Below are 57,671 nucleotides of genomic sequence, written 5' to 3' on the forward strand. Positions count from 1 at the left end.
GTATTTTATGGTTTGTGCCTCTATGTTGGTCACTGTTCCAACTTTGGTATGCATCTCCGCTGCCGTTCATTTTTAACTTCGCAATTTTAAACGACACTGAAGCTCGAGCAATTCACCTTACGTTTGCTATTTTCCTAGCCTTTACCGCTTATCCAGCCATGAAGAATTCGCCTAGGGATCGCATCCCCGCAGTCGATTGGATATTAGCGCTTGTAGGTAGCTTTTCAGCTTCTTATATCTATATTTTCTATACTGAACTCGCTGAGCGATCGGGCGCACCAACAACATTCGATATTGTTGCGGCTGTATTCGGTATGGTTTTACTGCTTGAAGCAACACGACGCGCTTTGGGTCCACCTCTTATGGTTGTGGCAGCAGTATTCCTACTTTATACCTTTGGCGGCCCTCACATGCCGGACGTTATTGCCCACAAAGGTGCGAGCCTGAACAAGGCAATGTCGCATCTGTGGCTAACAACTGAAGGTGTATTCGGTGTGGCACTTGGCGTATCAACGTCATTCGTATTCTTGTTTGTACTGTTTGGTGCAATGCTAGAACGTGCTGGCGCCGGTGCTTACTTTATTAAAGTTGCATTCTCACTGCTTGGTCACATGAAAGGCGGCCCAGCGAAAGCAGCCGTTGTCGCATCAGGTCTGTCTGGTTTGGTATCAGGTTCATCTATCGCGAACGTGGTAACCACGGGTACCTTTACTATCCCGCTAATGAAGCGTGTTGGTTTCCCGGGCACAAAAGCCGGTGCGGTAGAAGTCGCGGCTTCAACCAATGGTCAATTAACACCACCTATCATGGGTGCAGCAGCCTTCTTGATGGTTGAGTATGTGGGCATTTCGTATGTAGAAGTAATCAAAGCCGCGCTACTGCCCGCTCTGATCTCTTACATCGCTCTGATTTACATTGTTCATCTAGAAGCATGTAAAGCAGGTATGACTGGCCTACCTCGTCGCCACACACCAACTATCGTACAAAGCTTACTGTCTTTCACGGGTACCATTTTAGGTCTGTGTGTCATCAGCGCCGCGGTTTACTACGGTGTGGGTTGGACGAAAGATGTATTTGGCGATGCGGCAACACCAATCGTAACTGTGGCGCTATTGATCGCTTATGTTGCTCTGGTTCGCGTATCTGCAAAATACGCAGCTGAAGGCGGCATGGAAATCGATGCTGATCTAAAAGAAGTTCCGGATCCGGGGCCAACGATTAAATCTGGTTTGCACTTCCTACTGCCTATCGTAGTACTTGTTTGGTGTCTGACTGTAGAGCGTTTCTCTCCAGGTCTGTCGGCATTCTGGGCGACCGTGTTCATGATCTTCATTCTGATCACTCAGCGTCCGTTAATGACTCTGATGAACAAATCAGACGATCTTGCAGAGCAAACTAAAGCTGGCTTCGTTGATCTCGCAGAGAGCTTGGTTTCAGGCGCACGTAACATGATTGGTATCGGTGTCGCGACAGCGGCTGCAGGTACGGTTGTAGGCGTGGTGACTCTAACGGGTATCGGTCTAGTAATGACGGACTTCGTTGAGTTTATCTCAGGCGGTAGCATCATTCTTATGTTGCTATTCACTGCAGTAATCAGCTTGATCTTAGGTATGGGCTTGCCAACAACGGCGAACTACATCGTTGTATCAACGCTGATGGCTCCGGTAATCGTGACCCTAGGCGCTGCGCACGGCTTGATCATTCCATTGATTGCGGTTCACTTATTCGTGTTCTACTTCGGTATTCTTGCGGATGATACACCTCCGGTAGGTCTCGCGGCGTTTGCAGCAGCGGCAATTGCGAAATCAGATCCGATTCGTACTGGTATCCAAGGCTTCACCTATGATATCCGTACCGCAATTCTACCTTTCATGTTCATCTTCAATACTCAACTACTACTGATGGGCATTGATTCTTGGTGGCACTTAGCACTAACGATTTTCTCATCTGTGACTGCGGTACTTATCTTCGCAGCTGCAACACAAGGTTGGTGGTTCACCAAGAACAAGTGGTGGGAAACGGTGCTGCTTATTGCATTAACCTTCACTTTCTTCCGCCCTGGCTTCTGGTGGGACATGATTTACCCAGAGAAAGTTCTTTCACCTGGAGTTGAGATTGCTCAAATCACGGAAAAGCTGGATGTGGGACAATCACTTGAACTTAGAGTGGGTGGCGAAAACTTAGAAGGTGACTATTCTGAAAAGACAGTTCGCCTGCCGTTTGAAGATTCTGCGACCTCAAGTGAAGATCGTATTGCCTCTATGGGTCTAATGCTGACTGAATCAGAAGGCAAGATGATTGTTGATATGGTTGAGTTCGGTAGCCCAGCAGAAGCGGCTGGTATTGATTTCGATTGGGAAATCAAATCCGTTATCCAAGATGCAGATCGACCAATGAAAGAGTGGGTATTCTTACCAGCTCTGATCATTTTGATTGGTTTAGCGATGAACCAAAGAAGACGTGCTCGTAAGGATGAGATTAGCGCGTAATGGATAAGGCTGAGTAGTGCTTAGCGCTATTTGGCTTTATTACATGGAAAGGATAATTACAGTGCTAAGTGAAAGCTTAGCGCTGATTAAAAAGAGACGAATACATGTATAAACAAATCCTTGTTCCTGTTGATCTTAATGACAAAGGCTTTTCTGATAAGGCAGTCGAACTGGCGGTATGGCACGCGAAACACAGCAATGCTGAAGTCCACATTCTGAACGTCCTACCAGGCATTCACATGTCGATGGTGGCGTCTTACTTCCCGAAAGATGCAGCGAACCAAATGAAGCTTGATGTGAAAAATCAGCTCAAAGAGTTTGCTGACAAGCACATTGACGATGAAGTGGTGTATAAAGTTCACGTTGCCGAAGGCAAGACTTACACAACGATTCTAGATTACGCAGAAAAACTGGGCGCTGACCTTATCGTGATGCCTAGCCATAAGCGTTCGAAAATCGACAAAGTTGTGCTTGGTTCTGTTGCAAGCAAAGTGGTACAGAACTCACCAATCAATGTATTGGTAGTTAAGCCGCAAGGCTAAATCACTTAATCGACACAACGATCTAAAAAGGTTGGCTCAAAGCCAACCTTTTTTATGTCTGAAGCTGAGCGTATAACTGCTTACTGTGAATTAACTGACAAGATTCTGCGGCTTACCTGAAGCAAAGGCATCAATGTTATCTATCAAGATATCAGACAGCTTTTGAATTGAGCTATCACTGCCCCACGCCACATGTGGCGTTAATAGTAAATTTGGCAAATGACTGTTAGCCAGTAATGGGTTCGAGTTGTCTGCAGGCTCTTGTGTAAACACGTCCATGCCCGCACCTGCGATCTCATTACCTTTCAAAGCTTCAACCAAAGCTTGTTCATCGACAAGCCCACCACGGCCAGCATTAATTAACACCGCACTTGGTTTCATCATTGCTAGCTCTCGCTGTGAAATCAGATTACGGGTCGCTTCAGTCAATGGACAATGCAAGCTGATCGCATCGGCTTGCTGCAACACTGTATCAAAAGGCAGATACCCCTCTCGACAAGACTCCGCCCCTTTTCGCTCAGCAAAAATCACCTTCATACCTATCGCTTTAGCCAGTATCGCAGTCGCTTGGCCTAAGCTGCCACTACCGATTAAGCCCAATGTGCTGCCTGCAATATCTTGAATCGGATGTGTAAAAAAACAGAACTGCTTGTCCTTTTGCCACTCCCCGACTTCAATGTCTTGATGATAACCAACAAGGTTTCGTTTTAGCGTAAACAGCATAGCAATCACATGTTCAGGAACCGATTGAGTCGCATAACCTTGTACGTTTGTCACTGCAATGTTTTTAGATTTGCAGTATTCCACATCGACATTATTGACACCGGTCGCTGAAACCGCGATCAACTTGAGTTTTTTCGCACCAGCGAGATTCGACTCATTGAGCACTACCTTGTTAGTGATCACCACATCAGCTTCTTCAACTCGCTCTGATACTTGCTCAGGAGCTGTGAAATCATACTCTACCCATTCATGCTCAAAGCTCAGAGGCTTTAAATGAATTTGAGATGGGATAGTCGCTCTATCGAGAAACACAACATTCAGCGTTGGCATTCTTCTTCCTTGGTTAGATCTATGAATCAGTCCATTCTAAGCTTTTAGCTTACTGTAGTCTGGAAGCTCAAGCGCAATTTCAAAGTGCTGTTCAATTTGCGGTGATGCTTGAGGGTAAAACTCACACGGAACAAAGGCTTTAAACAACTGATCATTGGCTGGATGATAAAAGCTCAGCTCACACGCATGCAAAGCCAACCTATCACTGTATTCAAATGCTTCTGATGTTGCGTAAAACTCATCGCCCACAATCGGTGCGCCTATTTCCATGCAATGCACTCTCAATTGGTGAGAACGCCCGGTAATTGGCAGTAACTTAAGTAAAGTCGTTTGGAGTTCTTGCTGTTCTACCACATAACGAGTCTGTGATGATTTACCATCCTCGAAACACACTTTTTGCTTCGGCCGGTTTGGCCAATCGCAAATAAGAGGGAGGTCAATCAAACCTTCTGCTTCTTCTACTGAACCCCATACTCGGGCGTAATAGAGTTTGTGTGTCAGTCGATATTGAAACTGCTTCTTCAAATGACGCTCAGCTTGTTTGTGTTTAGCGAGCAGCATCAAGCCTGAGGTCGACATATCCAAGCGATGCACCACCTGAATATCTGAAAAATCCACGACTAGGCGACTCCACATACTGTCGTAATGCTCTGGTAACCTCCCAGGAACTGAAAGTAAGCCAGCAGGTTTATTCACCACAAGAATATCGTCATCTTGATACACAATATCAATCCAGGGGTCACGCGGTGGTGCGTAATGTTCTAACGCCATTCTAGCCTCTAGTTACTGTTAAATAATAATTTATGGTCAAGTTGTTTATTAAAAAATACAATTAAAGTCTTTTTTGTACATAAAAGTTGACGACCTTACAAAACATGGTATTGATAGGGGAACGGAAAATAAGAAGTCAGCATCAAAGGAAAAATGATGGAAAGTACGGTTAAAACTACAACAACAAAAGCACAAACCTCTGCTCCCCTATCAACGTTAATTCGGTCTCTTGGCCCAGGTATTATGATGGCAGCAGCTGCTGTGGGAGGTTCACATTTAGTTGCATCCACTAAAGCTGGTGCGATATATGGCTGGCAACTTGCCGCTCTTATTATCCTCGTGAACCTGTTTAAGTACCCGTTCTTTAAAGCCGGCATCCAATATACATTGGGAACGGGTCAAAGCTTGGTGGAAGGTTACTCTAACTTAGGTCGCCCTTACCTTGTGATCTTTTCTATTTTGAGTGCTATTTCAGCCGTTGTGAATACCGCAGCCTTACTGTTATTCAGTGCAAGCTTACTTAGCTACTTTGTTCCTTTTGATTTGGCCACCAGCACATTGTGTATGATCGTTTTAGCGACATGCTTAATCATTCTATTCGCCGGCCATTATCGCGCTCTCGACACGCTATCTAAATCGATCATGGCGATACTGACCATCACAACCTTAGCTGCAGTCGCCATTGCTATCGGCTCTCCAGTCGAACCTGATGCTGCTTTTGTTCCACCGTCGCCTTGGTCATTGGCTGCTATTGGTTTTATCGTGGTGACCATGGGTTGGATGCCTGCGCCTATCGAAATATCAAGCATCACCTCTATGTGGCTAAAAAGCCAAAAAGAGAAGCAGGAAGTGACCGCACAATCAGCGCTGTTCGACTTTAACGTTGGCTACATTGGTACGGCGCTGCTTGCTTTAGTATTCGTTGCGTTAGGCGCGCTAGTACTTTACGGTTCGGGAGTTGAACTGTCTCGCTCCGGTGTTGGCTTTACTCATCAATTGGTCGGCATCTACGCTTCGACAATTGGTGAATGGTCTCGTCCATTAATCGCTCTGATCGCATTCTTCTGTATCTTTGGCAGCACCATTACCGTTATCGATGGTTATTCACGCGTGCTTGCTGAATCACAACGTCTATTGCTTAAAAAAGAAAGCAGCCCAAAAATGCTACAGGGTTGGATCGTCATCGTCTCTCTCGCAGCACTCTCCATCGTGATGTTCTTCAGTGCTGCTTTAATGCCTATGCTTGATTTCGCGATGGTACTTGCTTTTGCAACTACGCCATTCTTCGCATTGCTTAACTTCATCTTAGTCAGTAAAACAAAGCTTCCAAAAGCGCTCGCGATTGGCACTAAGCTAAAATGGTTGTCTGTCGCAGGTCTTATTTACCTATTTGGTTTCCTAGCCGTATTTGTTTGGTGGAAATGGTTAATGTAATTTCTTTGCCATTGCACGTTTCAACAATCAAAACACCTTTCAAACGCTAGATAAAAAGAAGGCCTTCATCATGAAGGCCTTCTTTTGTTAAAGCATTTACTAATTCAAAACTAGTTGTGAGAAACCACTATCAAACGTAGTGAATCTAATTGAACCTGAGCTTTGCTGATGTAACCTGTCAGTTCATTGATTTGAGCTTCGATAACCTCTAGCTCTTCATCACGAATATTAGGGTTCACGGCTTTAAGCGCTTGTAGACGCTCTAATTCACCGTTCAGGTTAGTCTGCATATCTCGTTGAGCCTGTTCACGCACTTCTTCCACTTTAGGAAGTACGTGCGTCTCACCCGCTTCAATTAGCTTGTGAATCTCACCTTGTACCGAGTTCACTAGCTTGCTCGCTAAGTGACGGTTTACTGGGCTTAGTTGACGGTTAAAGCTGTCGAACTCAACCTGAGCTGATAAGTCATTACCACGGCCATCCATCATCAAACGAATTGGCGTCTTAGGCAAGAACTGGCTGATACCGCTGCGTTTCGGCGCTTGCGCATCCACAAGGTAAACCAGCTCAAGCAGGATAGTACCCACTGGCAGCGCTTTGTTTTTCAGTAGTGATACCGCTGATGCACCAACACCTTCACTCAGTAGCAGATCGATACCGCCCTGAATCATTGGGTGTTCCCAGCTAATGAAGTTCATGTCTTCACGAGAAAGCGCAGTATCACGATCAAACGTGATGGTTGCGCCTTCGTATGGTAAGCCTGGATAGCTTGGCACCATCATGTGCTCAGACGGCGTTACAACCAGAGCATTCTCACCCTTGTCGTCTTGGTTCAAGCCAATCGTATCGAACAGGCTTAGTGCAAACGTTACTAGGTTAGTGTCGCCGTCAGTCGAGGCAATTTTCTCTGCAATTTCATGCGCTTTGTCGCCGCCGTTTGAGTGCATTTCTAATAGGCGATCACGGCCTTTTTCTAGATCTGATTTCAGGCTTTGATTTAGCTTGGCAGACTCTTCAATCACTTCATCAAGTTGCTCAGTGTTACCAGAAGCCAGCATCTCGATAAGAACATCTGAGTACTTATCGTAAACCGTGCGACCCGTTGGACAAGTTTCCGCAAATGCATTCAGACCTTCATCGAACCAACGCGCAAGGATCGCCTGTGATGTGCCTTTTAGGTAAGGAACATGAATGTCGATATCACGCAGCTGACCGATACGGTCCAAACGGCCAATACGTTGCTCAAGCAAGTCTGGGTTGAATGGAAGATCGAACATCACAAGTTGGTTAGCGAACTGGAAGTTACGACCTTCAGAGCCGATTTCACTACAGATAAGAACCTGAGCGCCGCCCTCTTCTTGAGCAAAGTAAGCCGCAGCTTTATCACGTTCAAGGATCGACATGCCTTCGTGGAATACAGTTGCACGTACACCTTCACGCTCACGCAGTGCTTGCTCTAATTGAAGAGCCGTACTTGCACGAGAGGCGATCACTAGGATTTTCTCGCTGCGCTTGTCTTGGATCTTTTCAATCAACCAGTTAACACGTGAGTCGAACTGCCACCAGCTTGAATCTTCACCTTCAAACTCTTGGAAGATCTCTTCTGGATACAGCATCTTCATTGCACGAGCTTCGGGAGCCATTTTGCCACCGATCATGCCAGATACACGCATTGAGGTTGTGTACTGCGTTGGAATCTCCATCGGCAGTAGGTTTACATTACGCTTAGGGAAGCCTTTGATTGCAGCACGTGTGTTTCTGAAAAGAACACGGCCAGTACCATGGCGATCCATAAGGTTATCAATCAATTCTTGGCGAGCTAACGCTTGCTCTTCTTCGCTGCTATCACCTTCGATAACGCGGAATAGAGGCTCAACATCTTGCTCAGAAAGCAGTTCCGTAATCTGGTTCTTCGCGCTGTTTTCAAGCTTCACTCCAGAGAACAGAGCCGTTACTGCATCAGCAACCGGTGCGTATTGGTCTTCTTCTTCAACGAATGCTTCGTAATCGTAGAAGCGATCAGGATCAAGCAGACGCAGACGTGCAAAGTGGCTCTCACGACCAAGCTGTTCAGGCGTTGCTGTTAGTAGTAGCACACCAGACGTATTTTCCGCTAAGCCTTCAACCACTTGGTATTCACGGCTTGGTTTGTCTTGGCTCCACTCAAGGTGGTGCGCTTCATCGACAACCAACAAGTCCCACTCGCCTTCAAGTGCTTGCTCGTAGCGCTTACGGCTCTTACGTAGGAAGTCCAAAGAACACAGAACGTACTGCTGGGTATCAAACGGGTTGTCTGATTCAGCAAACGCTTCAATACAACGCTCTTCATCGAAGATAGAAAAATGCAGGTTGAAACGGCGCATCATCTCTACTAACCATTGGTGTTGTAGAGTTTCAGGAACCACAATCAGAATGCGTTCAGCACGGCCAGACAGCACCTGTTGGTGGATGATCATGCCCGCTTCGATGGTTTTACCTAGGCCCACTTCATCAGCCAGTAAAACGCGCGGAGCGTGACGACGACCCACTTCATGAGCGATGTATAGCTGATGAGGGATCAAGCCAGCACGCATACCACACAAGCCACGCATCGGGCTCTTGTGTTGTTGGTACTGGTTGCTTAGCGCACGGTAACGCAACACAAAGTTATCCATACGGTCGATTTGACCTGCGTATAGCTTATCTTGTGGCTTGTTAAAGCGGATCTGGTTGCTTAAGAAGATTTCACGCAGAGTGACTTCTGTTTCTTGGGTATCTTCGCGAGTACCTAAGTAAGTCAGCAGACCTTTGTCTTCGATAACTTCCTCGACAGACAGAGACCAACCTTCTTGGCATTCGATGACATCGCCTACATTAAACGTTACTCGGGTTACGGGAGCATCAGTACGTGCATAAACACGGTTTTCTTCTGACGCTGCAAACATTAGTGTCACTGTGCGAGCATCCATTGCTACAACGGTACCTAAACCTAAATCGCTCTCCGTATCGCTTATCCAGCGTTGCCCCAAAGCAAATGTCATGAATCGACTACCTCAATCTTATAGTTGGAATTTGGTCTTCTTAACTGCAGTTTTAAACAAGAACATTATCGCTCCTGAACTAAAAATATAGCCAAAAATGTCTAGTTTGCAGCCACTTTTTAAGTGCGCTCTCAATAATAAATATCTCGAGAAAATGGTGCAGAAAAAGGTCGCTAATCTTACTCGATGCTGTGATTTAGGTCACGCCTAAAGGAGATGATTTCATGCTTTTTTTCTGTTTTCGCCAGTGCAATCAAACTGTCAAAAATTCATGGTTAATCTATAGGTAGCAGATTGCTGCTCTCAAACGAATACACCATATTCACTCGTAACGATATGGTGCTGTTCCTCTAGATGAAGTTTAGGTGAGTAGTTGACTATCACCAGAATCAGATACTAATCTTTATATGAGCTTTATCTACGTTCAATGAATGCAAGGCAAGCCGCACGTCGGCAAGGAGATGCTATGGGCGAGACCAACCGGAAGCTATTTGTTTTAGACACCAATATCCTACTTCACGAACCCTTCGCTATATTTTCTTTCCAAGAGCACGATGTCGTTATCCCCATGACAGTGCTAGAAGAACTCGACAGAATCAAAGACAGCAAAAGAGACGTTGCTCGAGATGCGAGAATTGCGATTCGAACGCTCGAAGACCTGTTCAGGGAAGCCACACCAGACCAAATATCGGAAGGCATCCCTTTTTCTAAAGACATAAATGCATCTGGCAGTATTTCAATACTCGCTGACTACGAACTTCAAGAAAGCATCAAAGCCTTTGCCGATGACAAGGCGGGCGATAACCGAATCCTCAACGCTGTCCTCTATCTTCAAAATAAACGCGCACCACGCGAAGTGGTTCTCATCACCAAAGACATCAATATGCGTTTACGAGCAAAAGGCGCCGGTGTACGTTTTGTTGAAGACTATCAAACTGACCAACTGATTGATGATATCCAATACCTCACCAAAGGCTTCCAACAACTGGAAGGCTCATTTTGGGATGGTATCGATAATGTCGAGAGCAGAAGTTTAGGCGGCAAGACGCTGCACACCTTAGCAAGAGCGCCGTTCGAGCCAACCTTCCTCAACCAATATGTGATTGACGAAGAAAGTGACTTTGCCGCTCGAGTCGAGGAGATTGAGCCGGAAAGCATTACCCTGAGAGACCTCAGCCGCGAAAGATTGATGAATCGCAGAGCATGGGACATCACACCAAAGAACGTCTATCAAGGCATGGCGATTGATGCGCTGCTCGACCCTGATATTGATCTTGTGATTCTCACTGGCGCCGCAGGTAGTGGTAAGACACTGCTTGCTATGGCTGCTGCACTTGAACAAACCATTGAACGTAAGCAATTCGATAAGATCATCGTAACCCGCAACACCCCTGATATTGGTGAATCGATAGGTTTCCTTCCGGGTACAGAGGAAGAGAAAATGTTGCCTTGGTTAGCCGCAGTGACCGATACACTGGAAGCGCTGCACAAGAACGACCACTGCACAGAAGGCTCGATGAAGTACATCTGTGACAAAGCCAATATCCAGTTCAAATCAATCAACTTCATGCGTGGCCGCTCGATTCAAAATGCCTTTGTGCTTTTGGATGAATGTCAGAACCTCACCGCTTCACAGATAAAAACCATCATCACCCGTTGTGGTGAAGGTACTAAGATCGTCTGCTCAGGTAACTTAGCGCAGATAGATTCTTCTTACCTAACCCCTGTGACTTCAGGCTTAACCTACATGGTTGAGCGTTTTAAAAACTTCGAAGGCAGTGCCAACATCCACCTCAATGGTGTGGTGCGTAGCCGACTAGCTGAGTTTGCGGAAGAGAACATGTAACGGTTCTGTTTAGTCAATCGAACTCCAGAAACTGAAAAGCCCAGAGACAGAAAGCCCAGAAACAAAAAAGCGCCTCACATTGGAGGCGCTTTTAGCTTTAGCTTTAGCTTTAGCTTTAACTGCAACTGTAATTTCAACTAGCTTGCTATCACAAATTTGTTGAAGTTGGTCTGAATTACTCAGTACCACCAACCGTTAACGAGTCTAGTTTCAATGTTGGTTGACCAACACCGACTGGTACGCTTTGGCCAGCTTTACCACACACACCAACACCACGGTCAAGGCTTAGGTCGTTACCCACCATAGACACTTGCTGCATCGCTTCGATACCCGAACCGATTAGCGTTGCACCTTTCACAGGGTGAGTAATCTTACCGTTTTCAATCATGTACGCTTCAGAAGCCGAGAACACAAACTTACCAGAAGTAATATCCACCTGACCGCCACCAAAGTTCGGCGCGTAGATGCCTCTTTCAACCGTCGAGATAATCTCTTCAGGAGTATGCTCACCTGGCAGCATGTAAGTGTTGGTCATGCGTGGCATAGGAAGGTGTGCATAAGACTCACGACGACCATTACCTGTAGGCGCTACACCCATTAGACGAGCATTAAGCTTATCTTGCATGTAACCTTTTAGGATGCCGTTTTCGATTAGCGTGTTGTACTGACCATTAACGCCTTCATCATCTACGTTCAATGAACCACGTAGATCCGTTAATGTACCGTCATCAACAATCGTACATAGGCTTGATGTGACTTGCTCGCCCACTTTTCCAGAAAATACTGAAGACTCTTTACGGTTGAAGTCACCTTCTAAACCGTGGCCTACCGCTTCATGTAGAAGAACGCCCGGCCAACCCGAACCAAGAACCACAGGCATGGCACCAGCAGGCGCTGCAACCGCTTCAAGGTTAACTAATGCTTGGCGAATCGCTTCATCCGCAAATTGGTAAGCAACTTGAGTGCCTTTGTCATCACTTAAGAAGAAGTCGTAACCAAAACGGCCACCACCACCAGCGCTACCACGCTCACGACGATCACCCTTCTGTGCAAGTACGCTAATAGACAAGCGAACCAGCGGACGAATATCACCAGCGTAAGTGCCATCAGTCGCAGCAACCAGCATCTGCTCATGCACACCACTTAAACTCACCGATACTTCAGTCACCATCGGCTCTTTAGTGCGAATGTAAGCATCTAATGATTTTAGTAATTCTGTTTTCTGCTGTTTTTCCCAACTCGCAAGCGGGTTAACTGCATCATAGTAAGCTTGATTAGAGTTGCGTTTGAACGCTTGAACCTTGCCGTTTTGACCTTGTTTAGCAATACCACGAGCCGCAATTGCGCTCTGCTTAAGACCATCCAATTGGATTTGGTCAGAGTAAGCAAAACCAGTCTTTTCACCAGATACTGCACGAACGCCAACACCACAATCGATATTGAAAGAGCCGTCTTTAATAATGCTGTCTTCTAGCACTAAAGATTCGTGCCAGCTTGACTGAAAGTAGATATCAGCATAATCAATTTGGCGGGTAGCAATACTCGCCAATGTATCTGCGATATTTTGCTCCGTAAGCCCTGTCGGGTTCAGTAGCGCTTCTTCAATTTGATTAATGCTCATAGATGGCTCTTGTTTGTAATTAAAATTGATTGGTAAATCGAGAGTGTTGCGCGATGGGCATATTTTGCCTAATGGACTCGCAACTGGATGTGTCTATCTCAACCACCATACTTTTAGGATCTTGGTCTAACTGTGCGACCACTCGTCCCCATGGATCAACCACCATTGAGTGTCCCCATGTTTCTCTTTGGCAAGGGTGTTTTCCGCCTTGACCTACCGCGACAATCCACGACTGTGTTTCAACCGCGCGGCATCTTAATAGTACTTCCCAGTGCGCTTGACCCGTTACCGCTGTAAAAGCCGCAGGCACCACAATGATTTGTGCCCCTTGCTTACGTAACTCTGAATACAAGTGTGGAAAGCGCACATCATAACAAATACTCAAACCTAAGCGACCAAAAGGCGTTTCCGCTGTCACAACTTGGTTGCCCGGAGTGAAAATATCCGACTCTCGATAGCACTTATGGGCGTCAGCGACATCCACATCAAACATGTGTAGCTTGTCGTAATGAGCAACGAGGCAACCAAAATCATCAATCACCAAGGTGGTGGTCGTCACTCCGTTAGTTGTGCTTATCGGCATACTGCCAATGACGATCCAAATTCTGTGAAGCTTTGCTAGCTCAGAGATTTTCTTTTGCAGTGGGCCATCATTAAAAGGCTCAGCACACTGGTGATAGTCGGCTTTACTGCCAAAAACTAACGCGTTTTCAGGGCAAACAACCCACTTAGCCCCCAACTCTTTGCACTTTGCAACTTCTTGAGCAAGGTACTCAAAGTTCAATTCAGGGCTGGGGCCAGATGTCATTTGAATCAACCCAACACAATCCATGTGTATCGCTCCTCCATTCATTATGATTCAGAAATCAGCATTTCACCGTATATTCGCTGACTCGGGCATAAGGTCTTTTCGGCTAATTTAAGGCCTATTCGGCTAATTTTCTCAGCTTCTCTGGCAGCTGAAACTCGCCAGAGCTACGAGAAAGTTCGCTCACCGTTGGTGAATCCAATGGTCCTTTCACCGAATAATTTACTTGGGTAAAGACTTCCACAACTGGCGAGATAACCGTGGTCACCGCCAATACGTACAGCGCCGTTTGAGGGGTTACCGCAAAGGCCGTTAATACGGGAATACCCGAGGTAATATCTGGGGTAAAGTTCACCTCAGCATCAACCTGACGCGTGTTGAGGTTAGCGATACCTTTGATTTTCATCTCACCTGCGACCGCATCCATGTTCAGATCATTGGTCAGGAAGATACCATTTTGAATTTCGCCCGTTCCGGTGATGCTGTTGAAGGCCATACCTTTATCAAACACATCTGAGAAATCGAGCTGCATCTTACGGATGATCGAATCTAGGCTAAACAGGCCAAGTAATCGAGCTGCGCCGCTCACATCCGAGATAATGCCTTTACCAAACTTGGTTTTAACGTTGCCATCAAGGGTATCCATTTTGATTCCCCAAGGCGAACCATCCCAATTTAGTTGACCTTCCAACGCGAATGGCGCTTTTTGAATCCCGGAAGTAATACCAAAGCGCTCCATGAGCTCGCTGTTGTTTTCACCCTCAACATCAACGGTTAACGATGAATGACTCTTGTCACCTTGCAGTTCCCACCAGCCACTCACATCCGCTTTGTTACCGCCGCTTCGCACCTGGATTTTGTTCCACTCGATACGATCTTCGTTCCTCGTCATTTCAACATCGACCTTACCCACCTTGTAGCCTTGCAGCCAAAAGTCGTTCAGCGTCAGGGTCAGGTTTGGCATCGCATCGTGGATCTCTCTATCCAATTTGGATATCAATGGCGCAGCTTGTTCTTTACGTTGCAGCAGTTGCTGATCTTGGTTGTTCTTATCACTCCACTCAGGAACAAACAGATGCAGACGATCCAGTGAAACTGTCAAATCATAAGGAGGCAGGTAGTTAATATCCCCTTCTAGCTCTTGGCTAGACACTTCCATTTGCCACGCCTGTTTGTTCTTACTAGCACTAAAATCGACGTCATTCCAAGAGATACCACCCAAGATCAGCTCTTTACTCTCAAAGGTAATACGGCTTGGCGCAGGTATGGTTGGCGTGTTCATTTGACTAAGTACAGCCGTTGAAGGCTTTACCGGTTCCATTACAACCGATAACCAATCATCGGCATTGAATTTGTCTGTACGAATCAGGGCGTGATGGCCCACCACCGGGCTAATTTTGTAGCCACCGCGACCAAGCACTAAGTTGGTCGCCGTTAACTCAGGCACGTCGCCTGTGATATCAATCTCAGCTTGGTACTTGGTGTTTGGCAATTGCAGGCGCGCGGTAATCGTCTCTTGGTTACCCGATGCCTGTAGCCTTGCAGAGCCACTTTCTAGTGATTTTTTCGCCAATGGATATGGGTAATCACTCGCCAAGTATTTTAGGTCTGACTGTAAGTCTAGTTGGTAGGTAAAGCCGATATCATTCAGCTGGATATCAATCTGGCTTTGCCATTGCGCATGACCTGATAAGCGGCTTAACCATTGCTCACCGATGTAAGGTTCTAGAGGCTTGACGTCCCAATCACCTAACACATCAATATCAACTGCATAGCCAGGACCATCATTAAGGCCCTTAAAATCAAGCGAGATACCTTGGTTAAGCAGATCCGCAGCGAGGCCATTTGCCGTCACTACGTCATTATCAAATTCAATTCGACCCGTGGTGTTCTCGAGCACCATTGGCGGCGCTTCAATCTCAACATGGTTGCCACTTAAGTCGGCGTAACCCCATGCTCTTGCTTCTTTTTCAGAATCAAACGGAATATTCAGCTGGAACTCAGAAGAGACATCACCACTCACTTGAAGTGCGGTTAAGGCTGCGCCTACCGAGCCCACCAGTGGCGAAGACGTCATGTAATCGCGTACTGCGTTGCCAGACGCCGTCGCTTTAGCTTCAATTTCAATATGGCCGCCTTCCCCTAAATAAGGAATGCGTCCTGTGATTCGATCTGCCGTCACATCCATCAGTTGAGCTGAGCGAGAATCCAGATGCATCGCATCATTTTCAAACAACAGATCAAGCTGAAGATCAGTAATCAGTGGCCACGCGGTATCAAAGCTGAATTTCGCATCTTCTAAGCCAACCCAAACCTGGAAAATACCATCGTGGTTAGTGTATGGATATTGAGACAAATCACCATGCCACAACAGTTTTACGGTATCCGCTTTACCGGCTTGAATCGCAGTTGAAAGGTAGTCTGTTAGATCTTGCCCAAGAGCCAGTGTAGGTAAGTAGCGCCATGTTTCACCGACATTGTAAGCGTCCGCTTCGCCGTAGAAGGATAAAAACGGGCTCGCATCTTTTGGGAAGTCTAAGCGGAATGCGCCTAGTACTTGTAAATCGGGGGTGGCAGCTGTGATTTTGTCTGACCACAGCTTCCAGCCGTTTTCATCTTGCTGCCAAACAATATCAACCTGACCTTGTTTGATATTCAAAGGAGCTTGGAATACGTCACCATAAGGGAACACATCGTCAATAACATGCAGGCTAGCTTTCGCTTCCGAGGCCGAACCAAACACACTACCAGACACTTGGCTAAAGCCTGGGACTAGTTCCCACTGCTCGATAGCAAGATCAGAAAAACTGGCTGAATAACGTAAACTGTCAATTCCCGAACCCATGGAAACACGGATATCAGAAACAGAGCCGCCCGGCGCCAATACGTTAATCATTTTGGTTGATTGTTCAGAGTCAGGCAGCAGCTTAATCAACGGAGTAATAGTCGCAATATCCAGCTCAGAAATGTTGAGTTGCCATGGACCTTGATTCCACTTGAACGCTACGTCGAGTTCCGGCCAAGGTGTGTCATCCGTTCTAAGGTTTAGTGAGTGACCATTTACTTGCCAACCATCATCAGTCGGCGACAACTTAAAGACACCGGACTCAAGCATGAGGTCATGCTCGCCATCTTCGTTCCACGCCAGTTCTGAGGGTAAAACCTCAACATAAGCGCTCACTGGCTTGCTATTTCGCAGCGTAAGCCAGCTATTCAAGCTCACAGTACCCGTTTCAATGCCGGATTCCGCCTGCATATAATGCGTAAGCCATGGCTTAACAGAAATGCTGTCGGCACTGACATAAAACTCACCAGTCACATCAGTCAGTGACCCACCATCAATAAAGTTAGCACTCACTGACAGAGAGTTTAGATTGGCATCTTTGATACTCACCACACCTTCAGCAAGGTGATGTTTGTCTGAATTTTGCCATTTTAAGGTTTCTATATCGAGCTGACGTTCTTCACCCGAAACAGAGTGATAAAGAATAGAAGAATCTTTTGCAGTTACATCGACGAGTGTTTTTAGCAGTAAATTATCGAGCTCTTGTATCACTCGCTTGGAAGACTCTGGATCTGTAGGTTCGTCTTTGCCATTTTGTCCGGCAAACAGATCAATTGAGCGGATATCAAGATACATTTGATTCATGACTAGATCGGCCACAACCGGGCGCATCTGCACGAGCGATTGAATCAAGTCAAACTCGACTTCAACACGCTCAACAGAGAAGGTCACATCTTCTGCATTGGGGAGGCTAGCTTTAACGCCTTGCAGAGCAATAGAGGGGTGAGTGTTACGCCAAAAACCGCCCACATCTTGAATCGAAAAATCAAAACCGGAGTGTTGGTTTACCCAAAGCTCAATTTCAGATTGATACTTGTTTAAATTGGGCAAGGCTACACGCAGTGTAGTAACGGCAATGGCTAGCGTTACTAAGAGAGTAACCACTAACCATAAACATGCACGTAGAATCAGAGTAACGCTTGAGCTCACAAAATTTCCATTACATCATAACAACATCAAACTGCTCTTGTATGTACAGAGGCTCAGCCTGGATTTTAACTTGCTTACCAATAAAGACTTCAAGCTCCGCAAGCGCATGAGATTCATCGCCCTCTAACGCCTCAGCTACGGCAGCTGCCGCATAGACCACAAATTTATCGGCGTCGTACGCACGATTCACTCGCGTGATCTCTCGAAGAATTTCATAACAAACGGTTTCAACTGTCTTCACACTGCCGCGGCCTTCACAAGCAGGACAGCTCGAACATAGGATATGCTCAATACTTTCACGAGTACGTTTACGAGTCATCTCAACCAACCCAAGCTGCGTGAAGCCATTAATATTGGTTTTCACACGGTCTTTGTCGAGCGCAGCCTCTAAAGAAGTTAGTACTCGCTTACGATGTTCCTCAGACAACATATCAATAAAGTCGATAATGATGATGCCACCTAAGTTACGTAGACGCAGCTGACGAGCAATCGCTTGAGTCGCTTCTACATTGGTGTTGAAAATCGTCTCTTCTAGATTACGGCGACCAACAAACGCGCCAGTGTTGATATCAACCGTGGTCATCGCTTCAGTTTGGTCAATAATCAAATATCCACCAGACTTTAATTCGACTTTACGATCCAATGAACGCTGAATTTCGTTCTCGGTATCGTACATATCAAAGATAGGTTTATCACCTTCATACAGCTCAAGCTTGTCTGTCAGCTCTGGCACGTATTCAGAGGTAAACTCTTTTAGGTTTTCATACTCTAGACGAGAATCGACCTGAATCTTACTCAGCTCAGTACCGACAAAATCACGCAAGATACGTTGGCTTAGGCAAAGTTCACCATACAAGCGAGTGCGCGCTTTGTGTTTACCACGACGCTCAAGAACCTTTAGCCAAAGTCGCTTCAAGAAAGCGGCATCTTGTGCAAGTTCATTCGAGTCAGCGCCTTCAGCCGCAGTACGGATGATGAAGCCACCGTGTTCGTCACAGTAACGAGACACGACTTTTTTAAGACGGTTACGTTCAGACTCGCTGTCGATACGTTGAGATACACCAACATGACTTGCGCCCGGCATAAATACCAGATAACGAGACGGTAGAGTGATATCAGTGGTTAAGCGAGCACCTTTAGTACCAAGAGGGTCTTTGACCACTTGCACCACAATGTCTTGCCCTTGACGGACAAGCTCTGAAATATCACGAACCTGAAATTGTTTCTTTTCGTTTTCAGCGACACATTCAGTGTGTGGGACAATATCAGAGGCGTGTAAAAAAGCTGCTTTCTCAAGGCCTATATCCACAAAAGCCGCCTGCATTCCCGGAAGAACACGGCTTACACGTCCTTTATAGATATTTCCTACGATACCGCGTCGAGCATCTCGTTCGACATGGATCTCTTGAAGAGCCCCCCCTTCAATCATGGCCACACGAGTTTCACTCGGGGTCACGTTCAGCAACAATTCAGCACTCATGGTGCACCTCAGGTTAGTAATTATAAGAATTCTTGCAGTAGCTGGTCCGTTTCAAATAAAGGTAAGCCGACAACGGCGTAATAACTACCTTCGATTCGGGTGACAAAGCGTCCGCCCAAACCTTGGATCCCATAGCTACCGGCTTTATCGCATGGCTCCCCTGTTTGCCAGTATTGTTCTATTTCTATTTCACTGAGGGGTTTAAACCATACGTCGGTAATAATGATTTCTGTTCTTTGTTTTTCTTCTGAAACCACAGAAACCGCCGTCATCACTTGGTGACGTTCATTCGCTAACTGAGTAAGCATGCGCTTAGAGTCAGCAAAATCGGTGGGTTTCTCAAGCACTTGCCCTTGGCTTACGACGACTGTATCAGAACCAAGAACGACTATATCAGAGCCATGATCTACAGTATCAGAACTAGGAACGACATGCTGCCTTTCAGAAGGGTTATCTTTCAATAAAGACAACGCAGCTAAAGCTTTATCTAAAGATAGTCGCTTAACATATTCTTCGGCGGTTTCTTGAGCGTGTTTACACTCTTCAACATCGGTTACGAGGACAGAAAACTCATAACCGAGTTGAGATAGCAATTCTTTGCGGCGTGGAGAGCCGGATGCCAAAACTAAATGTTTCTTTTCCATCGTCACGCTACCTCACATGCCAATGGCGACGCACGCGTCTCATTAATAAAAACATCCAAGGCCAAAGTATACAGTTTATCAATGCGCTCCATAACGATAACGGATTGAAAACAACATCTTGGATCAAATATTCACCAAAGAAGATCAACACCTCAAACAAGACCGTTAACGCGGCAATGATCATCGCTTGCTGCCATAACGCCATGTTACGAATGACGAGGAAGTTCATCGCAATAATGTACATCACTATTGCCATCATCATGCCTCGAATACCCAGAGTAGAGCCGATCAAAAGGTCCCACAATAAGCCTAAAATCAAAGCACTACCCACGTTAACACGATGCGGTAGAGCCAAAACCCAGTAACACGTAACCAGCAGTAACCAAGATGGTCTAAATAAATCTAAGCTACCAGGCCAAGGGATCGTCTGCAGAATCAGTGCTATTAAAAATGAGCAGAAAATTACTACCTTGCTTCTCAAAACGCTATTGGCCATCTTCGCCCTCTAACAATGCTTGTTCTATGCTCGATTGATCCGCTTGCATCTGTTTGTTTTCATCAGGCCATACAAGCAGCAGGTATCTGAGCTTATCGAACTCAACCACAGGCTCTGCTTTAATCACAGCGAACTCACGTTTCGGGTCGTAATCAACGGCCGTAACATAGGCGACTGGATAACCTTCTGGATATACCCCACCAAGACCTGATGTCACCAACAGATCTTCTTCTTGTATATCGGTACTGGTTGGAATGTGCTCTAGCTGGATCTCATCAATCATGCCATTGCCCGAAGCAATCACACGGATGTCATTACGAATAACCTGAACAGGAATCGCATTGTTTGCATCAGTGAGTAGTAATACACGACTATTATGAGCAGCAACGAAAGTGACTTGGCCGACAATGCCTTTTTCGTTGATCACCGGCTGACCTTCATACACCCCATCAATCTGACCTTTGTCGATCACGACTTGATGGCGATATGGTGAAGTGTCTACCGCCATAACTTCTGTGACGACTTTCTTTTCATCACGGATAAACGGCGAGCCTAACAGCTTACGAAGGCGCTTGTTTTCTTCTTGATATTGCTCAAGCAGAATCAGCTCGCTCTTCAGACGCAAGACTTCTCGTTTAATATTATGGTTAGATTCAATTAACCCTTTGCGAGTGCTAAAACGGTCGTAAACACCATCGAACATAGTGCGAGGCAAGTTGGCTGCATATTGAATAGGCGCAACCATGCTGTTTAATAGATAGCGAACATTTGAGAAAGCATCTAAACGACTATCAGCCAGCATAAGGCTGGCTGATAAAATTACAGCAAAAAACAGGCGCAATTGTAGAGAGGGACCTCTACCAAAAATTGGCTTCATTCTATATTTGGTCCTAGAGCTACATTTGATCCTATAGACAAGGTCCTAGGCTCTTTACATAAAACTAGATAAGAAAAGAGCCTAACACTAGATATTATTCTTCGCTGAACAGATCGCCGCCGTGCATGTCGATCATCTCTAGCGCTTTACCGCCACCTAGAGCAACACACGTTAATGGCTCTTCTGCAACAACAACAGGGATACCTGTTTCTTCTGTTAACAGACGATCAAGGTCTTTAAGCAGTGCACCACCACCCGTTAGTACCATACCGTTTTCTGAGATATCAGAAGCCAGCTCTGGTGGACACTGTTCAAGTGCAACCATCACTGCAGATACGATGCCAGATAGAGGCTCTTGAAGTGCTTCAAGGATTTCGTTTGAGTTTAGGCTAAAGCTACGAGGCACACCTTCAGCAAGGTTACGACCACGTACTTCGATCTCTTCGACTTCATCGCCAGGGTAAGCTGAACCGATTTCGTGTTTGATCTTCTCTGCTGTCGCTTCACCGATCAAGCTGCCGTAGTTACGACGAACGTAGTTGATGATCGCTTCATCAAAACGGTCACCACCAATGCGAACAGAAGACGAGTAAACCACACCGTTCAGTGAGATAACCGCAACTTCAGTAGTACCACCACCGATATCAACAACCATTGAACCTGTTGGCTCAGAGACACGTAGGCCAGCACCAATCGCAGCAGCCATAGGCTCATCGATTAGGTAAACCTCACGAGCACCAGCACCTAACGCTGATTCACGGATAGCACGACGCTCAACCTGTGTTGAACCACAAGGTACACAAACCAAAACACGAGGACTTGGTTTAAGCACACTGTTGTCATGCACTTGTTTGATGAAGTGCTGAAGCATTTTTTCCGTTACGTAAAAGTCGGCAATTACACCGTCTTTCATTGGACGGATCGCTGAGATGTTACCAGGCGTACGACCAAGCATTTGCTTAGCAGCGTGGCCAACAGCAGCGACACTCTTTGCAGAACCCGCACGATCTTGGCGAATAGCTACAACTGAAGGCTCATCAAGAACAATGCCTTGGCCTTTTACATAAATAAGGGTATTGGCTGTACCTAAATCAATCGATAGGTCGTTTGAAAACATGCCACGAAGTTTTTTAAACATATTCTTCGCTCATCCTGCAAGAATTAGAAGACAAAAATTGCACTAAATGTACCAATGCCTTGCTGTTACGGCAAGGCATTGAAGTGCAAACATGGACTGAAACCCGCAATTTCTTACAGATTCCTAACTTAAGGGGCAAAAATTATATTATTACTGACCTGTTAAGCCACTTTCACCTCGGTAGATCACACGATCGTTACCGCGGTAGATACCGAATATACGTAACACTAATAGGTGGTACTAGTTTTGTTCACTCCACCAAATCACTCGATCACTCCCCCTATACAAACCAAAACGAACTTCGTACGATATAGTATCGTCAAAAATACCATCTTGGTTATAATCGTTTCTCAACCACGGAAACAACTCAAATCCAAGCGTACTTTCTAGAGATCCTCGATTCCCCTCACCAGGCGCACTGTAAGATATATATCCCTGGCCATACTGAAGAATAGGCGTCGACTCTATGGTGGCAGCGGTAACACCACCTCCAACGGGTAGAGCACTTGAGTCATTACCAACATCAAAGCTCAAATCCACAACCGAAAAGTCACTGCAAGAGTCACTGGTATTCGTTTTAAAGCTTAAACCGTCAAAATAGTAGCTTGTTACAGCGGATTGCACCCTTGAGGTTTCAGGGCCAAAAGTATCTGCTAGATCTAGGTATCCCCAACGTTGACGTTGTGAATCTGAAACTGAAAAATCAAAACCGGAGCAAGAAGAACTTCCATTCGTTTGATAACAAACACCATCAAGATCTTTTGTGTCATTAACAGCTAAACGAACGACAACCCCTTCATTGATTGGTCCTAAGGAGGTTAGCGGTTTCACATAAGCTATTTGAGCCTCTTCTAAGCTTGCCAATTGAAGGTTAGATTCAAAAGTGACTTGTCCCGGCCAAGCAAAACCTTGGGTTTTAACAACTTTACTGGAATCGGTATCAATAATTGACAATGTTGAACTTTCTGCCCAGAAAGTTCTAAAGTCCCAAGGATTAGCATATCGCCACCAACCGTCAATTTTATAATTGATCGTTTCTTGCTCTCCGTTACTGCCCACGTTATCAAACGACCGTCCAGTAACCGTTAATTCAGGTAAGCGACTAAACTCCATCGCTTGTCCTAAATACGTAAATGTTGAACAAGCTTCAGTAAAACTCGGTGTGTTGCCATTCAGATGAAGATAATAAGGTGTAAACCGCCCCACAGAACCAGTTTGTGCACCTTGAACTGTAAATGAGTTGCTGCCTAAGTAGGAAGGTAACTCTTCAACTAAAAAGTTAAAAATACCTACTTCAGAAACACTTTGAGCGACAGAGTTAACCCCAGAACTAATTGCGGTATGACTGTAAGAAACATTACCAAGTAAACCAGGTTCTGTACCGGTAACTACTGGAGCCTTAAGTTCATGACTCAAAGAAATATCTTGTGAGCTAAAGTTAGGAGTAACTACTCCAGTATCGCCGGAAGCCCAAATATTTAATGTAAAAGCCTCACCGGCTTTCGCAAAAACGGAGCAACTTAAATCTTCAGTTACACAGGAACCACTATTTCCAGCCGTATTTTTAGCTTGTATATTGAGCTGCTTAGGGAAGCTTACGAACTGGGTACTCCCTTGCATATCCAATCCAAGTTCATCATCAGAACCTTCATACTGAGCATTAAGTTGTAACTTTCCTGCGTCAATATAACTAACATCAAACTCTGCTTCCCCATAATTATCAAAATCAACGGCAAATACTTTTGGGGAAGCGCTGTTCATCGCCAGATCTTTTTTAACACTGCCAACTTCTAAACCAATAATAGGACTACCAATAATGACAGAAGAATCGGGGGTAATGTACTTACCAAAGAATTCGATATTCTTTGAAGTGTTCTGGAAACTTGGTAAACACCTTTGAGCATCATCAGAGCTTTTGACCGCTTTAATATGACCAGTTACTGGCCTGTTCGCTATTTTGTCGGGTACATCTAAGACAAAACCACTACTAAAAAACTCAATGTTACAGTTGCCGCTTCCCAGACCACCTCCAGCACTCGAACATAATGTTTCCCCTCCTGGTTTGACCGCAGGATCAGAGTCAATAACGCCAATGCTCAAGTTACCCGCAGTATTCTTTCGAACTGAATATATTCCTGTACCGCTAGATAACTGAATTTGATTACCACCAACCCAACCTCCACCACCTGCTACATTTGCAGGAGATAAAGTGACATCAATATCTCCTGTCACCAGTTCTGAACAGGATTCATTAGCACATGCACGAACCGTCACTTCTTCAGCGTTGCACGTAAGTTCGCTACCTGAATGCTCAAACTCAAAGTGATCGATAGAATCACCTGGTACATATGAACATAAGTGCGCCTGGTTATATAATTGGAAAATTTGTTTATTCGTTAATGGCTGTTCAAAAATTTGAACTTCATCGATATAACCATGAAAAGCCCGCCCTGAAAAATTCTGGTCTTGGCCTATCTGTAAAGGCTTAGTATTATTTACTAGCTTTCGATTTGCATTTATTAAAAGTTCGCCCTGTTCCTCTCCATTAATAAATATGCTAGCCAGAGATTTATTATTACTATAATTTTCCGAGTCATATCTAAGCGTAATAAACGACCAACCATTTAATGGAATACTAACTTCACTTGTTAATGTTCTTGTTTGAGCATTTCCGTTCCCATTTTTGTTTTTATCTTGCCACCACCAGAATATTTTACCACTTGAGTTTAAGTGAAACTCATAGTTATTATCTTTCGATAAAATAGAATACAAACCGGATGTAGGGTAACGAACAGGCTTAACCCAGGCTGATATTGTGAAGTTTTTATCTATATTTAAAATATTATCATGTGGTATATTAATATATTGATTTAAATCATTATTAAAGCCTCCGAAACCACAAGTTCCAAGAGAATCAATAGTTGGGATCGCAGATAATTCAGATGCAGGCTCTGGTGTTGCTCCATTCACCGATTTACCATGTAATTGGTTACCAGAGCTATCTACTACCTCATTGTTCGAGCCATTCCATGTTGTTTCATCTAAATGATATAAGGCAATCGGATCGGGTAGTGCTTCTATCCCACACGCACTTTCTGGCACGGTTTTATACAAACAAGTACCATCAACCACCGTTCCATTACTGACATAAACCGTCCCCCAGTTAGGTTGCCCTGCTTTAACATCACCAATAACATAAGAGTCATCGAGTTCTACAATTTCAGAAGAACTCGTAATGTCACCAGAGACTTGGGAGCCCTCGATAACAATTTTGTTTGTAGTTGAAATATTCCCTTCAACTTCAGAACTTTCAATAGTGATGGTTTCATTCGTGCTCGTTAGCTCACCAAACACGACCGACGCCTCCATTACAATTTTGTTTGTAGTTGAAATATTCCCTTGAACTTCGGAACTTTCAATCGTTATAAGGGAATTTTTACTACTTATATCTCCATCTACCTCAGAATCGCTCAACTCCACCTCATTGCTCGCGGTAATGTTACCGGAGACTTTAGAGTCAGATATCTCTACCTCGTTGTTTTTAGAGTCAATAGCCCCCACAACATTGCTATTGTGGATTTCAATATCACCTCCAGTCTCAATAAAGCCCTCAACAGATACTGAATCAAAATCAACAGGTGTACTATTACCAACAAAGCTACCCAACAGCTCTGAAAGGTTGGTTGAGTAACTTTTCCACTCAAAATCACCATAACTCGCTTCTAGATCGATTGTGGCGGACAAATTTCCTACTTTGTTCTTGCCTTCAAATTGAAAGCCACCGTCTGCAATTAATACAGCATCAATATCAGATGAAAGAGTATCCCCTTTACCAAGCTTAACGATGCCATAATTACATTTATATTGGTTGCCGTTAACGGACCAGCTATTACTAGTACAAGTGGGACGGTTCACTTGCAGGACATAATCCGTAGCTAATGATGAAAAAGAGACGTTAAGTAGCACTAATATGAAAAAAAATCTAATTATCATCTCGAATACCAACCTCTACTATTCGTTGTAAAACCAAGCTTCCAACCGAACAACTTCCTTTCGAGATTAGTTGATATACATTGATACCGTTGTCTAAAACTCCAATAGACTGACAACTGACTTCCGCCCCACATTGAGCTAGCCCTTCACCTGAAAAGCTTATGCTTTGGGTGGTAGAAGCATGACAACTACCTTCTGTCGTGGTTTGATAAAATCGGCTAATGTCTATTTGTGCACCAGATCGCGCGGCCATTTCAGCCCGAGTACCAATCAGGCTTGAAATTAATTGATCACTGTTACGTTCTTGATTTTGATTGGCAACCATAGCAACCGAAGCCATAACCACTAGTATGAATATAACTAGGATTAAACCACTCCCCGATTGTTTACGGGGCATTATAGATAAGGGCATCATGGACAAATTGAATTTCCTCTCCTTTATCAGCAAACAACATTTCAAGTCTAATTAGCCCATTTCTTTGCAATTCATGTGCTAAGTTTTGAAAATCTGCGTTTTTTACATTTTCAGCCATTAATACGCCATTGCCTAATGCTTCTGGAGAGAGTAATGAGCGAGACAAGGCGTAATTAGCATAACGAAAAATACTAGAATTGACGTGACAATAAGCTACGGGAGAAAGATAAAAATAAAGGCGTTTACCTGGAGAGCTAATCTCAAAACCTGTAGTTTGCGTTAACTCAACGTCAACCATCACTGCAGCAGAGGTATTAAAGTCAACATTCTCTTTTACCTCTGCAATTTGACCTTCTGTCGTTGGATCAAGACGCATCGTATTCGGGTCGTTAGGGTAAACAATAACTCGCTCCCCTTGAGAAATGCTTTTGTCTATTGGCAATATTCGTATCACTGCTGATTTTGCCTCTGGTGCCGGAAGTTCTTGATAAATCGCACTATTGATAATCGGCAAAAATTCAATACAATCATTTTCAATCAAAATACTGTTAGGGACGGCTTCTCTTAATTCTCGAGTCATTCGCTCCGTGACAAATTTACCTTGTTGTATCAAAGCTTCACGAGCGGTGCTATCAACATAAATCCCCATACCCTGTTGAATAACATTTCCCAAAAATAGACCTACAATAGAAAGCAGAAGAATAGTAATAATCATCTCTATCAGTGTAAAACCACGCATTAGAAATTCCCTTTAATCGCAGAAAAAGGATAGCGATTACCCTGAGAGTCAATAATCACAACTTCAACCCTCTTGTAGTGCGTTCGGATAATAGATGGCTTTCCAGACATCATCACCGTATCGTCATTAACAACAGCAGTATCATAAAACACATCGATTTCGACATTGAAATTGCGATAACCCGCATCACTGAGATCGCTATCAAGAACATCTTCAACACGTCCTCTTAAACCATGAAAATCATCAACATCATTAGCTAAGCTCTTTACCAAGTTACCATTAGCGTCAGTTTCTCCGATGTCAGGTCCCAAATCATTGGGTAACGTGCACAGTTGTTGAGCTGGGGTTGAAATTGTTGAGACTGCACATTCAGGCACTCCTCCGTTCACGCCTGAAAATTGGTCGTACCCGCGCCCCATTACTTCATCAAGTACTGAGCGACCAAGATCAGCAGCTTTAACTGATGTTATTTGTTCTGCGGTCTGAATTGAACGCGGGTACAAAGACGCGGTAAGTCCAGCTAAAGCAAAACCAATAAGGGTAATCACAACGATCATTTCTATTAGGGAAAAGCCTTGGGGGCGGATTTTTTGTTTAGCATCCATAGATATACCCTTCAGTATTAATACACACTGAAATTGAATCATCATTAACAGTCGAAGAGATCTCAAGCTGACAATTCGACACTAAACATTGCTGAGATCGGCCTAATCTATCAAAATCAAGGTACGAAACATTGGTATCAGTTTGTAGCTTAAAGGCCACTTTATTCTGTGTTCCGTCAACAAAGCTGGAATCCGTAACGTCAGAAGGGAATGCCTCAGAACAAATATCTTCAGTACTAGAAGGAGATACTTGAATAGCTTGAGTCTGGCTTGGATTTAACAGCCAACGGTTACAATAACCAGCACGACTCATTGCACGATTTTGAACTAATCGCAATGAGGCTAATACTTCGCTTTGAACAAGGTAGGTTGAAAAGGAAGAGGAGCTCACATAACGGCTAGATGCAAACAAGGAAACAATACCAATCAATATAATAACGATAACAAGCTCTACCAGAGTAAAGCCGTTGGATTTTGGGCTGCTATCCATAATGAGCCTCTAACTGCCAAGCGAATACTGATTATACAAGATAACGAATGTAGTGATCTTATGTATATGAATAGTTTTGATATTTATGTGTCGTAGATAGAAAAAAGGCCAGCACAAGTGCTGGCCTCAATCTAAACTGAAAACCTACGGTGCACAGTTTGCATCTTCTACAACGTTAGCTGTAGCTTCCACGTTAGCTGCTGTTGCTTGAGTGTATACGACACAGTTAGTAGTGTATCCGTTAATACCAAACAATGCTGACGTAGCGCCGCTTACTTTAATAAATTCAAAGTCCTCACCAGCACCTACACCTTGAACAATTGTTTGGATAGCTGTAGATGTTGCTGCTGGGTAACCAAATACCGTATCAACGTTACCACTTGTAGTTGTTACTTGAGCTGAAGACAGTGCTTCTTCACCTTCTATTGCAGATTTTCCATAAATAATGCCAGATGCACCTTGGATAGCACCCGCTAGACCTTCAAGAGTTGCGTTCTTCGCATCATCTTGCAGGTTTAGGAAACGTGGTGCCGCAGTTACAGCAAGAATACCTAGAATAACAATTACAACCACTAGTTCGATTAGGGTGAAACCGCCTTGTCTTTTCATAGTTAAGCTCTCTCTATGTTTAATTTTACGCAGACTTACTGCAAAGTTACGGTCACACGACCAGTTTTAATTTCGTAAACAAATTCATGTTCTGTACTACCTTCTAATTGAACGTAAGTACAGGTTGCATCAGTTGAATTCGCTTGCGCTGAATATTTGTAATTTGAGTCATTAGCGACATCTGAAACCGCACCAACTTTAGGTGGGTTTTGCAGCAAGTTTTCCATCAACTCAGAACATGTTTCATCTGAAATATCTTGTGGCGCAGTGCTCGAATTGTTGTTCAGAGTCCACGGATAGCCGTCTCGAAAATCAGTATCGACGTTGTTACTGTTCTTTGATCTTGTTAACCAAAAATCAACACCATCATAGTTTACAGTATTGTATGTTTCAACACCTATCTTCTCTGACGGCCTTGCTTCCGCTTCCCATTGTGCTCTTGCTGACAAAACAGCCGTTGCAAAGCCACCAGCGACACCTTCAATACTGGATTTCTTGGCTTCATCCGTCACATCAAGAAAACGAGGCAACGCAGCGACCGCCAATAAACCAACAACTACGATCACTATCACTAATTCGACAAGGGAGAAACCCTTTTGATTCTTAAGCATTTTCTACCTACTCATCTAATTATTAACGCGCATTATACATTCGCGCACGTATAAAACCATACTAAAACTGTCAATATTTTCACAAAGCCAAAATATTGGCTTTTACACTAAACCTTTCTCTTTCAAGTAATATATCTACCTGATATTTATCAGTATAATGATAACTACAGTGAAAGTGTCTGTTATCACTTTTATCTTCAACTCTTGGAGAGCTTAGCCCTAAAATGCTCCCTTGAGGATATAATTGATCCAGCCAATAATTACAGTCTCGCTCCGTACCTTGGATAGGCATTACCCACCCAGTTCTGCTGTAGATCTTTGGGGGTTCCGAGCCTTCTTCTTGCCCAGCACCCGATAACAAATACTGCTGTTTGAACAAATTGGCTTGCTCTAAAATCCGCTTGCTCGCGACGATAAATGCCGTGTTAGTCGCTTCTTCTTCTACCGTTTTGAATGCCGAAAGCACACCGACAATAAGAAAAAGAATAACCACTGTCCAAATAACAAAACGTGAGCGTTGTAGGTTATTTAGCATTCCCTAGCCTTTGATCGCATCCAACATTCCCCACATCGGCAAGAAGATACCTAGCGCCAAAATCAGCACCATGCCTGCAACGATGATTAACAAAATGGGTTCAATTCTGGCGGTTAAGGTTTTCAGATCGTAATCGACTTCGCGGTCATAAAAATCAGCCACTTCAAGTAATAGCTCATCAATACGACCCGTCTCTTCACCGACGGAGATCATTTGTATCACGAGCGGTGTGAAAATTTCGCTGTTAATCGCGGTCGACGAAACCGTACTACCGGCTTCAATGGCCGATTTCATGGCTTGAACTCGCAACTCTAGAAAACGGTTATCTAAAGCTTCCGCCGAAAGCGCTAGCGACTGGTTCAGTGGAACACCCGCTTTAAGCATCAAAGCAAAAGTACGCGAGAAGCGTGACAACAGTGCTCGATTCACTACCCCGCCAATGACCGGCATTTTTAAGCGTAATCGATCCCACTTTTCCAAGCCTTTGTCTGTCTTCACCCAAGCTTTAAAAGCGAAGATAAGACCAAAGATCACTCCAAGCATTAAGCCCCAGTAATTCACAAAGAACTCAGACATACCAATCAAGATACGAGTAGGCAGCGGCAAGTCGACACCAAAGCGCGCAAACATGCTTGAGAACTGTGGAATAACCTTGATGTTAAGAATGAACATTGCAATCAAGATAAAACTGATCACGAATGTTGGGTAACGCATCGCAGTCTTAATTCGTTTGCGAGTCTCAACTTCTTGTTCGTAATATCCAGCTAATTGCAGTAAAGCCTGATCTAGACGGCCTGTGTTTTCACCAACGCCAATCATCGAGACAAACAACGGACTGAATACCTTTGGGTGCATCTGCATTGACGCCGCTAAGCCGCGACCATTGGTTAGCTCAGCAACCACCTCTTCCAAGGCGGCTTTCAGCTGCTTATTTTCGCAGTTTTGAGTGAGGCCTTTCATCGATCTTAATAGTGGTACACCCGCTTTGGTTAGGCTGTATAACTGTCGACAAAACAGAACCAACACCTCTAACGGTACACTCGGAAAGAACAGACTCGATACATCCATATCTAAGACTGAACCACCACTTTTGCCCAGTTTGATAGAGGTTGGAATGATCCCTTTACTCATCAAGCTTTCAGCAGCAAGATCTTCGTTATTCGCGTCTAATTGCCCACTTACTTGACTACCATCAGAGCTGCGACCTACATAACGATACGTTGGCATATCATTCTACCCCTACAGATAAATTGGGTCAGTGGCACCGGACGCATCACCTTCGCCAAGATGCATTATCTCATCAAGACTCACGACACCTTGCAGAGCCAATTCCATCGCAGAAGCCAATAACGGTTTATAGTTTTCAGACTGTCTCGCCTTTTGAGCAAAACCTACCGCATCATTAGCTCTCAGTGCATCCATCATGTTTTGCTCTAGCTCCAACATTTCAAATACACCAATTCGCCCGCGGTAACCGGTTAAGTTACAGTTCTGGCAACCACGGCCTTTCATAAACGGCACACCTACTTGGTTAGGGAAACGGACGCTCAGCCATTGCTTGCGAGGTTCATCTAACTCATCCTCAACCTTACAATCTGTACACACTTTACGAACTAATCGCTGTGCGACTACTGCTCGAACAGCGCTCGCGACCAAGTAACCCGGAGCACCCATATCCATCATACGCAACGCGCTGTCTACCGCATCATTGGTATGTAACGTACTTAATACTAAGTGGCCGGTCAGTGCAGCTCTCAAGCCTATCTCAACGGTTTCGTGGTCACGCATCTCACCGATAAGAATAATATCGGGATCCTGACGTAGAAAGGTTCTCAAGATAGTAGAGAAATCGAGATTGATCTTAGGGTTTACCTGAACTTGATTCACACGAGGTAGGCGGTATTCCACCGGGTCTTCCGCAGTAATGATCTTTTTACCCGGTTCGTTTAATTCACTTAACGCGCCGTATAAGGTTGTTGTTTTACCTGAGCCGGTTGGTCCGGTAACCAAAATCATGCCATGTGGACGGCGCAATTGTTGACGCAGACGAACCAACAGATCACTCGGTATGCCCGACTCTTCTAGTTTACGTAGGCCTGCTGACTGGTTAAGAAGACGCATAACCACTGATTCACCGTGCTGTACTGGCATGGTCGACATACGAATATCAACCGACTGACCTTTAGCTCGGATATTAAAGCGACCATCTTGAGGAAGACGTTTCTCTGAGATATCGAGGTTTGCCATCAGCTTCAAGCGCAGTACAAGTGCAGAAGCGATATTCACTTCATTCAGCAATGTTTCATGCAGTACGCCATCAATACGCTGACGAAGACGCAATACGTTTGAATCTGGCTCGATATGAATATCCGAAGCACCAACCTGAATAGCATCTTCAAATAGCGAGTTGATCAGCTTAACGACGGTAACTTCATCACTGTCTTCTTCAGCGATATCGAAATCAAAGGCATCATTAACTTGGTGTTCAGCGTGAAGCTGTTCTGCAAACGAGGCGATCTCTTTGGTTCTTCGATAATAGCGATCGAAGCCATCAACCAATTGCCTTTCTTGAGCAACAACGAATTCCAGCGCGTAATCGCCGAGCTGACCAAGCAAAGACTCTTGGGCAAACAGATCGGCTGGGTCACTCATAGCAACACGTAAAGTGTCACCTTGGCGCCCAATCACTAAGGCACGAAGGCGACGAGCATGTACTTCTGGCAAAAGCTGTACCGCTTCAACATCGACAACGGCTCGGCTTAAATCAATAAGAGGAATCGCTAACTGCTGCGACAAAAAGCTCAGCATTTGCTGTTCTGACAAGAAGCCAAGCTCAATTAGAGCATCACCGAGCTTACGCCCAGTACTTTTCTGAGCGGCCAGTGCTTGTTCAACTTGAGCCTCGGTGATAATGCCTTCTTCGACAAGCAAATCACCAAGTCTTTTTCTTAATCTAATTTGCATCGCCGCTCTCCTCTAAAGCATTGAGTATTTTTAACCGGTCACGCACAAAGCTTTGTGATTGAGATGAGATACCGACTCTGGTTAACGCACCTTGGTATGACGCTTTAGCAGCCGTGAAGTCGAGTTGGCGTTCTTGCTGAATCGCTAAGCCCAACCACCAGCGAGCGTTATCTGAATCGACCTCAACCAACTTTTGATAACTCTCGAGTGCGATTTCTTCTTGCTGTGATTTTTGGCTCAACGCCGCACGCATTGCTAGATACTCTTGAGTTGGATGCGGAGGCATGTGTACTAAAGGGCTCAGCGCCGCTTCTGATTGATTCGCTTTAACCAGCAGTTTAGATAACCCTAATCGCAATTTTTCACTGTTGATGTTGAGCTTAATTCCAGACTGATAAAGCTCATAGGCTTTGCGAGTATCGCCTTTACCAAAATAGAGAATCGCAAGTTTCTGACGGACATCTTCATTTCGTGGCGTGTAGCGTAGAGCTTCAGTGTAGCCCTTCAACGCACCAGTAAGATCGTTCGCATCAAGCGCTTTCTGAGCTCGACCTTGTGCATTCACAGATAGCTGTTCCGGAGTTAACTCAACCTGTTCGATCAACATTCCGCTATTTTCTGAATCACCAGAGGCTACAGGCTCATTAGAGATAGACGCAGGGGCTTTTTTTGCCACACTAGCAACGTAAATCGGTTGGGGGATGTCAGTCCTAATCGTTTTAGGCGTGCTTAGAGGTTTAGCCGGTGTTTGTTGTTTTGTCGCTTTTGGGGCAGACATAACAACTGATTCGGAAACACTAGGCTTAGATTGAGCGCTTTTTGCCATCGCAGTGTTTTCTGTTGAAAGGATCGCAGAGTCTAGTGTCACCAATTTCTTAGTTGGCGATGAGATAGGTTGAGCAACTTCCTGAATGCCATTTGAATCATCAACGACAGAGACTTGAACCTGTAAATCTCGAGTTGAGATTGACTGCTCAACAATAGACTGATCAATCACAGGGCCTTGCGATATCGCCCAACCGCCCATCGCTAAGCTCAAAGTAAAACCTGCAACAACCCAAACTAGGGGGGAACGCGTTTTTACTTTAGGTACGACTGCCGCTTCAATCGAAGTCGCTGACTTTTTCTTTGCCAATTCAGACAAGGCGTTGTTAATGACGCTCATAATTAATTCCAACCCCACAGTATTGGCGTTTTAAATTTAGGCTTACACACATCGTACGTTTCATGCATAGCTGAAAAAAGATGTTGGTTGTCGATACTTTTCTTATCTTCACTGAACGAAAGCAATAGAGCCTTATGGCAAAGTTGGTTTATCAATCTAGGGATACCTAACGACGAACGACAGATCGCCTTTTTTTGATTCAAGCTGAATAACTCAGGGCTGCCACCAGATTTAGCGATTCGATTATCAATATAAGCCACCGTTTCATCGAGATTCAGCGGTCTCAGTGTCGAACTAAATGTGATTCTTTGGCGAAACTGCCTTAGGTGGTAAGCCTCTAATCGAGCATCCAATTCTGGCTGACCTAATAAGACAATCTGCAGCAGTTTTTTATCTTCCGTTTCAAGGTTACCAAACAACCTTAATGTTTCGAGCGCTTCATCCGATAGAGCCTGAGCTTCATCAAGAATAGCCACCACTCTTAAACCAGAATTGTGCAATTCAATGAGCTTATGCTGAATGTTATCAACCAAGGTTGCTTCATTATCGACAGCTAAACCAAGCTCTGTTGCAACCGCCTGGCGCAAGTCTGCCCCTGATAACACAGGGTTTGGTAAGTAGATCAGAGCTGTACAGTCATGTAGGTGATTGACCAACATCCGGCAAACCATGGTTTTTCCAGTGCCTACCTCTCCGGTCACCTTAATCACGCCCTCGCCCATTTCCAACGCCGAGATTACCGTCTGAATCGCTTCGAAATGAGGCGCTAAACCATAGAAGAAATCGGTATTCGGCGTTAAGGTAAATGGCAGTTGTTCAAAACCAAAGTGAGCTTGATACATACGACGACCTAGCTTAGTGAGACACTGCCACTCTATATTGAGAAAGTAAGCAATTACTCTTCATCAGGGAACCACTGCTGAAGAAGATCACGTGAACGCTCCAACTCATTTTGCCAAGTATTCACACCCACGATCGTTGGCTTAAGCAAGATCACGAGCTCAGTTTTTTGCGTTAACTGATTGGTATTACGGAACAAATGACCTAAGGCTGGAATATCACCGAGGAATGGAACTTTAGAAGTCACATCACTGGTGTTGGATTTCATCAAACCACCAATAACAACCACATCGCCATCTCGAGCTCGAATCACTGAGTCAGACTCTCGAATAGAGCTTTTCGCTAAAGGAAGTTGCACCAAACCCGTTGTAGAACCAAGGTTGAGCTCTTTCACTTCTTCCTCGACCTCAATAACGGCAGGGTGAACATGTAAAAATACGCCCCCTTTGTCATCTATCTGAGGAGTTACATCCAAAGAGATACCAGAGAAAAAGGGAGTGAGCTCAACTTCAGGAGCCACATTCGCGTTATCACCACTACCGACTGAGCTTGATAAATCTGTTACGTAATACTCATCGGTTCCCACTTTGATAACTGCTTTTTGGTTGTTCGCAGCCGTTACTCGCGGGCTCGATAGAACGTTAAGGTCACCTTGAGTATCCATAAAGCTCAAAACCGCTTCGAAGCTACCATCAGAGATCGTGACATTAGTTTGCCCACCGAGTAGAGAACTGATCGCATCTAACGGCGGTAGAGTACTTGTAGGGCGGTCAATAACAACACCACCGCTACCAATAGATTTAGATAGATTGGACCAGCTAATACCTTGTTGGTAACCATCACTCAAGGTCACTTCCATGATTTTGGCTTCCAAGATAACTTGGCGCTGCAAACGCTTCTGAGAAATGCCTAAGAACTCACGAACTTCACGAATTTCGTCAGGGTAAGCACGAACCGTAATCACACTCGCTTGCGGGGTCACGACAACGCTTTGCCCATCGCCCGAGCCAATTAAGTGAGCAACCGCCGCTTCAAGCTGTGGCCAAAAATCACTTTCAGAGGTCGTTTCAATCTCTGTACCACCATTCGATGTCGAGTTTGATGAATTAGAAGAGTTAGATGAATTTGACGAGTTTGAGTTCGAGTTTGAAGAGCTCGATGAATTCGAATCTGAGTTAGAGATCGTGCCGGTGGTGATCGTCGTTAGTGAGCGACCAGAACGCTTAACTTGTAAGTAATCGACAGGGATCGTTACGGTGCGAAGACCGGCAGGATAAACTTGAATCACTTTGCCACGCTTTTCAATATCGTAGCCATACATATCTTGAGCAACAGCCAGTACCTCATCTAACGTCACGTCCGTTAGATTAAGCGTAAGGTTTCCAGACACACTTGGGTGAATAGCCGCACTATATTCCGTACCTTTCACTAAGCTGGCAAAAAAAGTTCTCGCTTCAACGCCTTTTGCCTGAATACGAAAACGCTTAACCGTTTCCATCCCCGGAGACATCGAGTCAGAATTAAGCTGAGGCATAAGGTCATCTTGAACCGACGAAGGCAGCTCATGAAGCGCTCTGCTATTGGCTTCATTAATTGATTCGTTTAAAGACTCTTTGATCTCAACAGGATCTCTATGCCCCATCGAACAGCCGACTAAAGATGACACTAGGATTGCTACTACAAGTTTACGCATGTCTTCACTCTAACCTTAATTATTCTTAACATCTAAAGAGAACATCTCTAATTTCCACTGCTTAGAGCTTCTCTGCAGAGTGACGTATTCTGGATCTATGTTCTTAACTCGGTACCCTCTGATCGTTTCCCCTTGTCCGAGAATCTGACCATTCATAATCGCATAGCAAGGCGTATCTCCCTTACACACGATGCTTTCTAAAGAAGGCAAGCGATAACGAGTTGGTGCTTTCTTAGCAGGCGCCGTTTTCTGTTGAGGTGAAAGCCAGCCTAATGGCGCCGTGGGATCTTGCTCAGCCCACACAAAAGAGCTACTAAATAGCAAGGACAACAAAAGAGTTCTAACCACCGATAAACTCCTGTCTAGTACCTAATGTGTAAACCTCGAACACCAGTCGAGCTTTAGGATATTCTTCTACTGAGTATTCAAATGTGCGCCAGTAGTAACTCACAGGTAGAGACTCAAGTGCTTGAAGGTAAGCTGAGATATCAAAGTAACTGCCGGTTAGCTCCATTCTTACAGGGTGAAGAAAGTAGCCTGAATATTCGCTGGTCTCTTTATTGTTCGAAATCGCTTCTGGTTTTAATGACTCTAGCGATTCAAGCTTTAGTCCATTACCGGCGTTAAGAACGCTCTCCAGTAACTGCGACATTTGAGAAGGTGTGATTAATCCATCAACAATCTGAGAAAGCTGAAGAGAGAGATCTTGGCTCTCCACCAGCAGCTTTTTGTACTCTCGATTAATTTCTTTGTCTGGGTCTTTGTTTAACTGAGCTTGCAGAACAAGTAACTCACCTTGCTGCCTTTGATTCGATTGAGTCAGGCTGCTCGCCTTGGCATTTTTAGCTTGTAGATCGAGATACGCAGGCTCAACCAATAAGGTGAACAACAACATCGATAGGCCAACAAAACCACACATAAAAAGTAGCCATTTTTCTCTTTGACTTAATGCAAGAAACTTATCGCTCAGCTGGTTCCACTGCTGCATTATTTACTCTCCCGACGAGTACTTAGCTCAAACGTCACCACATCCTGATCATTACGGCCAATTTTTAGTTTTTCAAAAGTGCGTCCGACTAAATTAAGCTCACTTTTAAACTGACCAATCCAGTTCGGAACGACATTTGCGTTACGAGCCAAGCCACTAAGATCTAAAGTATCGTGGGTCATGTAGATGTGCGAAAGAGAAATGTCATTTCGGCCTAATTTAGCTAAGGAATTCATGACGCCAGAATACCCGACTTGTTGGGATTCGTCGTATTGTCCAACAGCCTTCAAAGCCTCTTTTTTAGCCTCAGTCTCACGTTTGAGACGCGCAACCGCCGCGACTTTCTCTGGAGACGGTTTATGCTGAGTTAACTTACTATTCAATTGGTTAACTTGCTTGTTAAGTTGATTCGAGTCTTGTTGCAGGGCTGTTAGCTCTTTATCTAGATTAGAAACTTGATACTGCATTGCGAAGTAACCACCAAGCATCAAAACACAAACTACTCCCCAGCTCGCAACAACATTGGTCAGCGTAAAATATTCTTTTTTAGGCTTAAGGTGTTCAGGGTAAAGATTGACCTTAAACGTCTCTTTTTCAGCTGCAAGTTTAAGCAACAAACTCTCTGAATTATCACGCTCACCTTCAACCAACAGTGAAACTGTCGAGCTCAATGTACTGTTTAAGGCACTTTGTAACTCTGCTTCATCTTCTTCGTCACAACAGATTTTAAGCTGGTGAAGCTGGGTGCCTTTGATTTGAGAAGAAAGGTAATCAATCGAGCGTTGAAGTTCTAGAGCAAGACCATCTAACTGCAGAGCGCTTGATGCAACACCCGTTAAAGGTGGAACAACACTACGGATGGTTCTTTGAAAGCAAACAGTATTTTCAACAAACGCACCTAGCTTAAAGTGTGAATTGGCGCTGCGCTGCAAAAGGATGAAATTAGACAGTTCGCCAGCACTGTAACCCCAGATTTCATCTTCAGGAGCAACGCCTATTAATTCAACCTGAACCGAATTAGCAATATTCAAAAGCTTGTCTAACAGTTTTTTAGGCAGAACATACACTTGCAGCTTATTCGACGTCGGTAACGCGACTGCACTCGCGATAATTTCAGTCACTCTTTCAGAGACAAGATCTTTGAGTAAAAAAGGCAAGGCAACCGACCATTCACTCTCTGGAATGTCCGGTTTATCAATTTGGTAGGTTTGGTAGTAGTTAGCACAGACAATCAGCTGGAGGCTATTACTGGTAAACGCCTCACTGCTAAGCGATTTTTTTAGCGCACTCTCCCAGTCCCCATTAACCACGGGAATGCTGGTTACTTGAGGTTCTTGTTCTGTCGATGAAATATAAATGGCATCGTTGCCTAACATGACAACTTGAGAGCTGTCTTTATTATTCGTTGGCTTTATCTTGTCTAAAATCGCTTTAAAATTCATTGTTAACTACTACTCTTACGCCATCGATTTCTTCGTCCAACTTTCACAACAGATTCCGCTTTCGCGACCTTTTCAGCTTGATTAGGCAAAGGGATAATTTGTTGTTCTTCGTCGAAATATCTCCCTTGATAGCCGTTAATGCCTAACTCTATCAAGGTGTTCTTTTCTTGTTCTGTCTCGACTCCAACGGCAATAACTTGAGTTGGGGAGTCACCGCATGCCCCAATTAAGCTTCGGACAAACAGTTGGTTCTCATGCCTTTGATCGATTTTCTTTATTAGGCTTCGATGAAGCTTAATATAATTAACCTTCAAATCCTTTATATAGTGAGTGCTAACAATGGTTCGCCCAGCTTGGCCAACCACAACTTTACACCCTAAACCTCGCAACATCTTTGCCACCGGTCTCATATAATCAAGATGAGCAATCAAGTGCCCTTCTGGAAACTCAAACGCAAGCTGAGAGCGGTGTTGAGCAGAGAGCTGTAACAACTCACTCCTAAACCACTTAAAGTGCTGTTTATTAGCAAACGGGGTAACATTCAGATTCACTGAATAGTTGATAGGTTGAGTTGATTCTTTCAACGATTTCAACACAACCTTTAGAACCGATTGGTCCATTTGAGCTTGATAACCCACTTGCTCTACCGCAGGCATAAATCGAGACGATTTCAATAAACCTTTGTCAGGATCCTGAATTCTAGTAAATATTTCTCTATGCAATTCATTAACTTGACCAGATTCCGGCATAAGATAACACCGCTGAGCAAAGATTACTAAATTTTCAGGAAGCAGCGCTTTATCAAGTAATGTTCTCCAACGAACACTGCCTCTATCAAGCTCATTCTTATTCTCTTTCGGGTAACGGCTCCAGTTATTAATACGCTCTAACTGAGCACTCTTTAGTGCCGTTTCCGTTTCATCCATGATCTGGCTATGACGCTCACCTTCGGTATACATGGTCACACCAATATGACACCAGTTATCCGACTCTAAAGGCTCTGGCGGAGTTAGCTTATCTAACTGCCTTAAACACTGAGCAGCCAAGGTCGCAATATCTTTTGCGCCCTGATGAGGGATAAATACAGCAAAGTCCGCTTCGTAATAGCGAGAAAAAATGACATCGGGATAGCGTTGAACGATATTCGACAGTACTTCACCGACTTCAATAATAAAGCCGTCTGTGGTTTGCTTATCGTTAGCATCACTAACTTGCTCCCATTCGTCGATACGTATCAGTAACACACCGCCTCGAGCACCACTTTCATGCAGTGCCGATTCCAGCTTATTATCGAATAAAACTCGGTTTGCCGTTCCCGTGAGTTTATCTAGGAAAGTATGGGTACGAATAAAGGTATCAAAGCGACTTCGTTCTTGACGAGCATCTTGTAGCTCTTCAATCAATACATCTAAGGCTTCGCTTGCGGTATAAGGCCACTCTCGCTCATCTCCCTTTGCATGAGCTTCAACCTGACCGGCCAAGATCATTCTTCCTCGCTCTTCCAAGATTTCAGAACCCATGAGTTGTTCTTTCAACCAACGAACACCGCGAGCAAGACAGAACAGAACCAATGCGACAGCCAAAGTAATTGACCACATCGCTTCCATTGAGTAGTTGTAGCCAATATAAGGAGGAAGTGCTTTAAATTCGATTCGGTAGCCTTCATTACGCTCTAAAATGAAGCTTTTCTCATAAAGACGATTGGGATCAATTTGTGGGGAGGTATCTTTGAAACGATAAACGATGCCGGTCTTGTTCGAGAGTTTCATCTCAACAATATTGCTCGCCTGCAACATCTTAGGCATCCAACGCTGCATTGAATACGCGGCGTCAGGGTCTTCCATCTCTTTATCTACAACGTCGACAATGCCAACCAAATAATGGTCTAAATATTCCTGTCCAATACGCTTAAAGGAAAGTGTGCCACCAATAAAAAGAATGAACATCGCGCTGATCACTATCACGGTGACAAATGCGACCAATCGAGTGCTCAATTTTAGTGTCGGGGTATATCTCATGAATAACGAAATCCTTTTCAACTCACATTATACCGTATTGCTACTTATACTATAAATTGACGTTGTAAATAAAGCGTTAAGAATTGTAGGTAACAAAAAGCCGCGATGAACGCGGCTTTTTCCAATTTAATACTGTCTTTATAATATATTAAAAACAGGGATCAAAATGGGATGTCATCATCAAAATCCATTGGCGGCTCATTATATTGAGGTTGAGCCTGCTGAGGAGCTTGTTGAGGTGCTTTTGGCTGCTGTTGAGCGGGAGCACTGTATTGTTGTTGCTGTTGTTGTGGCTGCTGTGGCTGACCCCAACCACCTTGCTGTTGGTTGTTACCCATGCCACCTTGAGCAGGAGCACCACCTTGAGCACGGCCGCCAAGCATTTGCATTACACCATTGAAGCCTTGAACAACCACTTCAGTTGTGTAGCGATCTTGACCGCTTTGATCTTGCCATTTACGTGTTTGAAGTTGACCTTCAATGTAAACTTGAGAACCTTTACGTAGGTACTCACCAGCAACTTCCGCAAGCTTGCCAAACAGAGCAACACGGTGCCATTCTGTTTTTTCACGCTGCTCGCCAGTTGCTTTATCACGCCATGACTCTGACGTTGCAATGGTAATGTTCGCTACTGCGCCGCCATTTGGCATGTAACGAATTTCAGGGTCATTACCTAGGTTACCCACTAATATAACTTTGTTAACTCCACGGCTAGCCATGATTTGCTCCGTCTAAATTCATAGTCTCAGAAAATTTTAGCGCACAAGAATAGCATGCTTTTCTGCAGTGATAAATCGCATTCCTATTCTCTCCTCACTACAAAGAATAAAAACGTAACAAATCATGATATTCAGAGCGATGTTGCTTTTTTCTCCACTTACAAACCACTCATTTACTTTGATAATTGATATTCAACGCAAGTCACTATCAAGGCGCTAGAGAAGCTAAAGCCTGCATGACAACGTGGAATCTAATCCCACTCAAACAGGACGTTTCAATGAGAAAATCAAGATACGCTCGCACTTTACACTTTCTGTGCATCGACCCAAACGATACCTATCTACATGTAAAAGAGATAGAAAAGCATTTATCTATTGTTCTCTACAAAATGACACCCGACGAATTAATGCTAGTTGATAGAAAGCGGAGTAACCGGATCTTGCTCGTCGATTACAGAGAGGTACCACAACTACTGATTATTTGTCCTAACCTGACTGTTATGTGGAAAAATCACGAAATCATTTTATTCAATGTCCCCCAGCAACTTCCAACCTCAGAGCTTCTTACCTATGGGGTACTAAAAGGACTCTTTTACAACACTGAACAAAAGGACAAGATTGCTCGTGGTCTTCAAGAAGTCATTGATGGCGATAACTGGCTGCCAAGGAAGGTAACCAATCAACTGTTGTTTTATTATCGCAATATGGTCAATACCAACACCACACCAACCAATGTTGATTTAACCATTCGTGAGATCCAGGTGATTCGCTGTCTTCAATCCGGGTCTTCAAACACACAAATCGCCGATGACTTGTTTATTAGTGAGTTCACGGTTAAATCTCACCTCTATCAAATATTCCGTAAGCTTGCGGTAAAAAATAGAGTTCAAGCGATAGCATGGGCAAACCAGAACCTGCTTGCATAATCGACCCACCTCTTAGTCTGACGATAATTTTGAGGGAAGCTCTAGTAAACCATGGCTATTGTTGCTGAATTTTCGACATAACTTATGCTAGAGTTGCCCTCAGAAATATCAACCACTCAGGTTGAATCAATAATTATTATAGATAAAGGGTCTTATCATGATCAAAAAGTGCCTTTTCCCGGCAGCTGGCTACGGTACACGTTTTTTACCTGCAACCAAGTCAATGCCTAAAGAAATGATGCCTGTAGTAAACAAGCCTCTGATTGAATACGGTGTAGAGGAAGCTATCGAAGCTGGTATGGATGGAATGTGCATCGTTACTGGACGTGGTAAGCACTCGATCATGGATCACTTTGATAAAAACTACGAGCTTGAGCACCAGATTAGCGGCACCAATAAAGAAGACCTATTGGTTAATATCCGTGAAACGATTGAAGCGGCAAACTTCACCTACATTCGTCAACGTGAGATGAAAGGCCTTGGCCATGCTATTTTAACGGGTCGCGAACTTGTAGGCGATGAACCGTTCGCAGTAGTACTTGCTGATGACCTTTGTGTGAACGAGCAACAAGGCGTGCTAGCTCAGATGGTTGCGCTATACAAACAGTTCCGCTGTTCTATTGTTGCTGTACAAGAAGTTCCAGAAGAAGAGACTCACAAGTACGGTGTTATCTCTGGCGAAATGATCAAAGATGACCTTTTCCGAGTTGATGACATGGTAGAGAAGCCAGAGCAAGGTACAGCACCAAGCAACCTAGCGATCATTGGTCGTTATATTCTGACTCCAGATATCTTTGAATTAATCGAGCAGACAGAACCAGGTAAAGGCGGCGAAATCCAGATCACTGATGCATTGCTAAAACAGGCAAAAGCAGGCTGTGTATTGGCTTACAAATTTAAAGGCCAACGTTTTGACTGTGGTAGTGTTGAAGGCTATATCGAAGCAACAAACTACTGCTTCGAAAACCTATACAAGAAAGACCAGCAGCAAATCGAGCTAGGTAAACACTCGACCAAGAAAGAAGCATAACGACTGGTTAATCACTAACGTTACTGATTTTAGAAAGGGCGACTCTTTGAGTCGCCCTTTTTGTTTACTGTTTTTTTATCCAGTAAAACTTTGCACAAATCTCACTCTATGTAATACTTTAGCCACTTAAAATTACATGGTCTATTGAGATGGATAAAATAGAAATTAGAGGCGCTCGTACGCATAACCTCAAAGACGTCAACCTAACCATTCCACGTGACAAACTGACTGTCATCACCGGATTATCGGGTTCAGGAAAGTCGTCACTTGCGTTTGACACACTCTACGCAGAAGGTCAGCGTCGTTATGTTGAATCTCTGTCTGCTTACGCTCGTCAATTTCTATCTCTTATGGAAAAGCCTGATGTCGACCATATTGAAGGTCTGTCTCCAGCTATCTCAATAGAACAAAAATCGACTTCACATAACCCTCGCTCAACCGTCGGTACCATTACCGAAGTCTATGATTACCTCAGATTATTGTATGCGCGAGTAGGCGAACCTCGCTGTCCAGACCACAACATCCCTCTAGCAGCACAAACCATCAGTCAAATGGTCGATAAGGTCTTAGAACTGCCTGAAGGCTCAAAGATGATGTTGATGGCACCGATTGTCAAAGAGCGCAAAGGTGAGCATGTTAAAACACTGGAAAACTTAGCTGCGCAAGGCTTTATCCGAGCCCGAATTGATGGTGAAACCTGTGATCTATCCGATCCACCAGCACTTGAACTTCATAAGAAGCACACCATTGAAGTTGTGGTAGACAGATTCAAGGTTCGTCCTGATCTTCAACAGCGTTTAGCCGAGTCATTCGAGACCACATTAGAGCTCTCTGGCGGTATCGCTGTCGTCGGCTGGATGGACGAAACGGATCAAGAAGAGATCGTATTCTCTGCTAACTTCGCTTGTCCTAAATGTGGTTACAGCATGCAAGAGCTTGAGCCTCGCCTGTTCTCATTTAATAACCCGGCAGGAGCATGTGGTACGTGTGATGGTCTTGGTGTTCAACAGTATTTTGATCCAAGCCGAGTGATTTTAGATGAGAACCTAAGCATTGCTGAAGGTGCGATAAAAGGTTGGGATCAAAAGAACTACTACTATTTCCAAATGCTAACGTCGCTATCAGACCATTATGGTTTTGATCTGTATGCGCCATTTAATTCTCTACCGAAAAAGACTCAAGAGATCATTCTAAAAGGATCAGGTCGTACTGAAGTGGAATTCAAGTACATCAATGACCGAGGTGATATTCGGGTTAAGCGTCATCCATTTGAGGGCATTTTAAATACCTTGGAGCGCCGTTACCGTGATACTGAATCGAGCGCAGTGCGTGAAGATCTTGCTAAATACATCTCAACCAAATCGTGCTCTAGCTGTGATGGCACTCGCCTGAGATTAGAAGCTCGTAATGTTTTCATTGGTGATACAACACTTCCGGAAATCGTTGAACTTAGCATTGCTGACGCACTACAATTTTTCCAAGAATTGAAGCTAGACGGTCAACGTGGGCAGATCGCAGATAAAGTGATGAAAGAGATCAATGATCGTCTGCATTTCTTAGTCAACGTTGGTTTGAACTACCTTAACCTATCACGCAGTGCTGAAACGCTGTCTGGTGGTGAGGCGCAACGTATTCGTTTGGCGAGCCAAATCGGTGCCGGTTTAGTTGGCGTTATGTATGTACTTGATGAGCCATCAATTGGTCTCCACCAGCGCGATAATGAACGTCTATTGCAAACCTTAATTCACCTGAGAGACTTAGGTAATACGGTACTTGTTGTGGAACATGACGAAGATGCAATTCGTTGTGCTGACCATGTTATCGATATCGGTCCAGGAGCAGGGGTGCACGGTGGTCACGTGGTGGCAGAAGGTACCATGCAAGACATCATCGAAAACCCGAACTCTTTGACAGGCCAATACCTGAGCGGTGCTAAAGAAATTGCAGTGCCTGAAAAGAGAACGCCTATCGACAAGAAAAAGGTCGTCGAGATCGTTGGCGCAACGGGGAACAACCTAAAGAATGTGACCGCGACAATTCCTGTTGGCTTGTTCAGTTGTATTACGGGCGTATCAGGTTCGGGTAAATCAACGCTTATCAACGATACCTTCTTTAAAGTCGCCCACACTCAATTAAACGGTGCCACGACTGCAGTTCCAGCAAAGCACAAAAAGATTAAAGGGTTAGAACATTTTGATAAGGTAATCGACATAGATCAAAGCCCTATCGGTCGTACACCAAGATCAAACCCTGCGACCTACACAGGGATTTTCACCCCTATTCGTGAACTATTCGCGGGCACTCAGGAATCACGTTCTCGTGGTTACAAGCCAGGTCGATTCAGCTTTAACGTTCGTGGTGGTCGTTGTGAGGCTTGTCAGGGAGACGGCGTAATCAAGGTAGAGATGCACTTCTTACCCGATGTGTATGTGCCTTGTGATGTGTGTAAAGGTAAGCGTTATAACCGTGAGACTCTAGAGGTCCGCTACAAAGGTAAAACCATTGACGAAGTTCTAGAGATGACTGTGGAAGATGCTCGTGAATACTTCAACCCGGTACCTGTTATCGCTCGTAAACTGCAAACTTTAATGGACGTTGGCCTTTCCTACATTCGCTTAGGGCAAGCAGCTACAACCTTATCTGGTGGTGAAGCTCAGCGTGTTAAATTAGCGCGTGAACTGTCTAAACGAGACACGGGAAAAACCTTATACATTCTCGATGAGCCAACAACAGGCCTTCATTTCCACGATATCCAGCAGCTACTGACGGTATTACATAGACTGCGTGATCACGGTAATACAGTTGTCGTGATTGAGCACAACCTAGATGTCGTTAAAACAGCAGACTGGATCCTAGATCTTGGCCCAGAAGGTGGGCAAGGTGGTGGTGAGATTGTTGCAGAGGGTACACCTGAAGATGTGGCGTTAGTCGAAGGTTCACACACTGCTCGCTTCCTTAAGCCTATGTTAAATTTGAAGTCGGTGTAAAATAGCGCCCTGCGGGCAGACAGAAAAATGTTAAAGTAACAGAGCTTGTTTCAGAAGGAACAAGCTCTGTTTTTATAAGGTTAGGGATTTATGGCAACAATACACACTAGCGGTACTCAGCTAGAAAATCAGGTCACTCAGCTACCACTCAACAAAGCATTTCTGGCTTCTTTAGCTGTTGTATTCTTGTTAGCTATGCATTTTTTTATGCCGAATCCTGGTGGTTCGGGCCTTGCTCTATCCTTTAACCCTACCACTTGGCTAGCGCTAAGCTTCACGCTAGCGATTGGCTTTTACCAACTCGCGACCAATCGAGTACTCAAGTATTCCAAATTAACAATTGGCTTGTTGATTAGCTGCATCATACTCACGCTACCCATTTTATACAGCAATGCTGCACCTCAAGGAGCGTCAGGACGCTTGCTTGGATTGTGGGCGGGCTTTGCCTTATTTGTGGTGCTGCAGCAATTTAAGTTCAGCAATAAACACAAGCAACGTATGTTGTGGTTCATTGTACTTGCTGTTGTTATACAAGCACTATTTGGCTATGTGCAATATTTCTTATTAGAACCAGGCAACCTATTTGGCTACAACACTGCTGCAAACCGACCATATGGGATATTTCAACAACCGAATGTAATGGCAAGCTTTCTTGCTACTGGTTTTATGCTGTCCGCTTACCTTTTAGCAAGGCAGCCGGCTAAATATAACCATAAGATCAGCGAATCATTCCTACTGTATTTAACTCCAACCTTAACCGTGCCCTTGCTGATCATCATTGCATCACGTACCGGATGGTTGGCCGCTGTCATTGGGTTTATCTGCATTCTGCCCTATCTATACAAGTTCTCGACCAAGAAACGCTTCTACGGATGGTGCGCATCAGTGCTCGTCGGTGTCGTCGTCGCTTTTTCGGTGATCAGCCTAAGTGCGACTGATAGCCTCGCTAGCAAGAAAGCGAACCTAGAAAGCCCGCGCGCTTATACGTTTCCGCAAGCTTTAGATATGATGATCGAAAAGCCATTTACAGGTTATGGTTACGGGAAATTTGAGTCTGAATACACGCTATATACAGCTCGCCAACATCAACTCAACTCGAACTATCATCCAGGTCTTCCTTCAATGGATCACCCGCACAATGAGTTCCTGTTTTGGGGAGTTGAAGGGGGGATTGTACCAATCATCGGAATCTTGATTGCTGCAATATTGGTGATGTCACGCATAACAAGTTCAGCAAAGGGAACACGTCTAGCCCTGCTCGCGTTATTTATCCCAATCCTTTTGCACTCTCAACTTGAGTATCCTTTTTACCACTCGGCGATTCACTGGATAACATTCATTATATTGATTTACTGGGTAGATCAGCGCTCTTCCCGACATTATCAACAGTCGTTCAGTATCATCAGCAAGACCCTATTTAGAGTGTTGAGCTTAGTGCTCCCTATTTTGGTCAGTTTTTATATGTTGAGCGCCCTGCACACCAACTATGTACTGACTAAGTTTGAACTGTCTAAGCCGAAAAATCCGGACATTCTTAAGCAGGTAACGAACCCAGTGGTGTGGAAAGATCGCTACGATTGGGATATATACAGCACTTACCTTAATATCGGCCTCTACAAAGCCGACTCGAGCCTTATACAGCCTTACATCGATTGGTCACTGGAGATCATAAAGAGTAAACCAAGACCGGCTTTCTACAGCAATCTGATTCTGGCGTATCAAGGCCTAGGAGAAGAAAGTAAAGCAGAGCAAATTCGTAGCGAAGCGAACTTTTTATTCCCTAACAGAGACTTTTCAAAGGTTCAGTATAAGAAAGTGTCACAAGCAGAAGATAACGTTTCGTCTGCAGAATAATGTTAAGAATTCGCAACGCAAGCTTCACTTAGTAGGCAGTAGGAGCTTGGGGTAGATACAAAAAAGCGCACGATCTCTCGTGCGCTTTTCTTTTTAATTTCAGTTCATGCAGCTACTTCAAAACATCTTTTAGCGCTTTTAGGCACAACGCGACATTCTCTTTACGAGCACCGTAACCCATTAGGCCGATACGCCATGCCTTACCAGCCAAAGAGCCAAGCCCAGCACCGATTTCAAGATTATATTCTTCTAAAAGCTGCGTTCTGATCTTAGCCTCATCAATTCCTTCTGGGAAATAAAGTGCATTAAGCTGCGGCAGGCGGCTCTCTTCATCAACCACAAACTTTAACCCTAGAGCTTCTACGCCTTCTTTAAGCTCTTGGTGCATCGCATGATGACGAGACCACGCATTATCTAAGCCTTCATTTTTCAACAAAACCAGCGACTCATGCAGAGCATAAAGGCTGTTCACGGGTGCGGTATGGTGGTAGCTACGCTTACCTTCTCCACTCCAGTAACCTAATACTAAACTTTGATCCAAAAACCAGCTTTGCACTGGTGCTTTACGGGCTTTCATTTTATCAACCGCACGCTGAGAGAAAGTCACTGGAGATAGCCCTGGCACACAAGACAGACACTTTTGGCTGCCAGAATAAACCGCATCAAGCTGCCACTCATCAACCAGCAATGGCACACCACCTAATGATGTCACTGCATCAACAATCGTTAACGCATCAAACTGACGAGCGACAGCAGAGATAGCTTGAGCATCAGATAACGCTCCGGTTGATGTCTCTGCATGCACAAATGCAACAGCAACGGCATCGGGGTTTTCTGCCAATGCTTGTTCTACCTTTTCAACTGAAACGGGCTTGCCCCATTCGTCATCAACAAGGATGGCTTCGCCACCACAACGCACCACGTTTTCTCGCATACGCTCACCGAAGACACCGTTACGACAAACAATCACCTTTTCACCAGGCTCAATCAAGTTAACAAAACAGGTCTCCATACCTGCACTGCCCGGTGCAGAAACGGCAATCGTAAATTCGTTTTCAGTCTGAAAAGCGTATTTAAGAAGTTGTTTAAGCTCATCCATCATCACAATAAACAGCGGATCTAGGTGACCTATGGTTGGACGGCTCAAAGCCTGTAGCACTTGAGGTGAGATATCAGAAGGACCAGGCCCCATTAACGTTCGGTGCGGTGGATAAAAGCTATCGATAGCAGTAGTGAGTGTGAAATTAGACATGTACATCCCTTACGTTAATGTTGTGAACAATCCACCCTAAAGCAAATTGATTACCTCAGCAATTAGCCATAAGTATTGAGGTCAAACCACTGTCACATAATTGTTAAAATTATTTTTCAATTATCTCAAGTTACGGATTGACATTGTTACCACAAAAACGTTCAATGAAACGGCTATCTAGCAGAAGAGGAGCACTGCCCAGGCAGATGTTTTGTGGAACCGCATTTCCAATACAAAACATTTATGGGGAGCAGTGCCGAGATAATAAAAGTATGCAGGACCTTTATTATCGGTTGAGCGGGCTGAATCCCGTCAACTGTCGCCATTTCTATATGGTGAAGAGCTTCTGAGGTTACTATTCTAATAATTCCTCTCTTTTTGCTCTAAAACTCTCTTCGAAAAACATCGGACGTTGGATTACCCAACCGTAATTTTATTTTAGGAAGTCGTGGGAGATATATCGTGAGTGCATCTAATGTAGCTGGTTCTTTTAATGTCGCTAAGTTTGGTGGAACAAGTGTTGCCAACTTTGAAGCAATGAGCCGTTGTGCTGCCATTATTGAAAACAACTCAAACACGAAACTGGTCGTGAGTAGTGCATGCTCTGGTGTCACTAACTTGCTGGTTGAACTAGCAAATGGTGTTCAAGATAAAGCACGTCGTCAGGAACTAATGGCGCAATTAGCGGAGATTCATAACGCAATTCTTGACCAACTCGCAGATCCAATCAGCATCGAAAAAGAAGTTCACAGCATTCTTGATGACATTGCGAGCGCTGCCGAGGCTGCATCATTCCAAACAAGTACTAAACTGACGGATCACCTTGTCGCATGTGGCGAGTTGATGTCGACACACATCTTGGCTCAGATCATCTCTGAACGAGGCACTCCTGCTGTTCGCTTTGATATCAGAGATGTGATGCGTACTAATGATGATTTTGGTAAAGCCGAACCTCAACTAGAAGATATTGCCGCTCTAGCGCAAGAGAAACTGATTCCACTTTGCCAACAACAAGTTGTCGTTACCCAAGGTTTTATCGGCGCTGATAGCGAAAGTAACACCACGACTTTAGGCCGCGGTGGCAGTGATTACTCAGCAGCACTGATTGCCGAATCTGTACAGGCGATTGGTCTAGAAATCTGGACGGATGTTCCAGGTATCTACACCACAGATCCTCGTATTGCACCTAAAGCTTCTCCTATCCCAGAGATCAGCTTTAGTGAAGCATCGGAAATGGCAAACTTTGGTGCGAAGATCTTGCACCCATCGACTCTAGTACCTGCACTACGCCACCAAATACCGGTATTTGTCGGCTCTTCTAAAGCGCCAGAGTTAGGTGGTACTTGGATTCGTCAAGAAGTTGAGAGCTCTCCTCTATTTAGAGCGCTTGCCCTACGCTGCAACCAAACCATGGTTACGCTACGTAGCGCTAATATGTTCCATGCCTATGGCTTTTTGGCAAAGGTATTCGAGATCCTTGCTAAACATAAGATCTCGGTCGATCTTATCACCACTTCAGAGATCAGTGTTTCACTGACACTCGATCAAACGGATACCTCTGGTGGTGCCCCTGAGTTACCTGAAGCCGCTCGCATTGAGCTTGAGGAGCTGTGTTCTGTAGATATTGAACACGACCTATGCCTTGTTGCTCTTATTGGTAACAACATGAGTGAAAGCAAAGGCTATGCAAAGCAGGTCTTCGGCACTCTTGAAGACTTCAACCTACGCATGATTTGTTACGGTGCAAGCCCACACAACCTGTGCTTCTTACTAAATGAATCTGTTTCTAAGTTGGCGATTCAAAAACTGCACCAAGAATTATTTGAATAGAAAGTCCGTTTATCATCGACAGATAAATCACAAATACAAAAAGGGTTGCTATTTAGCAACCCTTTCTCTTTTTACTTTACGAATCAAAGCTCATCATAGATTCAAACTAGTTAATGTTAGGACCTAACCACTTCTCGGCTTCTAACATATCCCAACCTTTGCGGTCAGCATAGCTATCCACTTGATCCTGTTGAATCTGTGCAATAGCAAAGTATCTAGCATCAGGGTGTGAGAAATACATACCAGACACTGAGGCACCAGGCCACATCGCGTAGCTTGTCGTTAATGACATATCGATTGCCTTTTCAACGTCCATCAGCTCCCACAACGTACCTTTCTCTGTATGCTCTGGGCAAGCAGGGTAACCTGGAGCTGGACGAATACCTTGGTATTTCTCTCGAATCAAATCGTCGTTAGACAAATTCTCATCTGGCGAGTAACCCCAAATATCCTTTCTCACTTCTTTATGCAGATATTCCGCGAACGCCTCAGCCAATCGGTCAGCAACCGCCTGAATCATAATCGCGTTGTAGTCATCGCCTTTCGCTTTGTATTCATCAGCCAGCTCTCGCTCACCAATACCACCCGTAACCGCAAAGCCACCAATCCAATCCGCTTTACCGCTTTCTTTTGGCGCAATGTAATCAGACAAACAGTAGTTAAAGCCTTTTGGTTTCTCTGTTTGTTGACGAAGATTGTGTAGAACTTTTAGAACTTCGGTACGAGATTCATCGGTATACACCTCAATATCATCACCAACACTGTTCGCTGGGAACATGGCACACATACCACGCGCTTCAAGCAGCTTCTCTTTCTCTACGCGATCCAGTAAATCATTAGCATCTTTGAATAAACGTTTTGCCTCTTCACCCACTTCTTCATGATCAAGGATTGCAGGGTATTTACCAACCAATGACCATGTCATAAAGAATGGAGTCCAATCGATGTACTGACGCAAAGTTGCCACATCAAAATCATTGAAGATGTGAACTCCCGGCTTAGCGGGTGCCGGTGGCGTATACGCATCCCAATCGATAGCAACTTTATTGGCACGAGCTCTTTCAAGCGTGACAGGCTTGGTACGAGGCTTCTTACGATTGTGCTGATCTCGAACGCGATCGTAATCGATATCCAGCTTCTCAACGAAAGCGGGTTTCAATTCATCAGAAAGTAGTGAAGTACAAACACCCACTGCACGCGAGGCATTATTTACGTATACAACAGGTTCTGAATAATTCTGCTCAATCTTAACTGCTGTGTGAGCTTTAGATGTGGTTGCGCCGCCAATCAGAAGAGGCAGCTTAAAACCCTGTCTCTCCATTTCTTTAGCAACATGTACCATTTCATCAAGAGACGGTGTAATCAGCCCAGACAGGCCAATAATGTCGACATTCTCTTCTTTCGCTACCTTGAGAATCTTCTCGCAAGAAACCATCACACCTAAGTCGATAATTTCGTAGTTATTACACTGTAAAACCACACCAACGATATTTTTACCGATATCGTGAACGTCACCTTTAACGGTCGCTAACAAAATCTTACCGTTAGTTGCGCCCACTTCTTTGGATGCATTAATGAATGGTTCTAAATGGGCAACCGCCTGTTTCATCACACGCGCAGACTTTACAACCTGTGGTAAGAACATCTTACCTTCACCAAACAGGTCACCAACAACGTTCATTCCGTCCATTAGAGGACCTTCAATCACTTCAATAGGACGAGAGGCATTAACACGAGCTTCTTCGGTATCTTCAACAATAAAGTCGGTGATACCTTTTACCAAAGAGTGCTCCAAACGCTTCTCTACAGGCCAAGTTCGCCACTCTAATGCAGATTTATCTTCAACCTTACCAACAGCACGCTCTAGGTATTCGGTCGCCATATCCAGCAATCTTTCAGTCGAATCATCACGACGGTTTAGTACCACATCTTCAACAGCATCACGCAGATCTTCTGGAACATTATCGTAAATTTCCAACTGGCCAGCGTTTACAATGCCCATATCCATACCGTTTTTAAAACAGTGATATAGGAATACCGCGTGAATAGCCTCACGGACGTAGTTATTACCACGGAATGAGAATGAAACATTCGACACACCGCCAGAGATCATCGCATGCGGGAGATCGCGTTTGATGTCTCCTACTGCTTCAATGAAATCAACCGCATAGTTATTATGCTCATCGATACCAGTAGCCACTGCGAAAATATTCGGGTCAAAAATAATATCTTCTGGTGGGAAACCGACTTCATCAACAAGAATGTTGTAGGCATTGGTACAGATTTCGACTTTACGCTCTCGAGTATCAGCCTGCCCGACTTCATCAAACGCCATCACGATGACAGCAGCACCATAACGACGAACTAATTTGGCTTGCTCAACAAACTTCTCTTTGCCTTCTTTTAGAGAGATTGAGTTAACGATGCCTTTGCCTTGAATACACTTTAGGCCAGCTTCGATAACTTCCCACTTAGAAGAATCGACCATAACAGGTACTTTCGAGATTTCAGGTTCTGAAGCACATAGATTCAGGAATTTAACCATACACGCCTCGGCGTCTAGCATCCCTTCATCCATGTTGATATCGATAATCTGAGCGCCATTTTCGACTTGCTCGCGAGCAACACTCAATGCTTCGTCGTAAAGCTCTTCTTTGATCAAACGCTTGAAACGCGCAGAACCAGTGACATTGGTCCGCTCACCTACATTCACGAACAAAGATTCTTTAGCTATCGTCAGTGGCTCTAGTCCCGAAAGACGACAAGAAACTGGTAAGTCTGGCAATTGACGCGGCGTTACACCTTCAACGGCCTCAGCCATTTCACGGATATGCTCTGGAGTAGTACCACAACACCCACCAATTAGGTTCAAGAAGCCACTTTCAGCCCACTCTTTAACATGTTCAGCCATATCCTCAGGAGAAAGGTCATACTCGCCAAATGCATTAGGCAAACCCGCATTAGGGTGAGCAGAAACATTGCACTCTGAGATACGAGACATCTCACCGACATACTCACGCAGTTCATCAGGGCCCAATGCACAGTTCAATCCAAATGAGATTGGTTTTACATGACGAAGGGCGTTGTAGAATGCTTCTGTCGTCTGTCCTGAAAGGGTACGACCTGATGCATCAGTGATGGTACCGGAAATCATCACTGGCAGACTGATACCTACTTCTTCGAAAACAGATTCAACCGCAAAAGCACACGCTTTCGCGTTTAACGTATCAAAGATAGTTTCAATAAGAATTAAATCTGAACCGCCCTTAATGAGCGCGCGAGTCGATTCAGAATAAGCTTCAACCAGTTCGTCAAAGCTAACATTACGGTAACCTGGATCGTTTACATCAGGGGATATAGAACAAGTTCGGTTGGTAGGGCCTAATACACCCGCTACGAAGCGAGGTTTATCTGGGGTCTTTGCAGTCCATTCATCAGCTGCTTCACGAGCAAGCTTGGCAGCAGCAAAGTTAATCTCTTCACTAAGGCTTTCCATATCATAGTCGGCCATAGCGATGGTTGTAGCGTTAAAGGTATTGGTTTCGAGGATGTCAGCCCCAGCTTCCAAGTATTCTGAATGGATATCTTTGATAAGCTTAGGCTGTGTAAGAACTAAAAGGTCATTGTTGCCCTTTAAGTCACTGTGCCAATCAGCAAAGCGTTCACCACGATAGTCTTGCTCTTCCAATTTATAATCCTGAATCATGGTGCCCATGCCACCATCAATCAGTAAAATTCGTTGCTTCAACAGAGCGTCAATCTTTTGCCTTACATTACTTCCCACGGTACAACCTCATTCCTTTAATTATCCCTCCATCCTATCACACATTAAAAAGGAGTCTAGACGTCTAAAAAAGGAAATTGATTACTGAGTCATGGCAAAAAAATGTTTGCTATTTGAGCATGAGACAACGAAAATTCATATTCATACTTTGTTACATGTTGGAATCCCAATGTCGGTCTATTACACCTTATGCTTCTTGTCCGCTGCAGCCATGCTTATTGCTTTCGTGAATACAAAAATTGGTAAAATGCAGACAACCATCGCCATCACAGCAGGCTCAATGATGTTATCTCTATTGATTATCATTGCGGGACAAAACAATTGGTTCCAATTGGCTGACATCGCCTCAGAAACCGTTGCCAGTATCAATTTTGAAGATTTCCTTCTAAAAGGGATATTAGGATTCTTACTATTTGCAGGCGGTTTGGGAATCAAATTACCAAACCTAAAAGACCAGAAATGGGAAATAACAGTACTCGCGTTAGGTGCTACGCTGTTTTCAACATTCTTTATCGGTTTTGTGCTGTACGGGTTTTGCCAGTTCATCGGTATTCAATTTGATCTGATTTACTGCCTACTCTTTGGCTCGCTAATCTCTCCAACCGATCCCATCGCCGTGCTAGCAATAGTAAAGAAACTCGACGCTCCCAGAAGAATCTCTACTCAAATCGAGGGAGAATCTCTATTCAACGATGGTTTTGGCTTAGTTATCTTCGTAACCCTATTTACTATCGCATTCGGCACAGAAGCGCCAACCGTCGGTAGTGTGACCATGCTATTCGTTCAAGAGGCGATTGGCGGCATTGTCTATGGTTTTGTTTTAGGTCTTGTATTCCACTACCTAATCAGCAATACCGATGACCACTCGATGGAGTTGCTATTAACCATCGGCATCCCAACTGCTGGTTATGCGTTTGCTGAAGTTCTACATGTATCAGGACCATTAGCGATGGTGGTCTCAGGTATCATGATTGGTAACTGGACTCGCTTTATCGGATTCTCAAAAGAGAGTGAAGATCACTTAGATCATTTCTGGGAATTGATAGATGAATTCTTAAACGGCGTATTATTCCTACTAATTGGTATGTCGATGCTGTTATTCAAATTCCACCAAGAAGATTGGATCTTAATGGCTTTCGCAGTCCCTCTAGTATTGAGTGCACGTTACTTGAGTGTTTTCTTGTCTTACATCGGATTTAAACGCTTTAGAACTTACAACCCGTGGTCGATTAAGATTCTAACTTGGGGTGGTTTACGCGGTGGCTTAGCACTAGCCATGGCACTTTCAATCCCTTCAGGTATCTGGGTAATTGAAGACAAAGCAATCGATGTTAAAGAGATAATCCTTGTCATGACATACGCCGTTGTTGTGTTCTCTATTCTAGTTCAAGGCTCAACAATCACTCCTATGATAGAGAAAGCAAAACAAGCAGAGAAAGAGCTAGATTAATATCTAAATAGATCAACCAAGGCCGCCTACTTTAGGTGGCCTTTTTTATACCTAATGAAAGTCAAACTCGCCAATTCCCTCACTGAAGTTATCGTTGAAAGGTATGCGTGGAACATAGAGATTATATCGATATTTGATACCGCGAGTATTTGAGTAGTCGAAAGCCTTGTTGTGGGTATCCAGAACTCTTTAAGTAGGTTAAGTCATACAGAGAACTCGTTCTTGTGCGCACTCGCTAGTCTACCCAATAACCCACTCTCAAGTTATATAAGCTTCAATCGAAAGACTTCACCTTTCACCTGGAAACAAAAATAACGGGACTCAACGTCTCGCTAGAATAGCGTTAGTTATTAACAGGACTGTGGAGCTAGATGAGTGGTGAACGGTTTGAACTAAGTCATTAAATACCGCAAGGCTGCACTAAATCAGTGTTCGATAGAGATAGCTAAAGGAACACATGGTACTTCAAGTGATACTTGTAAAAATGACAGGAATAAAAAGCGCTAGCATTTCTGCCGA

Annotated in this window: 41 protein-coding genes and 1 riboswitch (1 of these 42 only partly in view); of the genes, 10 read left to right on the forward strand and 31 right to left on the reverse strand. The window is 44.4% G+C overall.

Features of this window, described 5'->3' with window-relative positions; translation table 11 throughout:
* Both AB4323_RS12455 and AB4323_RS12460 read left to right on the forward strand, forming a co-directional pair.
* Positions 1-2,489, forward strand: partial view of a TRAP transporter permease gene (locus AB4323_RS12455; protein ID WP_372073158.1) — the 3' portion only. Its footprint begins 91 nt before the window's first position; the window shows 2,489 of its 2,580 coding nt (coding positions 92-2,580); the start codon falls outside the window, past its left edge; the stop codon is at positions 2,487-2,489.
* A 104-nt stretch (positions 2,490-2,593) separates the two neighbouring features.
* Positions 2,594-3,031, forward strand: coding sequence for a universal stress protein (locus AB4323_RS12460; RefSeq protein WP_372101041.1), 438 nt, complete (start codon positions 2,594-2,596; stop codon positions 3,029-3,031).
* Between the two features lie 90 nt (positions 3,032-3,121).
* Here AB4323_RS12460 and AB4323_RS12465 read toward each other — a convergent pair whose 3' ends face one another.
* Together AB4323_RS12465 and AB4323_RS12470 are read right to left on the reverse strand one after the other, a co-directional pair.
* The gene (locus AB4323_RS12465; RefSeq protein ID WP_372135493.1) at positions 3,122-4,084 is read right to left on the reverse strand and encodes a D-2-hydroxyacid dehydrogenase; all 963 of its coding nucleotides are present in this window, start codon (positions 4,082-4,084) and stop codon (positions 3,122-3,124) included.
* A 36-nt stretch (positions 4,085-4,120) separates the two neighbouring features.
* Positions 4,121-4,855 (reverse strand): pseudouridine synthase, encoded by a 735-nt coding sequence (locus tag AB4323_RS12470; protein ID WP_372152585.1) that lies wholly within the window; start codon positions 4,853-4,855, stop codon positions 4,121-4,123.
* Between the two features lie 156 nt (positions 4,856-5,011).
* Here AB4323_RS12470 and AB4323_RS12475 point away from each other — a divergent pair, with 156 nt between their 5' ends.
* On the forward strand, positions 5,012-6,289 hold the full coding sequence (locus tag AB4323_RS12475; protein WP_372152588.1) for an NRAMP family divalent metal transporter: 1,278 nt from the start codon (positions 5,012-5,014) through the stop codon (positions 6,287-6,289).
* 110 nt (positions 6,290-6,399) lie between these two features.
* Here AB4323_RS12475 and rapA read toward each other — a convergent pair whose 3' ends face one another.
* Positions 6,400-9,309 carry an RNA polymerase-associated protein RapA gene (gene rapA / locus AB4323_RS12480; RefSeq protein ID WP_017062952.1) on the reverse strand — a complete coding sequence of 970 codons (2,910 nt, stop codon included), beginning with the start codon at positions 9,307-9,309 and terminating at the stop codon, positions 6,400-6,402.
* A gap of 466 nt (positions 9,310-9,775) precedes the next feature.
* Between rapA and AB4323_RS12485 the strand changes: the two genes are divergently transcribed.
* The gene (locus tag AB4323_RS12485) at positions 9,776-11,155 is read left to right on the forward strand and encodes a PhoH family protein (protein ID WP_017062953.1); all 1,380 of its coding nucleotides are present in this window, start codon (positions 9,776-9,778) and stop codon (positions 11,153-11,155) included.
* Between the two features lie 175 nt (positions 11,156-11,330).
* Here the strand turns inward: AB4323_RS12485 and tldD are convergent, their stop codons facing one another.
* The 26 genes from tldD to AB4323_RS12615 form a co-directional block, all read right to left on the reverse strand.
* The gene (gene tldD / locus AB4323_RS12490) at positions 11,331-12,776 is read right to left on the reverse strand and encodes a metalloprotease TldD (RefSeq protein WP_372152590.1); all 1,446 of its coding nucleotides are present in this window, start codon (positions 12,774-12,776) and stop codon (positions 11,331-11,333) included.
* A gap of 19 nt (positions 12,777-12,795) precedes the next feature.
* Entirely contained in the window at positions 12,796-13,608 is an 813-nt protein-coding gene (locus AB4323_RS12495; protein WP_017061365.1) for a carbon-nitrogen hydrolase family protein, read from the reverse strand.
* Between the two features lie 94 nt (positions 13,609-13,702).
* Positions 13,703-17,578, reverse strand: a complete 3,876-nt coding sequence (locus tag AB4323_RS12500; RefSeq protein WP_017061364.1) for a YhdP family protein — start codon at positions 17,576-17,578, stop codon at positions 13,703-13,705.
* 10 nt (positions 17,579-17,588) lie between these two features.
* The gene (rng, locus tag AB4323_RS12505) at positions 17,589-19,058 is read right to left on the reverse strand and encodes a ribonuclease G (RefSeq protein ID WP_017061363.1); all 1,470 of its coding nucleotides are present in this window, start codon (positions 19,056-19,058) and stop codon (positions 17,589-17,591) included.
* 20 nt (positions 19,059-19,078) lie between these two features.
* Positions 19,079-19,702 carry a nucleoside triphosphate pyrophosphatase gene (locus AB4323_RS12510; protein ID WP_372152593.1) on the reverse strand — a complete coding sequence of 208 codons (624 nt, stop codon included), beginning with the start codon at positions 19,700-19,702 and terminating at the stop codon, positions 19,079-19,081.
* Positions 19,703-19,709: 7 nt separating this feature from the next.
* Complete coding sequence (gene mreD, locus AB4323_RS12515) at positions 19,710-20,198, reverse strand: rod shape-determining protein MreD (protein ID WP_017061361.1); 489 nt, start codon at positions 20,196-20,198, stop codon at positions 19,710-19,712.
* Complete coding sequence (gene mreC, locus AB4323_RS12520) at positions 20,188-21,075, reverse strand: rod shape-determining protein MreC (RefSeq protein ID WP_004735927.1); 888 nt, start codon at positions 21,073-21,075, stop codon at positions 20,188-20,190. Before mreC ends, mreD begins: the two co-directional genes overlap by 11 nt.
* Before the next feature lie 94 nt (positions 21,076-21,169).
* On the reverse strand, positions 21,170-22,213 hold the full coding sequence (locus AB4323_RS12525; protein WP_017062957.1) for a rod shape-determining protein: 1,044 nt from the start codon (positions 22,211-22,213) through the stop codon (positions 21,170-21,172).
* Between the two features lie 240 nt (positions 22,214-22,453).
* Positions 22,454-26,206 (reverse strand): DUF6701 domain-containing protein, encoded by a 3,753-nt coding sequence (locus AB4323_RS12530; protein WP_372152595.1) that lies wholly within the window; start codon positions 26,204-26,206, stop codon positions 22,454-22,456.
* Positions 26,196-26,621, reverse strand: coding sequence for a hypothetical protein (locus tag AB4323_RS12535; protein WP_017061358.1), 426 nt, complete (start codon positions 26,619-26,621; stop codon positions 26,196-26,198). The genes AB4323_RS12530 and AB4323_RS12535 overlap by 11 nt, the downstream gene beginning before the upstream one ends.
* Positions 26,593-27,360 carry a PilW family protein gene (locus AB4323_RS12540; RefSeq protein WP_017061357.1) on the reverse strand — a complete coding sequence of 256 codons (768 nt, stop codon included), beginning with the start codon at positions 27,358-27,360 and terminating at the stop codon, positions 26,593-26,595. Before AB4323_RS12540 ends, AB4323_RS12535 begins: the two co-directional genes overlap by 29 nt.
* Positions 27,360-27,965, reverse strand: coding sequence for a type II secretion system protein (locus AB4323_RS12545; protein ID WP_017061356.1), 606 nt, complete (start codon positions 27,963-27,965; stop codon positions 27,360-27,362). The genes AB4323_RS12540 and AB4323_RS12545 overlap by 1 nt, the downstream gene beginning before the upstream one ends.
* Positions 27,955-28,455: a prepilin-type N-terminal cleavage/methylation domain-containing protein gene (locus AB4323_RS12550; protein ID WP_372152598.1), complete on the reverse strand. Its 501-nt coding sequence runs from the start codon at positions 28,453-28,455 to the stop codon at positions 27,955-27,957. Before AB4323_RS12550 ends, AB4323_RS12545 begins: the two co-directional genes overlap by 11 nt.
* A gap of 144 nt (positions 28,456-28,599) precedes the next feature.
* Positions 28,600-29,064, reverse strand: coding sequence for a type II secretion system protein (locus AB4323_RS12555; RefSeq protein ID WP_372148825.1), 465 nt, complete (start codon positions 29,062-29,064; stop codon positions 28,600-28,602).
* Positions 29,065-29,099: 35 nt separating this feature from the next.
* Positions 29,100-29,675, reverse strand: a complete 576-nt coding sequence (locus AB4323_RS12560; protein ID WP_372152599.1) for a prepilin-type N-terminal cleavage/methylation domain-containing protein — start codon at positions 29,673-29,675, stop codon at positions 29,100-29,102.
* 79 nt (positions 29,676-29,754) lie between these two features.
* Positions 29,755-30,210, reverse strand: coding sequence for a hypothetical protein (locus AB4323_RS12565; protein WP_017068728.1), 456 nt, complete (start codon positions 30,208-30,210; stop codon positions 29,755-29,757).
* Between the two features lie 3 nt (positions 30,211-30,213).
* Positions 30,214-31,437, reverse strand: coding sequence for a type II secretion system F family protein (locus AB4323_RS12570; protein WP_372152603.1), 1,224 nt, complete (start codon positions 31,435-31,437; stop codon positions 30,214-30,216).
* Between the two features lie 12 nt (positions 31,438-31,449).
* Complete coding sequence (locus tag AB4323_RS12575) at positions 31,450-33,174, reverse strand: GspE/PulE family protein (RefSeq protein WP_017061350.1); 1,725 nt, start codon at positions 33,172-33,174, stop codon at positions 31,450-31,452.
* Positions 33,164-34,339, reverse strand: coding sequence for a lipopolysaccharide assembly protein LapB (locus AB4323_RS12580; protein WP_065584674.1), 1,176 nt, complete (start codon positions 34,337-34,339; stop codon positions 33,164-33,166). The genes AB4323_RS12575 and AB4323_RS12580 overlap by 11 nt, the downstream gene beginning before the upstream one ends.
* A 2-nt stretch (positions 34,340-34,341) precedes the next feature.
* Positions 34,342-35,181, reverse strand: coding sequence for an ExeA family protein (locus tag AB4323_RS12585; protein WP_017061348.1), 840 nt, complete (start codon positions 35,179-35,181; stop codon positions 34,342-34,344).
* Positions 35,182-35,234: 53 nt separating this feature from the next.
* On the reverse strand, positions 35,235-36,872 hold the full coding sequence (gene mshL, locus AB4323_RS12590) for a pilus (MSHA type) biogenesis protein MshL (protein WP_372152606.1): 1,638 nt from the start codon (positions 36,870-36,872) through the stop codon (positions 35,235-35,237).
* 15 nt (positions 36,873-36,887) lie between these two features.
* Positions 36,888-37,220 (reverse strand): hypothetical protein, encoded by a 333-nt coding sequence (locus tag AB4323_RS12595; protein WP_017061346.1) that lies wholly within the window; start codon positions 37,218-37,220, stop codon positions 36,888-36,890.
* On the reverse strand, positions 37,213-37,860 hold the full coding sequence (pilO, locus tag AB4323_RS12600; protein ID WP_372152609.1) for a type 4a pilus biogenesis protein PilO: 648 nt from the start codon (positions 37,858-37,860) through the stop codon (positions 37,213-37,215). Before pilO ends, AB4323_RS12595 begins: the two co-directional genes overlap by 8 nt.
* Positions 37,860-39,302, reverse strand: a complete 1,443-nt coding sequence (locus AB4323_RS12605) for an MSHA biogenesis protein MshI (RefSeq protein WP_372152612.1) — start codon at positions 39,300-39,302, stop codon at positions 37,860-37,862. Before AB4323_RS12605 ends, pilO begins: the two co-directional genes overlap by 1 nt.
* A gap of 2 nt (positions 39,303-39,304) precedes the next feature.
* Positions 39,305-41,320, reverse strand: a complete 2,016-nt coding sequence (gene csrD / locus AB4323_RS12610) for an RNase E specificity factor CsrD (RefSeq protein ID WP_372135482.1) — start codon at positions 41,318-41,320, stop codon at positions 39,305-39,307.
* Positions 41,321-41,481: 161 nt separating this feature from the next.
* Positions 41,482-42,039, reverse strand: coding sequence for a single-stranded DNA-binding protein (locus AB4323_RS12615; RefSeq protein ID WP_017061342.1), 558 nt, complete (start codon positions 42,037-42,039; stop codon positions 41,482-41,484).
* Positions 42,040-42,317: 278 nt separating this feature from the next.
* Between AB4323_RS12615 and AB4323_RS12620 the strand changes: the two genes are divergently transcribed.
* The 4 genes from AB4323_RS12620 to AB4323_RS12635 all read left to right on the forward strand — a co-directional run bounded on the left by AB4323_RS12620 (position 42,318) and on the right by AB4323_RS12635 (position 48,836).
* A complete protein-coding gene (locus AB4323_RS12620) occupies positions 42,318-42,965 on the forward strand; it encodes a LuxR C-terminal-related transcriptional regulator (protein WP_029235092.1) in 648 nt (215 codons plus the stop codon).
* A gap of 157 nt (positions 42,966-43,122) precedes the next feature.
* Positions 43,123-43,995, forward strand: coding sequence for a UTP--glucose-1-phosphate uridylyltransferase GalU (galU, locus tag AB4323_RS12625; protein WP_017061340.1), 873 nt, complete (start codon positions 43,123-43,125; stop codon positions 43,993-43,995).
* Between the two features lie 149 nt (positions 43,996-44,144).
* Positions 44,145-46,982: an excinuclease ABC subunit UvrA gene (gene uvrA / locus AB4323_RS12630; RefSeq protein ID WP_372152614.1), complete on the forward strand. Its 2,838-nt coding sequence runs from the start codon at positions 44,145-44,147 to the stop codon at positions 46,980-46,982.
* Between the two features lie 90 nt (positions 46,983-47,072).
* Positions 47,073-48,836: a PglL family O-oligosaccharyltransferase gene (locus AB4323_RS12635; RefSeq protein ID WP_372152616.1), complete on the forward strand. Its 1,764-nt coding sequence runs from the start codon at positions 47,073-47,075 to the stop codon at positions 48,834-48,836.
* Between the two features lie 112 nt (positions 48,837-48,948).
* Here AB4323_RS12635 and AB4323_RS12640 read toward each other — a convergent pair whose 3' ends face one another.
* On the reverse strand, positions 48,949-50,088 hold the full coding sequence (locus tag AB4323_RS12640; protein ID WP_372152618.1) for an alanine--glyoxylate aminotransferase family protein: 1,140 nt from the start codon (positions 50,086-50,088) through the stop codon (positions 48,949-48,951).
* A gap of 176 nt (positions 50,089-50,264) precedes the next feature.
* Positions 50,265-50,442: riboswitch (Lysine riboswitch) on the forward strand.
* Positions 50,443-50,550: 108 nt separating this feature from the next.
* On the opposite strand from AB4323_RS12640, the gene lysC reads away from it, so the two are divergent.
* A complete protein-coding gene (gene lysC / locus AB4323_RS12645; RefSeq protein ID WP_372152620.1) occupies positions 50,551-51,918 on the forward strand; it encodes a lysine-sensitive aspartokinase 3 in 1,368 nt (455 codons plus the stop codon).
* A 106-nt stretch (positions 51,919-52,024) separates the two neighbouring features.
* Here the strand turns inward: lysC and metH are convergent, their stop codons facing one another.
* Positions 52,025-55,702, reverse strand: coding sequence for a methionine synthase (metH, locus tag AB4323_RS12650; RefSeq protein ID WP_372152622.1), 3,678 nt, complete (start codon positions 55,700-55,702; stop codon positions 52,025-52,027).
* Between the two features lie 169 nt (positions 55,703-55,871).
* On the opposite strand from metH, the gene AB4323_RS12655 reads away from it, so the two are divergent.
* Entirely contained in the window at positions 55,872-57,152 is a 1,281-nt protein-coding gene (locus AB4323_RS12655; RefSeq protein ID WP_017061334.1) for a sodium:proton antiporter, read from the forward strand.
* Positions 57,153-57,671 lie beyond the last annotated feature (519 nt).

This window comes from Vibrio sp. 10N.261.52.C11, assembly GCF_041471405.1.
GTDB lineage: Bacteria > Pseudomonadota > Gammaproteobacteria > Enterobacterales > Vibrionaceae > Vibrio > Vibrio crassostreae_C.

What these genes read in the sequence shown, in the direction of transcription:
- galU (WP_017061340.1), top strand. Translation starts at nt 43,123, where the DNA reads ATGATCAAAAAGTGCCTTTTCCCGGCAGCTGGCTACGGTACACGTTTT.
- AB4323_RS12470 (WP_372152585.1), bottom strand. Translation starts at nt 4,855, where the DNA reads ATGGCGTTAGAACATTACGCACCACCGCGTGACCCCTGGATTGATATT.
- AB4323_RS12535 (WP_017061358.1), bottom strand. Translation starts at nt 26,621, where the DNA reads ATGATGCCCTTATCTATAATGCCCCGTAAACAATCGGGGAGTGGTTTA.
- csrD (WP_372135482.1), bottom strand. Translation starts at nt 41,320, where the DNA reads ATGAGATATACCCCGACACTAAAATTGAGCACTCGATTGGTCGCATTT.
- AB4323_RS12545 (WP_017061356.1), bottom strand. Translation starts at nt 27,965, where the DNA reads ATGGATGCTAAACAAAAAATCCGCCCCCAAGGCTTTTCCCTAATAGAA.
- AB4323_RS12585 (WP_017061348.1), bottom strand. Translation starts at nt 35,181, where the DNA reads ATGTATCAAGCTCACTTTGGTTTTGAACAACTGCCATTTACCTTAACG.
- AB4323_RS12495 (WP_017061365.1), bottom strand. Translation starts at nt 13,608, where the DNA reads ATGGATTGTGTTGGGTTGATTCAAATGACATCTGGCCCCAGCCCTGAA.
- tldD (WP_372152590.1), bottom strand. Translation starts at nt 12,776, where the DNA reads ATGAGCATTAATCAAATTGAAGAAGCGCTACTGAACCCGACAGGGCTT.
- mreC (WP_004735927.1), bottom strand. Translation starts at nt 21,075, where the DNA reads ATGAAGCCAATTTTTGGTAGAGGTCCCTCTCTACAATTGCGCCTGTTT.
- AB4323_RS12635 (WP_372152616.1), top strand. Translation starts at nt 47,073, where the DNA reads ATGGCAACAATACACACTAGCGGTACTCAGCTAGAAAATCAGGTCACT.
- AB4323_RS12580 (WP_065584674.1), bottom strand. Translation starts at nt 34,339, where the DNA reads ATGAGCGTCATTAACAACGCCTTGTCTGAATTGGCAAAGAAAAAGTCA.
- mshL (WP_372152606.1), bottom strand. Translation starts at nt 36,872, where the DNA reads ATGCGTAAACTTGTAGTAGCAATCCTAGTGTCATCTTTAGTCGGCTGT.
- AB4323_RS12620 (WP_029235092.1), top strand. Translation starts at nt 42,318, where the DNA reads ATGAGAAAATCAAGATACGCTCGCACTTTACACTTTCTGTGCATCGAC.
- AB4323_RS12530 (WP_372152595.1), bottom strand. Translation starts at nt 26,206, where the DNA reads ATGATAATTAGATTTTTTTTCATATTAGTGCTACTTAACGTCTCTTTT.
- rng (WP_017061363.1), bottom strand. Translation starts at nt 19,058, where the DNA reads ATGAGTGCTGAATTGTTGCTGAACGTGACCCCGAGTGAAACTCGTGTG.
- AB4323_RS12560 (WP_372152599.1), bottom strand. Translation starts at nt 29,675, where the DNA reads ATGCTTAAGAATCAAAAGGGTTTCTCCCTTGTCGAATTAGTGATAGTG.
- AB4323_RS12605 (WP_372152612.1), bottom strand. Translation starts at nt 39,302, where the DNA reads ATGAATTTTAAAGCGATTTTAGACAAGATAAAGCCAACGAATAATAAA.
- AB4323_RS12525 (WP_017062957.1), bottom strand. Translation starts at nt 22,213, where the DNA reads ATGTTTAAAAAACTTCGTGGCATGTTTTCAAACGACCTATCGATTGAT.
- AB4323_RS12555 (WP_372148825.1), bottom strand. Translation starts at nt 29,064, where the DNA reads ATGAAAAGACAAGGCGGTTTCACCCTAATCGAACTAGTGGTTGTAATT.
- AB4323_RS12460 (WP_372101041.1), top strand. Translation starts at nt 2,594, where the DNA reads ATGTATAAACAAATCCTTGTTCCTGTTGATCTTAATGACAAAGGCTTT.
- AB4323_RS12570 (WP_372152603.1), bottom strand. Translation starts at nt 31,437, where the DNA reads ATGCCAACGTATCGTTATGTAGGTCGCAGCTCTGATGGTAGTCAAGTA.
- AB4323_RS12640 (WP_372152618.1), bottom strand. Translation starts at nt 50,088, where the DNA reads ATGTCTAATTTCACACTCACTACTGCTATCGATAGCTTTTATCCACCG.
- AB4323_RS12615 (WP_017061342.1), bottom strand. Translation starts at nt 42,039, where the DNA reads ATGGCTAGCCGTGGAGTTAACAAAGTTATATTAGTGGGTAACCTAGGT.
- AB4323_RS12540 (WP_017061357.1), bottom strand. Translation starts at nt 27,360, where the DNA reads ATGCGTGGTTTTACACTGATAGAGATGATTATTACTATTCTTCTGCTT.
- AB4323_RS12575 (WP_017061350.1), bottom strand. Translation starts at nt 33,174, where the DNA reads ATGCAAATTAGATTAAGAAAAAGACTTGGTGATTTGCTTGTCGAAGAA.
- AB4323_RS12565 (WP_017068728.1), bottom strand. Translation starts at nt 30,210, where the DNA reads ATGCTAAATAACCTACAACGCTCACGTTTTGTTATTTGGACAGTGGTT.
- AB4323_RS12485 (WP_017062953.1), top strand. Translation starts at nt 9,776, where the DNA reads ATGGGCGAGACCAACCGGAAGCTATTTGTTTTAGACACCAATATCCTA.
- rapA (WP_017062952.1), bottom strand. Translation starts at nt 9,309, where the DNA reads ATGACATTTGCTTTGGGGCAACGCTGGATAAGCGATACGGAGAGCGAT.
- AB4323_RS12510 (WP_372152593.1), bottom strand. Translation starts at nt 19,702, where the DNA reads ATGGAAAAGAAACATTTAGTTTTGGCATCCGGCTCTCCACGCCGCAAA.
- AB4323_RS12655 (WP_017061334.1), top strand. Translation starts at nt 55,872, where the DNA reads ATGTCGGTCTATTACACCTTATGCTTCTTGTCCGCTGCAGCCATGCTT.
- AB4323_RS12475 (WP_372152588.1), top strand. Translation starts at nt 5,012, where the DNA reads ATGGAAAGTACGGTTAAAACTACAACAACAAAAGCACAAACCTCTGCT.
- pilO (WP_372152609.1), bottom strand. Translation starts at nt 37,860, where the DNA reads ATGCAGCAGTGGAACCAGCTGAGCGATAAGTTTCTTGCATTAAGTCAA.
- mreD (WP_017061361.1), bottom strand. Translation starts at nt 20,198, where the DNA reads ATGGCCAATAGCGTTTTGAGAAGCAAGGTAGTAATTTTCTGCTCATTT.
- AB4323_RS12465 (WP_372135493.1), bottom strand. Translation starts at nt 4,084, where the DNA reads ATGCCAACGCTGAATGTTGTGTTTCTCGATAGAGCGACTATCCCATCT.
- AB4323_RS12550 (WP_372152598.1), bottom strand. Translation starts at nt 28,455, where the DNA reads ATGGATAGCAGCCCAAAATCCAACGGCTTTACTCTGGTAGAGCTTGTT.
- uvrA (WP_372152614.1), top strand. Translation starts at nt 44,145, where the DNA reads ATGGATAAAATAGAAATTAGAGGCGCTCGTACGCATAACCTCAAAGAC.